At 45.8% G+C, this 57436-nt stretch carries 61 protein-coding genes, 1 riboswitch and 1 other annotated feature; of the genes, 8 read left to right on the top strand and 53 right to left on the bottom strand.

Translation table 11 applies throughout. The features are described 5' to 3' along the window. Positions 1-812: 812 nt before the first annotated feature. The 12 genes from JOC37_RS08220 to JOC37_RS08165 all read right to left on the bottom strand — a co-directional run bounded on the left by JOC37_RS08220 (position 813) and on the right by JOC37_RS08165 (position 14384). A complete protein-coding gene (locus tag JOC37_RS08220) occupies positions 813-1973 on the bottom strand; it encodes an anti-sigma factor domain-containing protein (protein WP_204617886.1) in 1161 nt (386 codons plus the stop codon). Between the two features lies 1 nt (position 1974). Next, positions 1975-2718, bottom strand: coding sequence for an RNA polymerase sigma-I factor (gene sigI, locus JOC37_RS08215; protein ID WP_238480830.1), 744 nt, complete (start codon positions 2716-2718; stop codon positions 1975-1977). Positions 2719-2969: 251 nt separating this feature from the next. Further along, entirely contained in the window at positions 2970-3551 is a 582-nt protein-coding gene (locus tag JOC37_RS08210) for an SGNH/GDSL hydrolase family protein (RefSeq protein WP_204617884.1), read from the bottom strand. A gap of 1 nt (position 3552) precedes the next feature. Continuing rightward, entirely contained in the window at positions 3553-4173 is a 621-nt protein-coding gene (locus tag JOC37_RS08205) for a DedA family protein (RefSeq protein ID WP_204617882.1), read from the bottom strand. Between the two features lie 270 nt (positions 4174-4443). Beyond that, the gene (pyk, locus tag JOC37_RS08200; RefSeq protein WP_204617880.1) at positions 4444-6195 is read right to left on the bottom strand and encodes a pyruvate kinase; all 1752 of its coding nucleotides are present in this window, start codon (positions 6193-6195) and stop codon (positions 4444-4446) included. Positions 6196-6222: 27 nt separating this feature from the next. Continuing rightward, positions 6223-7185, bottom strand: a complete 963-nt coding sequence (gene pfkA / locus JOC37_RS08195) for a 6-phosphofructokinase (protein ID WP_204617878.1) — start codon at positions 7183-7185, stop codon at positions 6223-6225. Between the two features lie 175 nt (positions 7186-7360). Then, positions 7361-8311 carry an acetyl-CoA carboxylase carboxyltransferase subunit alpha gene (locus JOC37_RS08190; protein WP_204617876.1) on the bottom strand — a complete coding sequence of 317 codons (951 nt, stop codon included), beginning with the start codon at positions 8309-8311 and terminating at the stop codon, positions 7361-7363. Between the two features lie 2 nt (positions 8312-8313). Next, on the bottom strand, positions 8314-9162 hold the full coding sequence (gene accD / locus JOC37_RS08185) for an acetyl-CoA carboxylase, carboxyltransferase subunit beta (protein ID WP_204617874.1): 849 nt from the start codon (positions 9160-9162) through the stop codon (positions 8314-8316). Between the two features lie 33 nt (positions 9163-9195). Continuing rightward, the gene (locus JOC37_RS08180; RefSeq protein WP_204617872.1) at positions 9196-9387 is read right to left on the bottom strand and encodes a glutamate decarboxylase; all 192 of its coding nucleotides are present in this window, start codon (positions 9385-9387) and stop codon (positions 9196-9198) included. Between the two features lie 158 nt (positions 9388-9545). Continuing rightward, positions 9546-9776, bottom strand: a complete 231-nt coding sequence (mtrB, locus tag JOC37_RS08175) for a trp RNA-binding attenuation protein MtrB (RefSeq protein ID WP_204617870.1) — start codon at positions 9774-9776, stop codon at positions 9546-9548. 95 nt (positions 9777-9871) lie between these two features. Beyond that, positions 9872-13459 (bottom strand): DNA polymerase III subunit alpha, encoded by a 3588-nt coding sequence (locus tag JOC37_RS08170; protein ID WP_338017367.1) that lies wholly within the window; start codon positions 13457-13459, stop codon positions 9872-9874. 112 nt (positions 13460-13571) lie between these two features. Next, entirely contained in the window at positions 13572-14384 is an 813-nt protein-coding gene (locus tag JOC37_RS08165; RefSeq protein ID WP_204617866.1) for a DUF169 domain-containing protein, read from the bottom strand. 366 nt (positions 14385-14750) lie between these two features. On the opposite strand from JOC37_RS08165, the gene JOC37_RS08160 reads away from it, so the two are divergent. After that, positions 14751-15206 carry a DIP1984 family protein gene (locus JOC37_RS08160; RefSeq protein WP_204617864.1) on the top strand — a complete coding sequence of 152 codons (456 nt, stop codon included), beginning with the start codon at positions 14751-14753 and terminating at the stop codon, positions 15204-15206. 303 nt (positions 15207-15509) lie between these two features. Here the strand turns inward: JOC37_RS08160 and JOC37_RS08155 are convergent, their stop codons facing one another. The 3 genes from JOC37_RS08155 to JOC37_RS08145 all read right to left on the bottom strand — a co-directional run bounded on the left by JOC37_RS08155 (position 15510) and on the right by JOC37_RS08145 (position 19082). Further along, positions 15510-16577 carry a hypothetical protein gene (locus JOC37_RS08155; protein WP_204617863.1) on the bottom strand — a complete coding sequence of 356 codons (1068 nt, stop codon included), beginning with the start codon at positions 16575-16577 and terminating at the stop codon, positions 15510-15512. 128 nt (positions 16578-16705) lie between these two features. Next, on the bottom strand, positions 16706-18313 hold the full coding sequence (locus JOC37_RS08150) for a glycoside hydrolase family 57 protein (protein WP_204617861.1): 1608 nt from the start codon (positions 18311-18313) through the stop codon (positions 16706-16708). 43 nt (positions 18314-18356) lie between these two features. Beyond that, entirely contained in the window at positions 18357-19082 is a 726-nt protein-coding gene (locus tag JOC37_RS08145; RefSeq protein ID WP_238480829.1) for a DUF4912 domain-containing protein, read from the bottom strand. A gap of 208 nt (positions 19083-19290) precedes the next feature. Between JOC37_RS08145 and JOC37_RS13605 the strand changes: the two genes are divergently transcribed. Both JOC37_RS13605 and JOC37_RS08135 read left to right on the top strand, forming a co-directional pair. Next, a complete protein-coding gene (locus JOC37_RS13605; RefSeq protein WP_204617859.1) occupies positions 19291-19962 on the top strand; it encodes a CPBP family glutamic-type intramembrane protease in 672 nt (223 codons plus the stop codon). A gap of 245 nt (positions 19963-20207) precedes the next feature. Beyond that, a complete protein-coding gene (locus JOC37_RS08135) occupies positions 20208-20354 on the top strand; it encodes a hypothetical protein (RefSeq protein WP_204617857.1) in 147 nt (48 codons plus the stop codon). A 42-nt stretch (positions 20355-20396) separates the two neighbouring features. On the opposite strand, the gene JOC37_RS08130 is transcribed toward JOC37_RS08135, so the two are convergent. Both JOC37_RS08130 and JOC37_RS08125 read right to left on the bottom strand, forming a co-directional pair. Continuing rightward, positions 20397-20993, bottom strand: coding sequence for a LysO family transporter (locus JOC37_RS08130; RefSeq protein ID WP_204617855.1), 597 nt, complete (start codon positions 20991-20993; stop codon positions 20397-20399). Next, complete coding sequence (locus tag JOC37_RS08125) at positions 20990-21307, bottom strand: LysO family transporter (RefSeq protein ID WP_338017366.1); 318 nt, start codon at positions 21305-21307, stop codon at positions 20990-20992. The genes JOC37_RS08130 and JOC37_RS08125 overlap by 4 nt, the downstream gene beginning before the upstream one ends. 218 nt (positions 21308-21525) lie before the next feature. Here JOC37_RS08125 and JOC37_RS08120 point away from each other — a divergent pair, with 218 nt between their 5' ends. From JOC37_RS08120 to trmL, 3 genes are read left to right on the top strand one after another with little or no spacing between them, the layout of a single operon-like run. Next, on the top strand, positions 21526-21945 hold the full coding sequence (locus JOC37_RS08120; RefSeq protein WP_204617853.1) for a CoA-binding protein: 420 nt from the start codon (positions 21526-21528) through the stop codon (positions 21943-21945). After that, on the top strand, positions 21945-22586 hold the full coding sequence (gene nth / locus JOC37_RS08115) for an endonuclease III (RefSeq protein WP_204617852.1): 642 nt from the start codon (positions 21945-21947) through the stop codon (positions 22584-22586). The genes JOC37_RS08120 and nth overlap by 1 nt, the downstream gene beginning before the upstream one ends. After that, complete coding sequence (gene trmL, locus JOC37_RS08110) at positions 22587-23045, top strand: tRNA (uridine(34)/cytosine(34)/5-carboxymethylaminomethyluridine(34)-2'-O)-methyltransferase TrmL (RefSeq protein ID WP_204617850.1); 459 nt, start codon at positions 22587-22589, stop codon at positions 23043-23045. It abuts the gene before it with no gap. Between the two features lie 44 nt (positions 23046-23089). Here the strand turns inward: trmL and JOC37_RS08105 are convergent, their stop codons facing one another. The 5 genes from JOC37_RS08105 to gcvT form a co-directional block, all read right to left on the bottom strand. After that, positions 23090-24016 (bottom strand): cation diffusion facilitator family transporter, encoded by a 927-nt coding sequence (locus JOC37_RS08105; RefSeq protein ID WP_204617848.1) that lies wholly within the window; start codon positions 24014-24016, stop codon positions 23090-23092. Positions 24017-24160: 144 nt separating this feature from the next. Next, positions 24161-25606: an aminomethyl-transferring glycine dehydrogenase subunit GcvPB gene (gcvPB, locus tag JOC37_RS08100; protein ID WP_204617846.1), complete on the bottom strand. Its 1446-nt coding sequence runs from the start codon at positions 25604-25606 to the stop codon at positions 24161-24163. After that, positions 25603-26946, bottom strand: a complete 1344-nt coding sequence (gene gcvPA / locus JOC37_RS08095; protein ID WP_204617844.1) for an aminomethyl-transferring glycine dehydrogenase subunit GcvPA — start codon at positions 26944-26946, stop codon at positions 25603-25605. Before gcvPA ends, gcvPB begins: the two co-directional genes overlap by 4 nt. After that, positions 26946-27335, bottom strand: coding sequence for a glycine cleavage system protein GcvH (gene gcvH, locus JOC37_RS08090; RefSeq protein WP_204617842.1), 390 nt, complete (start codon positions 27333-27335; stop codon positions 26946-26948). Before gcvH ends, gcvPA begins: the two co-directional genes overlap by 1 nt. A 19-nt stretch (positions 27336-27354) precedes the next feature. Then, a complete protein-coding gene (gene gcvT / locus JOC37_RS08085; protein WP_204617840.1) occupies positions 27355-28449 on the bottom strand; it encodes a glycine cleavage system aminomethyltransferase GcvT in 1095 nt (364 codons plus the stop codon). A gap of 191 nt (positions 28450-28640) precedes the next feature. Beyond that, a riboswitch (glycine riboswitch) is annotated at positions 28641-28747 on the bottom strand. 155 nt (positions 28748-28902) lie between these two features. On the opposite strand from gcvT, the gene JOC37_RS08080 reads away from it, so the two are divergent. Beyond that, entirely contained in the window at positions 28903-29118 is a 216-nt protein-coding gene (locus tag JOC37_RS08080; protein ID WP_238480828.1) for an alpha/beta-type small acid-soluble spore protein, read from the top strand. Between the two features lie 46 nt (positions 29119-29164). Here JOC37_RS08080 and JOC37_RS08075 read toward each other — a convergent pair whose 3' ends face one another. The 16 genes from JOC37_RS08075 to JOC37_RS08000 all read right to left on the bottom strand — a co-directional run bounded on the left by JOC37_RS08075 (position 29165) and on the right by JOC37_RS08000 (position 44322). Then, a complete protein-coding gene (locus JOC37_RS08075) occupies positions 29165-29428 on the bottom strand; it encodes a hypothetical protein (protein WP_204617836.1) in 264 nt (87 codons plus the stop codon). Between the two features lie 147 nt (positions 29429-29575). Further along, positions 29576-32371 carry an isoleucine--tRNA ligase gene (ileS, locus tag JOC37_RS08070; RefSeq protein ID WP_204617834.1) on the bottom strand — a complete coding sequence of 932 codons (2796 nt, stop codon included), beginning with the start codon at positions 32369-32371 and terminating at the stop codon, positions 29576-29578. Positions 32372-32427: 56 nt separating this feature from the next. Then, positions 32428-32656 (bottom strand) — a binding site (T-box leader). A 73-nt stretch (positions 32657-32729) separates the two neighbouring features. After that, on the bottom strand, positions 32730-32867 hold the full coding sequence (locus tag JOC37_RS08065) for a DUF167 domain-containing protein (protein ID WP_204617832.1): 138 nt from the start codon (positions 32865-32867) through the stop codon (positions 32730-32732). 6 nt (positions 32868-32873) lie between these two features. Next, a complete protein-coding gene (locus JOC37_RS08060) occupies positions 32874-33398 on the bottom strand; it encodes a DivIVA domain-containing protein (RefSeq protein WP_204617830.1) in 525 nt (174 codons plus the stop codon). 100 nt (positions 33399-33498) lie between these two features. Further along, on the bottom strand, positions 33499-34293 hold the full coding sequence (locus JOC37_RS08055) for a photosystem II electron transport protein, Sll1252 family (protein ID WP_204617828.1): 795 nt from the start codon (positions 34291-34293) through the stop codon (positions 33499-33501). Further along, complete coding sequence (locus tag JOC37_RS08050; RefSeq protein WP_204617826.1) at positions 34294-34557, bottom strand: YggT family protein; 264 nt, start codon at positions 34555-34557, stop codon at positions 34294-34296. It abuts the gene before it with no gap. Positions 34558-34572: 15 nt separating this feature from the next. Further along, positions 34573-35394, bottom strand: coding sequence for a pyrroline-5-carboxylate reductase (gene proC / locus JOC37_RS08045; protein ID WP_204617824.1), 822 nt, complete (start codon positions 35392-35394; stop codon positions 34573-34575). Between the two features lie 23 nt (positions 35395-35417). Continuing rightward, a complete protein-coding gene (locus JOC37_RS08040; protein WP_204617822.1) occupies positions 35418-35858 on the bottom strand; it encodes a cell division protein SepF in 441 nt (146 codons plus the stop codon). A gap of 306 nt (positions 35859-36164) precedes the next feature. Next, a complete protein-coding gene (locus tag JOC37_RS08035; protein ID WP_204617820.1) occupies positions 36165-36842 on the bottom strand; it encodes a YggS family pyridoxal phosphate-dependent enzyme in 678 nt (225 codons plus the stop codon). A gap of 89 nt (positions 36843-36931) precedes the next feature. After that, positions 36932-37897: a biotin/lipoyl attachment domain-containing protein gene (locus tag JOC37_RS08030; protein ID WP_204617818.1), complete on the bottom strand. Its 966-nt coding sequence runs from the start codon at positions 37895-37897 to the stop codon at positions 36932-36934. A 235-nt stretch (positions 37898-38132) separates the two neighbouring features. Next, positions 38133-38789, bottom strand: a complete 657-nt coding sequence (phoU, locus tag JOC37_RS08025) for a phosphate signaling complex protein PhoU (RefSeq protein WP_204617816.1) — start codon at positions 38787-38789, stop codon at positions 38133-38135. 27 nt (positions 38790-38816) lie between these two features. Next, positions 38817-39596 carry a phosphate ABC transporter ATP-binding protein PstB gene (pstB, locus tag JOC37_RS08020; RefSeq protein ID WP_238480826.1) on the bottom strand — a complete coding sequence of 260 codons (780 nt, stop codon included), beginning with the start codon at positions 39594-39596 and terminating at the stop codon, positions 38817-38819. A gap of 156 nt (positions 39597-39752) precedes the next feature. Continuing rightward, complete coding sequence (gene pnpS / locus JOC37_RS08015) at positions 39753-41126, bottom strand: two-component system histidine kinase PnpS (RefSeq protein ID WP_204617812.1); 1374 nt, start codon at positions 41124-41126, stop codon at positions 39753-39755. 3 nt (positions 41127-41129) lie between these two features. Beyond that, positions 41130-41822, bottom strand: a complete 693-nt coding sequence (locus tag JOC37_RS08010) for a winged helix-turn-helix domain-containing protein (RefSeq protein WP_274380938.1) — start codon at positions 41820-41822, stop codon at positions 41130-41132. Positions 41823-41839: 17 nt separating this feature from the next. Further along, positions 41840-42682: a peptidoglycan editing factor PgeF gene (pgeF, locus tag JOC37_RS08005; protein WP_204617809.1), complete on the bottom strand. Its 843-nt coding sequence runs from the start codon at positions 42680-42682 to the stop codon at positions 41840-41842. Between the two features lie 89 nt (positions 42683-42771). Continuing rightward, positions 42772-44322 carry an MBL fold metallo-hydrolase RNA specificity domain-containing protein gene (locus tag JOC37_RS08000; RefSeq protein ID WP_204617807.1) on the bottom strand — a complete coding sequence of 517 codons (1551 nt, stop codon included), beginning with the start codon at positions 44320-44322 and terminating at the stop codon, positions 42772-42774. A 190-nt stretch (positions 44323-44512) separates the two neighbouring features. Between JOC37_RS08000 and JOC37_RS07995 the strand changes: the two genes are divergently transcribed. Continuing rightward, a complete protein-coding gene (locus tag JOC37_RS07995) occupies positions 44513-44734 on the top strand; it encodes an FmdB family zinc ribbon protein (RefSeq protein ID WP_204617805.1) in 222 nt (73 codons plus the stop codon). 90 nt (positions 44735-44824) lie between these two features. Here JOC37_RS07995 and nrdG read toward each other — a convergent pair whose 3' ends face one another. From nrdG to JOC37_RS07920, 15 genes are all read right to left on the bottom strand, one after another. Beyond that, positions 44825-45328, bottom strand: coding sequence for an anaerobic ribonucleoside-triphosphate reductase activating protein (nrdG, locus tag JOC37_RS07990; RefSeq protein ID WP_204617803.1), 504 nt, complete (start codon positions 45326-45328; stop codon positions 44825-44827). Positions 45329-45341: 13 nt separating this feature from the next. Beyond that, positions 45342-47357 (bottom strand): anaerobic ribonucleoside-triphosphate reductase, encoded by a 2016-nt coding sequence (gene nrdD / locus JOC37_RS07985; protein WP_204617802.1) that lies wholly within the window; start codon positions 47355-47357, stop codon positions 45342-45344. A gap of 102 nt (positions 47358-47459) precedes the next feature. Continuing rightward, complete coding sequence (nrdR, locus tag JOC37_RS07980; protein WP_204617800.1) at positions 47460-47912, bottom strand: transcriptional regulator NrdR; 453 nt, start codon at positions 47910-47912, stop codon at positions 47460-47462. Between the two features lie 269 nt (positions 47913-48181). Further along, positions 48182-48448 carry a YlmC/YmxH family sporulation protein gene (locus JOC37_RS07975; protein WP_204617798.1) on the bottom strand — a complete coding sequence of 89 codons (267 nt, stop codon included), beginning with the start codon at positions 48446-48448 and terminating at the stop codon, positions 48182-48184. 89 nt (positions 48449-48537) lie between these two features. Beyond that, the gene (locus JOC37_RS07970) at positions 48538-48777 is read right to left on the bottom strand and encodes a hypothetical protein (protein WP_204617796.1); all 240 of its coding nucleotides are present in this window, start codon (positions 48775-48777) and stop codon (positions 48538-48540) included. A gap of 17 nt (positions 48778-48794) precedes the next feature. After that, on the bottom strand, positions 48795-49568 hold the full coding sequence (sigG, locus tag JOC37_RS07965; RefSeq protein WP_204617795.1) for an RNA polymerase sporulation sigma factor SigG: 774 nt from the start codon (positions 49566-49568) through the stop codon (positions 48795-48797). Between the two features lie 95 nt (positions 49569-49663). Beyond that, a complete protein-coding gene (sigE, locus tag JOC37_RS07960) occupies positions 49664-50365 on the bottom strand; it encodes an RNA polymerase sporulation sigma factor SigE (RefSeq protein WP_420797285.1) in 702 nt (233 codons plus the stop codon). A 54-nt stretch (positions 50366-50419) separates the two neighbouring features. Beyond that, the gene (gene spoIIGA, locus JOC37_RS07955) at positions 50420-51334 is read right to left on the bottom strand and encodes a sigma-E processing peptidase SpoIIGA (RefSeq protein ID WP_204617793.1); all 915 of its coding nucleotides are present in this window, start codon (positions 51332-51334) and stop codon (positions 50420-50422) included. Between the two features lie 244 nt (positions 51335-51578). Next, on the bottom strand, positions 51579-52244 hold the full coding sequence (locus JOC37_RS07950; RefSeq protein WP_204617791.1) for a stage II sporulation protein M: 666 nt from the start codon (positions 52242-52244) through the stop codon (positions 51579-51581). Positions 52245-52373: 129 nt separating this feature from the next. Next, entirely contained in the window at positions 52374-53429 is a 1056-nt protein-coding gene (ftsZ, locus tag JOC37_RS07945) for a cell division protein FtsZ (RefSeq protein WP_204617790.1), read from the bottom strand. A 46-nt stretch (positions 53430-53475) separates the two neighbouring features. Then, the gene (gene ftsA, locus JOC37_RS07940) at positions 53476-54666 is read right to left on the bottom strand and encodes a cell division protein FtsA (protein WP_204617788.1); all 1191 of its coding nucleotides are present in this window, start codon (positions 54664-54666) and stop codon (positions 53476-53478) included. A gap of 80 nt (positions 54667-54746) precedes the next feature. Continuing rightward, a complete protein-coding gene (locus JOC37_RS07935) occupies positions 54747-55088 on the bottom strand; it encodes a small basic family protein (protein WP_204617786.1) in 342 nt (113 codons plus the stop codon). Further along, positions 55088-55795 carry a DUF881 domain-containing protein gene (locus JOC37_RS07930; RefSeq protein ID WP_204617784.1) on the bottom strand — a complete coding sequence of 236 codons (708 nt, stop codon included), beginning with the start codon at positions 55793-55795 and terminating at the stop codon, positions 55088-55090. Before JOC37_RS07930 ends, JOC37_RS07935 begins: the two co-directional genes overlap by 1 nt. Next, positions 55792-56499 carry a DUF881 domain-containing protein gene (locus tag JOC37_RS07925; RefSeq protein WP_204617782.1) on the bottom strand — a complete coding sequence of 236 codons (708 nt, stop codon included), beginning with the start codon at positions 56497-56499 and terminating at the stop codon, positions 55792-55794. The genes JOC37_RS07930 and JOC37_RS07925 overlap by 4 nt, the downstream gene beginning before the upstream one ends. Before the next feature lie 18 nt (positions 56500-56517). After that, on the bottom strand, positions 56518-57249 hold the full coding sequence (locus JOC37_RS07920) for a cell division protein FtsQ/DivIB (RefSeq protein ID WP_204617780.1): 732 nt from the start codon (positions 57247-57249) through the stop codon (positions 56518-56520). Between the last annotated feature and the right edge of the window lie 187 nt (positions 57250-57436).

Here is a 57436-nt window from a genome sequence, read left to right as displayed (position 1 = left end):
ATAAGCTCTTCCAGCTCTCCTGTTCAATATAAAATATCCATTGGCTTTATCGCCCTTGACATCCATCTCTCACTGTTTAGTTTTCAAGGATCGCTACCAGTTTTTGGGCCGCCTGGTTCAGCGGCAAGATTTAGTTTAACATCTTTGTCCCTTGATGTCAACTGGTATTTTTAATTTTTTTTGCCGCCGTTCACCGGCGACATTTATCATATTACCACTATTTATGTTTCTTTTCAAGTGTTTTGGAAAGAAATTTGTTTTGTCCGGCATATTTTTTATCCGGGCAGTGGTAAAAAGCATCAAGGCCCTTCTGTTGAGGAAGAGCCTTGACTAAAGCCTGCAATGACCTTCGCTACAGCCATTATAGATCCCTACACAGCCCCGGGCAACCTTTCGGCTGCCAAGAACCATTACGAAACCCATAATGACCTTTGCTCGACTATCATGGATCCCTGAGAAGCCCACCGTGATCTCTCGACCAGGGCAGACCCCAGCATAGTTCGGCACCAGCACCAAACTATTCGGAACCCATGATAATCTCAGCTCGACCAGCAAATATAATTTGTGACCCTAAAACGATCCTTCAGACCGCTGCAGAGCCTGCCATTACACCTGCCGGTCTTCCCTCCGGCCAACATTGAGCCCCCCGGACCCAAAATCGACCTTTGGCCGACCACGCACAGAGCCTAACATAGTAAACCCTGCGGCAGTCTGGGCTCAGCCATTGCAAACCCTTTTTTTATACTGCCCAACTTTACTTAAAATTAGTCCTTAATGCAAAAATTTATAAAAAACTTCCCCGGCCAAAGGTGTCACTTTTTATTATTTTTCTCCGCTTTTGTTTTGCATTTTTTTAAAGCAGGCGGCTGTGGGTTGTCTTTAATCTCTTTTTGTTTACCTTGTAACTGCCGCTCCGTTTTTTTCATCTGCCCCGGCGGCATCCGCTGCTCCTCTCGTTTTTCCTGCTTTTGATCATCATTTTGATCATCGTTCCGGGAATTGTTAAGTTTCTTATCCATCCCTGGCGGTAACGATCCCTTATTTTTTTCTTTTATTTCTTTCACTTTCTCCGGCAGAACCCGTTTCTCCTGTACTTCCGGTGTGTCATTACTGTTTTGGGGGAAATGCGGCAATTGATTGTTTGCTTTTAAAGGCACCCGCTGGGTATTTTTTTCATCCAGGTGTTTTTTTAATTTTTTCAATTGTCCCGGTGGTGCAGGGTCTTGAAGCAGTTTTTCTAACTGGATTTTTTTATTCTGCTCCAGCTGACTGATTCCTTGGCTGCTCAGTTCCTCAACAGATATTTTTATACCCTGTTTTTGGGCCTGCTGGTATATTAGATACTTACCTGCTGACAGGCCGCACTTTTCAGCTTCCCGGCGAATTTTTTCCCCCGCTTGTTTTACCAAAACCCGGGCGTTGATTTTTTTATCTTCCAGCGGCTTGTTAATGGCCTGTTGAACTTTTGTTTCTTCTATCAGTGCCGGACTTTTCTCTTTACCGGCAATTGTAACGGTAGAAAGTATCACATTGTTTTGGCCGCTTTTTATATAGCCCTCTTTAATGGCCTGCTCCACCAGCAGGGGCAGCGCCCGGTATAATTGCATACCGGTTATATTTATTTCTGAAATAATTTTTTTGCCGTCCAAATTAATCCCCCGGGCTTTTATCACGTTCATCCTTTCATCTACGGCCAACTCTATACTGGGGTTGATGTCCATGGTTACGTAGGCCATGGCCTGGGCTGAAAAAATATAATGATACCCGGGTATTAACAGTACCAGTACCAAAACTGCCACTGCTAAGAACATGGTTTTTACCGGTCTTTTTACCGGTGCTATCCTGGCTTCAATCTCTTCGCCCAGCTGCACCGGTTTATCCGGCAGCACTACTTTTACAAAATTGCCGTCCGGTGTCATTAAAATGCCTTTTTTTCCATCCTTCTGCACTAACATACCCTTAACCACAGCCATTTTAGGCTCCTCCCTTTCCCCAGTTAGTCAGCTTAAGATAAGAGTACATGTAAATAAAATTCTCCCGGTGGTAAAATAAAAGGGCCAGGGCAACAATATACCTTCTGCCGCGCTCTAAAGTCTTCCTTTTAACACCGGTGAGCAAACTCAGCTCCGCAATGGGCAGGCGCTTTTTGTCCAGCAGGTAACTCATCAAATCCTGGTTGTTTGCCAGCTGCCATGCTGTCCGGATTAAATTTTCCCTGGAGTCCCGGTGTTTGGGTGATACGTTTACCAGTTCTTCATAACTGAGATCAAATTGCTTCAGCAGTTTTCCAAACTCCAAAATCTCTTCTTTCCTTTCCCTGTCCACCAGTTCTTTTATATGCTTATCCCAAGCCTGGGTATTCTCGGCACCGCTGTACAGATACTCACTGCCTTCCACTGTCTTGTTTTCTAAAGAAATGGCGTTGTGCTTTGATTCCCGGCGAAAAAAATCTTTCAAACGACTTTTTATCACTATTCTGGCAAAAGCTAAAAAAGGGATTTGTTTGTGATGGGAGTAGCGATTAATTGCTTCATTCATAGCTATTAACCCGATGGAAAGTTCATCATCACGCCCCCATTCCAATTTTCGCTGGCAAAATGTACTTACCACACGCAGCACAAACGGCTTACCGGCATTTAGTACCTGTTCCCGCGCATCCGCATCCCCGTTTTGAGCACTATGCAGTTTCTCTTCCAGTACCCGTTCCAGCGCAGTCAAAATATCTTCACTCCTTCTGTCTCCCCTTCCTCCCTTTTCCGGCATTCTACCCTGAAAAAGCTGCCCTGCTGAGCCCGGCACCATTTGTACGCCGCTCACCGGTTTCGTATGGCAGGGCGGCTTTAATTAATGATACGATGGGGGAAGTATTTTTATGGGGACCTGTTAAAAAATTAAAAATAGCCCCCAAGAAATCTTGGAGGCCATTTTTTAGATTATTATACTATAAAATGCACATTTTACAATAGCTGTTATTTTTCTATATTTTGCAAATCAGCTTTAATACTTTCCGCTAAAAGACGATAACCCCGACGATTGGGATGACCGCCATCTACAAAAAGTGCTGGATCTCCCCGGCCGGTACCATTTTTACAAAGGGGAGTGTAAAAATCCAGCAATAGTATTTTCTTATCCCCGGAAAACACCTTTAACCAGTCTCTTATTTTTATAAGCCGGTTGTTAAACTGTTCCACATCTTTTAACTGGAAACAGGCCTGTACTTTATCTTTAATAATCGGGGGTATCAAACCAAGAATAGATTGGGCATTAATTGCGTAAACCATATCTATCATTCGTTTAAAGTTTTCTTTTGTTTTTTCCATGGGCACCCCCTGCCAGGCATCATTGGTCCCCCCCAGTATTATCACCGCCTTTGGCCGGTGGGGAGTAACATCCCTGTTAAACCTGGCCAGCATATCACCGGTGGTATGGTTATTAATTCCGGCATTTATTAAATTCAAATTTAAATCTTCTGCACACAATTGTACCCAGGATGCTTCTTTTTCGTACGGGTAACCCGCGGTAATACTGTCACCCAGGCATACAACAGTCAATTCATTCTCCCCCAATAAAATTTTTATTTAATTTTTTATGCTGGTAATACTTGTAACCAAAATACAGAAGTATCAAACTCCCCGCCGCAAGCCAGGAGTTCGTACCTATTAATTCGCCGGCTTTATGCCAACTGCGCCCAAAAATATAGCCCACAGATAAGTTAAAAGTTCCCCACAGCAGGGCAAAGACAGAACTGTATAATACAAACCAGATTATTTTTAGTCCGCTGATTCCGGCCATGTAGGGTGCAATGTTGCCCACCGCAGGTATAAAACGTCCTATAATTAAATAAGCGGCAGCTGAATGCTTTAAGGATTGCTGTCCCTTTTTAAAACCTTCGGGAGTAATTTTTAGGTACCTGCCGTATTTTTTTATGGTCGGGTAACCCACATGTTTACCAACAAAGTAAGCTGCAACAGCTCCGGACAGGTATCCTGTCACAACGGCCAAAACAGCCTCTACTACTCCCAAATCACCTCTTTGAATTAAAAAGCCGGACATAACAATCATTAAACCACCGGGAAAAGGTATGCCCAGTGCATCAATAAATACCGCCACAAACAAGCCTATGCCGCCAAGCTGACTTAAATATTGAAAAACTGCCCCTGTTAACTGCTCCAATCTTAATTCCCCCTCAACGTTATTATGTCCTGCTTACATAACTTAACAAGACAAAAAAGAGGGGAAACACCGTTCCACAAGCTGTCTTTCCGCCGGCACCTACAAAAAAACCCACTGCCGGGCAGTGGGTTTTTATTTATACTTTTATGGCAAGGATCGGAACCGCATCTTATGCAGTTCTTATCCCCGCCTGCAACACTGAAACTAATTATAGGATGGACATGTTAATTAAAAATCAAAAAAATGTTAAATTTATGTTAAGATTATTTATTACATTACCCGCGCCGTGCCAATGTAAATTAATCCCCTTGGCCCGTCAACTGTAATCATTTCCCCGTCGGGAATAATACCGGTGGCGCCGTCCACTCCCACCACCACCGGAATACCTATATTCAGTCCCACAATGGCAGCATGGGAGGTTAACCCCGCTTCTTCGGTAACTACGGCAGAACATTTCTCCATATAGGGAACAAAATCTTTATCGGTGCCAACGGTCACCATAATGTCTCCATCTTTAATCTTTTCCCGGGCATCCTTTACTGTACGACAAACTTTAACCTGACCTGTAACAGCTCTGCTGCCGATACCGGTGCCGCGGGCTAAAATATTACCCACGGTATGTACTTTAAGTAAATTAGTTGTCCCGTGTATACCCACAGGCACACCCGCTGTAATAACCACCAGGTCCCCGGCTTTAATTATCCCTGAGGCCAGGGCCACCTCTACTGTCTCTGCAATCATTTCATCAGTTCCTGTAATCTTTCTTACTAAAAGCGGTTCCACTCCCCAAACCAGCGCCATTTTACGCAGTACTTTTGGGTTTGGAGTTACCGCCACAATGGGACACCGGGGCCGGTATTTAGATATCATTCTCGCGGTATGACCGGAAGCGGTGGCTGATAAAATGGCCGCTGCTTCCAAATCGGCGGAAACGCTGCACACCGCGCTGCTGATGCCGTCTGTAACCGTTTTGGCTTTACCGTTACTAAATTTTTTAAAGTGTTTGCCATAAGGGAATGATTTTTCAACTCTAACGGCAATACGGTTCATTGTTTCTACTGCTTCCACAGGGTATTTACCGGCGGCACTCTCACCGGACAGCATAATGGCGTCGGTACCATCAAGAATGGCATTGGCCACATCCGATGCCTCAGCCCTGGTGGGCCTGGGATTGTGGGTCATGGACTCCAGCATCTGGGTGGCGGTAATAACCGGTTTGCCGGCCAGGTTGCACTTGGCTATTAATGTTTTTTGAATCATGGGTACGTCTTCGGCGGGTATCTCTACCCCCAAATCACCCCGGGCAACCATAATGCCATTGGATACCTTCAGTATTTCATCAAATTTATCTACAGCCTCACGATTTTCAATTTTGGAGATAATGTCGATATCAGCATTGTTTTCTTCCAGAATCTTTCTTATGGTTAATACGTTGTCCGCATTTCTAATAAAAGAAGCGGCAATAAAGTCCACCTGGTGCTCAATACCAAATAAAATATCTTCTATATCTTTTTCGGTGAGAGCGGGCAGGTTTACCTGCACCCCGGGAAGGTTGACTCCTTTACGGCTCTTCAATTCCCCCCCGTTAACCACCTTACAGCGTACTTCGGTATCGTTTATTTCTATGACCTCTAACTCAATCAAGCCATCGGCCACCAGTATTTTCCCACCCCTGGTAACATCCCTGGGCAGGTCTTTATAAGTTACAGAAACCCTGCTGTTGTCACCCTGAATTTCTTCCGTGGTGAGGATAAATTCATCTCCTGCTCTGAGCAGTATCGGTTCTTCAGCAAAAACACCGAGCCTTATTTCCGGGCCTTTGGTGTCCAGCATTATGGCAATATTTTTCCCCACTTCTGCAGCTGCCTGGCGAACTAAAGATATTCTGCGGGCGTGGTCTTCATGGGTGCCGTGGGAAAAGTTCATCCGGGCTACATTCATACCGGCCCTGATCATTTTTTTTAATATTTCCACATCTTCGCTGGCCGGACCGATGGTGCAAACAATTTTAGTACGTCTCAAAGGTTTCCCCCCCGTTTTTAGTACGTTTTAGATCGATAATATGTTTGCCAGTTCCAGCATTTCTGTATCCAAATCTTTTTTCTTTCCAAACACTTCATCCAAATCATAAGCAATGGTTTCTGAATTGCGTACACCCACTACTTTATTGGTATGTCCGTTCATCAATACTTCCACCGCTTTGGAACCCAGCAGGGAAGCCATAACCCTGTCGGTGGCGGTGGGAATGCCGCCCCTCTGCAGGTGGCCGAGGATGGTTACTTTGGTATCAAAACCGGTTAATTCTTTAATTTTTTGACCTATCTCCAACCCGCTGGCCGCTCCTTCGGCCACTATGATAATACTGTGCAGCTTTCCTCTTTTAACCCCACGCATCAATTTATTACAAATGTTGTTGATATCAAAGGGAACTTCCGGAACCAGTATGGTCTCCGCCCCACCGGCCAGCCCCGCTTTTAAAGCAATAAAACCAGCGTTGCGCCCCATCACTTCCACCACAAATGTTCTTTCATGGGATGTTGCCGTATCTCTAATCTTATTTATGGCATCGACAACATTATTAACCGCGGTATCAAAACCAATGGTATAGTCTGTTCCAGGTATATCATTATCAATGGTACCGGGCACTCCCACCACGGGTAAATTGTATTCCTCATGGAACACTTTGGCACCCTTAAAAGACCCGTCTCCACCTATTACCACCAATCCCTGAATGCCAAACCGTTCTACATTTTCGTATGCTTTGGCCCTACCTTCAGGAGTGGTAAATTCTTTTGACCGGGCGGTGTGCAGTACCGTGCCCCCGCGGTGAATAATATCTGCCACCGAACCCAGATTCATGGGCCACATGTCGCCTTCAATAAAGCCATTGTAACCCCTATTAATACCAATTACTTCCATCCCGTGATAGATGGCCTTTCTTACCACCGCCCTTACTGCGGCATTCATTCCCGGCGCATCTCCTCCACTGGTCATAACAGCTATTCTCTGCATTAATTTACCTCCCACTTACAAAAAGACACCTGCTTTTTATTTTTTTATTAAATATTTACTAAGCCGGTGTCCTTTAATGATTTCTTCAAACAGAAGAATTATAATATAGTTTGGGCCGTCAAGCCCAAACTAATTCTTCATTTTCATTCTAAATTTTTAATTGTCCTGTATTATTCTAGCCGATCTGTCCCACTGCTCTAAACTTCTCATATCTTTTTTCCAGCAGTGTATCTACGGGGTACTGCAGCAGTTCGTTTAGGTGTTTGCTGATTTCCCGGGAGATGAATTCTGCTGCCAGTTTATAATCTCTATGGGCTCCGCCCAGCGGTTCTTTTATTATACCATCAATCACCCCGAGTTCCATTAAATCTTGGGCTGTCAGCCGCAGTGCCTCTGCCGCTTCCCGGGCTTTACTTCCATCTTTCCACAGTATGCTGGCACAGGCTTCCGGGGAACTTACCGAAAAGATGGAGTGTTCCTGCATCAGTATCCGGTCGGCTACACTGAAAGCCAGCGCACCACCGCTGCCGCCTTCCCCAATAACAACTGTAATTAAAGGAACTTTCAGCGCTGACATTACCATTAAGTCCCTGGCGATGGCTTCGCCCTGGCCCCTTTCCTCCGCTCCCATGCCGCAGTATGCCCCCGGTGTATCTACAAAACAAAGCACAGGCCGGTTGAATTTCTCCGCCTGCTTCATTAATCTTAGTGCTTTGCGATAGCCTTCCGGGTGAGCCATGCCGAAATTGCGGGCTACGTTCTGCTTGGTGTCCTTTCCTTTAACATGGCCGATAACTGTAACCGGCCTGCCCTCAAAGCGGCCGATGCCGCCAACCACCGCCGGGTCATCTCCGTAAAGACGATCACCGTGCAGTTCCATGAAATCAGTGATTAATAATTTAATGTAATCCAGCGTATTGGGCCTTTCCCCGTGCCGGGCGATTAACACCTTTTGCCATGGTATCAGGTTGTTATATGTTGATTTCTTCAGTTCTTCCGCCCTTTGCTCTAATTTCTTGATTTCCGCATCCAGGTCTATCTCTTTTTCTTCGGCAAATTTCTTCAGCTCTTCAATTTTAGCTTCCAGTTCTGTTATTGGTCTTTCGAAGTCCAGTAAGCTGGCCATATCTATTCCTCCTCAGTATGCAGCGCAAGAATGTTTGCCAGCGTTTTTTTCATTTTGTCACGGGTTACAATCATATCCACAAACCCGTGCTGACGCATAAACTCGGCTCTTTGAAATCCTTCCGGCAATTTTTGTTTAATGGTCTGCTCAATAACCCTGGGACCGGTAAAAGCAATCAGTGCACCCGGTTCAGCAATGATAATATCCCCCAGGGAAGCAAAACTGGCTGTTACCCCCCCGGTGGTGGGGTCGGTGAGCACTGAAATGTATAAAATTCCGGCCTGGTCCAGCTTGGCCAGCGCTGCAGATGTTTTGGCCATCTGCATCAGTGACAATATACCCTCCTGCATTCTCGCTCCCCCGGAGGTGGCAAAAATAATTAACGGGTATTTCTTTTCCAGTGCTGCTTCAATTGCCCTGGTGATCTTTTCTCCCACCACCGAGCCCATACTGGCCATAATGAACCGGGAATCCATCACCGCCAGCACCACACGGTGACCGTCGATAGTACCTTCACCGGTGAGCACCGCTTCCCTCAGGCCGGTTATTTCTTGAGCTTTTAACAGCTTTTCCTCATAGCCGGCAAAGTTTAAAGGATTGCCGGATACTAATTGACTATCATATTCTATAAAGCTGCCCGGGTCCAGCACCATGTCAATTCGTTCCCTGGCACCTACTCTAAAGTGAAAATTACATTTATGACAAATTTTATAATTTTTTTCTAATTCCTTGGTGTATATTATTTCGTTACAGTTAGTACATTTTACCCATAACCCTTCGGGTATATCTTTTTTCTCAGTATCTGCTTTTACCGTAACGTACTTTTGTTTACGGAAAAAATCTAAAACCAAAACTCTTACACCTCTCCCTTATATGCAAGGACGTTAAAAGGAATTCATCACTTCCATGGCTTCATCAACTTCTGAAGCAGGAACTAATATTTCATAAGCACTGTTTTCAGCATCCTTACTGCCTCCAATGGGTTTTGTCTTCACCAGTAAACCTTCTGCAGTTAATTTTTCTTGTAACCTTTCAGCCTCAAGTTTATTTTGCGCAATATATACTACAGTCCACACATTGACGCCCCCCCAATTTTGCTAAAACGTCAATTCATTTTTCTACAAAGGGCCGTACAATCCTTTTTTTGTTCACAATTTTTTGTCTGCATCTAATTAACATAAGTATATCCAGAGTCTTTACTCTGGATACTAATGCCCTGTGTATGCAAAAATGATTACTCACCGCTGGTAATGATACCGTGCTTGGTCATTATTTCAGCCCGCCCACGTATTTTTATCGCCGATGTGTGTTCGGTAAACTGGGCAATCATTACTTCCCCTTTATCTAACTTTTCTGTATGGTGAAATTTAGTATCCTTACCCCGCGTCAGACCGATTATTGTAACCCCGTTATCCAGGGCCTTAACAACCACATATTCTCCGGCAATGGCCAGTGCATCATTCATGCATATCACCCTTTTTTCCTATATTTAACATATATTATCATATTATTGACCTACTGACAAGAAACAGTTTGTATTCATAATACACATGTTCATTTTTAAAAATCCAGCAGGGAGCGGAAGCCGCCATCGTACCCATGTACTTCTTCCACAGCGGCAGACTGTTCCCGGTAAGTTTGTTTATTTACCCGCCTGCTTGAAAGGGCGGTGGTAAATTCTTTGTACTTTACCGCCTTCCATTTAACCACCACGTTATCTTTACCCAGCAGCTGCTGCAGCCGGTACACCACCGGTCCCGGTGCTTTCACCGAGTAACCGGCAGACAATTTATTTACTTTTTTGCTGCCGCTGTAATAAATATTAACCCTCTGCTCCCCCGGGTAATTTTTTATAATCTCCAATATCTGCCGCTGCAGCTGCTGATCCGGTTCTTTCAAGCGCAGGTACAGCACGCGATTCAACTTATCCAGCGGAACTATTTCTTTGGCCAGCACTTTTATTTCCCCTTCGCTGTTCTGCACCTGGCCAACGACAATTACCGGCTGATCATTTTGCAGTGCACCGCTGCACCTGCGGTACACGCTGGGAAAAACAACCAGTTCACAGCCCCCGGTTATGTCTTCCAAGGCAGCGAAGGCCATCATTTCACCTTTGGAAGTGGTAATGGTGCGGGCGGTGGAAATCATCCCCCCCACCGCCACCGTCTGCTGTTCTTCCAGCTCGCCCAATTCCGACAACCGGTGACTGGCCACATCTCGAAACACATTTTGATATTCTTCCAGCGGGTGACCGCTGATGTACAAACCCAACGCTTCTTTTTCCATGGCCAGCAAATCTGCCGGTGAATATTCCGGCACATCGGGTATTTCAATTTCCTGTATCTGGGGATTTTCTTCTCCCCAAATATCTAATAGGCTGATTTGGCCGCTTTCACGATCCCGCTGGGCCTGTTGAGCCAATTCCAGCCCCTTTTCCACTACCGCCAGCAGCTGTGCCCGGCCATATCCCAGGGAGTCGAAGGAACCCGCTTTTACCAAACTTTCCAGCACCCGTTTATTCACCGAGCGGGGATCAATACGCCGGCAAAAATCACTGTAATTTTTAAAATAACCTTCTGCCTGCCTGCTGGCAATTATCTGCCGCACCGCACCCACGCCAACGTTTTTAACTGCAGTTAAGCCGAAGCGTATTTTTCCTCCCACCACCGCAAAGCTTTCCTGGCTTTCGTTGACATCGGGAGGCAGCACTTCAATACCCATGCGCCGGCACTCATCTATATAGGCGGAAACCTTGTCTGTATTGTCCCGCACCGATGACAGCAGGGCCGCCATATAGTAGGCCGGGTAATTTGCTTTTAAGTAAGCGGTTTGGTAGGCCACCAGTGCATAGGCAGCAGAGTGACTTTTATTAAATCCGTACCCGGCAAAGTATTCCATTAAATCAAAGATTTTTTCCGACAGCTGGCGAGAATATCCCTTGGCCAGCGCCCCGGGAATGGGGCTGGACAGCGGCCGGCCCTTTTCATCACAGGTGGCACCGTGAATAAACCATTCCCGGTGCATCTTCATAATAGCCGGTATTTTTTTGCCCATGGCCTTTCTTAATGAATCAGCCTGTCCCAGGCTGTAGCCGGCCATAATTTGAGCAATTTTCATTACCTGCTCCTGGTACAGTATTACCCCGTAGGTTTCTTTTAATACCGGTTCCAAGTCCGGGTGCAGGTAGTCCACCTGCCGCAAACCATGCTTATTCTTTATAAAATCTTCCACCATACCGCTGCCCAGCGGACCGGGACGATACAGCGCCACCAGCGCTATCAAATCTTCAAAGACGGTGGGTTTTAATTCCTTTAATATTGCCCGCATACCGCTGGATTCCAGCTGAAAAACACCGGCACTGTTTCCCCGGGCCAGCATTTGATATGTTTTTTCATCATCCAGCGGGATATTTTCGATGTCCAGCTGAACGCCGTTCTGCAGCAGCATGTCCACCGTCTGCTGGATAACAGTGAGGTTGCGCAGACCCAGCAGATCCATTTTTAACAGTCCCAGCTCTTCCACCGTACCCATGGGAAACTGGGTGGTAATGGAACCATCAGAGGTACGGTGCAGCGGTAAATAATTAGTCAGCTGCTCCCGGGAAATCACTATCCCCGCTGCATGGGTGGAAGCGTGCCGGGGCATTCCTTCCAAAACACCGGCAGTGTCAATGAGTTTTTTGGCTTCCGCGTCAGACTGGTACAGCTGCTTCAGTTCCGGGGAGTGTTTTAACGCCTTTTCAATGGTCATATTTAACTCCGCCGGCACCATTTTAGCCACTTTGTCTACATAAGCATAGGGCAGGTTTAATGCCCGGCCCACATCCCGAATGGCCGCCCGGGCCGCCATGGTACCAAAGGTAATAATCTGGGCCACTTTATCGGCACCGTACTTTTGTACCACATAATCAATTACTTCCCCCCGCCGCTCCTGGCAGATGTCGATATCAATATCCGGCATGGAAACCCGTTCGGGATTTAAAAAACGTTCAAACAGCAGGCCGTATCTCAGGGGATCGATATTGGTAATACCAAGTGAATAGGCCACAATGCTGCCGGCAGCACTGCCTCTACCCGGCCCCACCGGAATATTATTTTTTTTCGCATAATGGACAAAATCTCTTACAATTAAGAAATAGGCAGAAAAACCCATCTTTTGAATAATGTTTAATTCATGCTTCAACCTGTGCTCTACCTCCGGGGACAGCTGGCCATATCTTTTCTGCGCCCCTTGATAGCACAGAAATTCTAAATAACTTTCAGCGGTATATCCCCGGGGAACGTCGTAATAGGGCAGGTGCATCTGACCGAAATCAATTTTAACATTACAGCGTTCAGCTATCTTTAACGTGTTTGTTAAAGCTTCCTGCTCTTCAGCAAACAGGCGGGCCATTTCTTCCGCACTTTTTAAATATAATTGATCGGACTGAAACTTCATCCTGTCCGCCTGATCCACCGTTTTACCGGTTTGTATACACATCAGCACATCTTGAATTTCCGCATGGGACTGCTCTGTATAGTGCACATCGTTGGTTGCCACCAGCGGCAGCCCCATTTCTCTGCTGATGCTGATCAACTCCCGGTTGGCCACTTTTTGTTCGGGGAAACCATGATCCTGCAGCTCCAGGAAAAAGCTGCCGGCACCGAAAATATCGCGGTATTCCGCTGCCGCCTGCCTGGCTTTTTCCGGCCTTTGGGCTACAGCGTGAGCGGCAACTTCCCCGGCCACACAACCGCTTAACGCTATTATTCCCTTGGCATGCTCAAAAAGCGCTTCTTTGTCAACCCGCGGCTTATAGTAAAATCCATCGGTATAACCCTTGGACACCAGTTTGATTAAATTTTGATAGCCCTCTTGGTTTTCCGCCAGCAGTACCAGGTGGTAAAGCCGGTCGTCCACCTTGGGAGTACGGTGTTTCATAGTCCTGGGGGCCACATATACCTCGCAGCCCAAAATGGGTTTAATACCTTCCTCACGGCACTTTTTATAAAATTCCACCACTCCAAACATCGCCCCGTGATCAGTGATGGCCAGTGCCGGCATGCCTTTATCTGCAGCTGCCCTGACCACATGATTAATACGCGCCGCCCCGTCCAGTAAACTGTATTCACTGTGCAAGTGCAGATGAACAAACCGGTTGTTTTTCACTAATCCCCACACCCTTACAGGAAAAACTAATATAATAATTATACACAAAAAAAATGTAAAATTATAATAGAAATCAAAAGGGCGCCATCTATTGATTGCGCCCTTTTGATTTCTATTTTTCATAATCCTTAAAACGAATCATGGGACATTTTTTGCATACATCAACGCCGGGATATTCCTGGCCACCGGGGCCCAGCATTGAAGCGGCACCATACCGCAAGCTCCTGCTTACCAGCTGCCGAGCTACCTTTTCAATTTGAGTGCCCGGAATGAAAACATTTACTTCACCCTTTTCGGTTTTACCGGAAGTAAAACTGCCGGCACACATGGTATTCATACCGGCTGTCTGCTGGTCATAACAGCGTACGCTTCCCCCGCAAACAGCGGAATTAATGGTATGGGTGGAATTAACCTCACTTACCTTACATCCCCCAATATAATCATTTAAAATATGATATGCTTGGAAAGGATTGACAACGAAGAAGACTACATCCGGGTCCACAGGGGTTTTATACAGAGGAGCGGTCATAAATCCTTTAAGTTCACCGTGGGGCAGTCTGGGCTTGCTCATTAAACATTCTTTGGCCAAATCCCAGTCGTTGGTGTATTTTACATGTCCTTCAACTTCTTCATCACTGGGCTGCCGGAAACCAAAAACAGTGCGCGCATTGCCGCACAGCAGTTTATCTTCACCGGCTTTTATTATGTAATCGTCCATACGAGAGGTCAGTGCAATTTGGCAAAAGGTCATTTTCGGCCCGGGAACTTTTTCCGGCACGAAATTATCGTACTCTTCCTGGTCAAAGAAAAATTTAACCGCTACAGGGTTGTATTCCAGCTTATACAGCGCGGCAAAGGCTTTATGCATGTCTTCATAACTCAATTTATCTTTCTTAGCCAATTCTTCAACATTCACCAGCAGCATTTTGGTTCCTCCTTATGATTTTGATATTTTAATTGTTACAGTTTGCACTATATTGCACAAACCCCTTTGCATAAATAATAACAAATTTCAATTAATTATTTAGTCGTATATCTTACTTGTTTTTTGTCATTTTGCCGACATCCCGCTGCAGAACATCGCCTGATCAGTAAAAAAAATACTGATGATACTATTACTTATCTTGATTCGGAAATAAATTTAGTTAAATCAAACAAAAAATACATAAACATAAAAATATATATTAAAAAAGGATTATAAAATCTTTTCAAGAAAGAAAACAGATAAAACAGCACGGAATAATAGATTCTGTATTACAATTATTTCCTGAATTTGAATGGGGTGAACTTAATGAAATTAGCTGAAGCTCTATTAGAAAGAGCTGATCTCCAGAAGCGATTGGCTCAAATGCGTAAACGGTTGAGTCGTTCAGCAGTTGTCCAAGAAGGGGAAGAACCACCAGAGGATCCTAAAGAATTGCTGCAAGAAATGAATAGGATTGTTACATCTCTTGAATCTCTTGTAAAACGCATTAATCATACAAATGCAGCGGTATCTCTAGAACCATACGGAACTATCGCAGATGCTCTTACACGCCGGGAAATGATTATGCATAAAAGAAGTTTGCTGGAATCTTTAGTAGAAGAAGCTTCAATGATTGAAGACCGCTATAGCCATTCTGAAATTAAGAGCATAGCTACTGTAAGCGTTCGTGAGCTTCAAAAGGAAATTGATGCATTATCAAAAGAATATAGAGAGGTAGATACACGGGTTCAGCAGGCAAACTGGTTAACAGAACTTAAATAAATTAACGCGGTAGCTGTTTGAAATAGCGAGTACATCATTATTTTTCAATTGGTGTCGCGTGGGGCGCGCATCAGGTTCGAATCCTAATTTGTACAATTTATGCCCAGAACACATAACAACTTTATAAATTATTGTAACAAATTACAACCACGTACTGGATTTCAAACAGTGAGGGTGGGAATGGGGATTTTAAATAAAAATCCATATTATTATAGTATGTAAACAGGCCCGGGCCTTGGGGGTACTTCCTAAAATAAAAACACACTTGTTTTGCACAACAGCAAAACAAGTGTGTTTATCCCGCTACTTCAAATAATCGTTATAGTCATCATACAATACCGTAACCGGTTTCTCAGTGGTACCAAAAATATTGATGGCCATCACCGTAAAATCATTTATTCCCGGTTCCAAATCCAATTGTACACTAAAGGTACCGTTATTATTGTTCACCTGCACCTCATCGCTGCCCACCAGCACAACCACCGAACTGTTGGTATCGGTAACCCCGCTGATGGTAACTTTATCATCGGTTACCATTTCCGGCGCCGCCACCTCCAACCGGGGCGGTATACCCCGGATGACCTTACTTGCCCTGGTGGAAACACCGTAATCATTAACCGATACCACATTAATTATATTGTCGCCTTTATGCATCAGTTCCACCGAACCGGAAAAACTGCCCTTGGAATCGGCCTTAACTTTGGTATTATTTAAGTACACAGTACAGCCGGGATCGGTGTGCCCGCTGACTTCAACACTGGCTGACGTACTTTCTTGGGGGGCAAACACTTTCAGCGAAGGCTGCCGGACTTTAAAATTAATCCTCCGGTTGACAAGGGTACTGTTACCGTTTTTATCTATTGATACCACCTGCACTTCATTGTCACCGGGTTTTAAAGTTACCTCGGTATTAAAGCTGCCGTCACTTCTAACCCTCAGCGCTTCCCCGTTAACATACACGGTGCACCCACCGGCAGTGACACCGGATATTTTAAGTTTGTTGTGTGCAGTGGTCATTTGTTCCGGTAAATTAATGATTAACTTGGGCCCTTTGTTCTCCCCGGAAGCGGGTTCTTTTTTTATACCGGTTTCAGCCGCTGTTTTTTCCCCGCCCTTTTTTTCAGCGCTATCTTCACCGCCGGATTTGCCCTTTTCTTCACTATTTGTTTCTTTTGCTTTATTTTTTTGGTCAGCCAGCTGTTTGTCTTTCTGGTCAGTATCCTGTACCTGTTTTGAATCTACCTCTTTATCGCCGGCACCTAAAAAGGGAATTTTACCTGCAATATTGTCAGGAACACTGCAGCCCACCATTATTACCGCTGCCAACGTAATTATTAAAATTAACAGCAAATGCTTTTGACCATGTTTCATGTTTATCACCCTCATGTTACGATGTAATTCGACTTCTGGTAGGTTATTTCCTGCTAAAAATTAACTAACTATACATACCGGAGGCAAAAATATTAAGGGCCCGGCAAACCGGGCCCTATAACTATCCGCTATACGGCAGCTCCCGGGGCTTCCCTGGAGCGGAAGGTTCGGTAATTGATCTCCGGAAAAATATTGTTTGTACTTTCCAAGCAGGTTAACCAATCTTCGTCAAATTTATTTTCCTTTACCATATCATAAAGGCGCAAAAAATTGTGTAAATGCGCTTTTGTGCGGCGCACCGCATACTCCACCGTTGTCCCTGTATACATAATAAATGCCCAATCGCTGGCCTGGGCCAGCATTAATTCCCTGGCGGCTTGGTTTAACGCCCTTTTCAGCAGGCCGCAGGCACGGGGATAGCTGTTGGCCAGTTCTATCATCCGCCGGGCAGCTTCATGCAGATGCCGGTAAATCCAGTGATTTTCCTTACACAGCCACACATGGTGATAACCGTTGTTACCCCAGCTGGATTCACATGGCACCGCCACCTGGTTGCACGGGTACCGGTGGAGGTAATCCCCCGGGCTTATCAATTCCACTATTCTGGCACTTTGGTTAATTTTTCTAATTAACACATCCAGCCACCTTGGTCCTTCATACCACCAGTGACCAAACAGCTCGGCGTCATAGGGCGCCACTATTATCGGCCGCCTATCCATAACAGAACAAAGATATTCAATTTGTCTTTCCCGGTTGAACATGAAATTGCCAGCATGCTGATGTACTTTATATTCGGCCCATTCCGGTACATAGGGTGCTTTGTCCGCCAAATCCACATCGCCGGTTATGCGGTAATATTTAAAACCGGTATTATGCCGGATGCCGTCGGGATGAATGTATTCCCAGATATATTCTTCATCCATATCGTAGCCAATATCCCGGTAATACTCCCGGTAGTCCACGTCACCGGGGTAGCCTTCACTGGCACTCCAGACCTGCTTTGACGACTCCATATCCCGGGCAAAGGCGGCCACTCCCGTGGGACAAAAAATGGGAGCATATACCCCGTACCGGGGCCGGCGGGAAGCATACAGCACACCGTGGGTGTCAGTAAAGAAGAATTTAATGCCGAATTCTTTCAGCACTTCATCCACGCCTTTTTTATATGCACATTCCGGTATCCAAATACCGTTAGGGTTTTGACCAAAGTTTTTCCGGTGTATATTTACTGCCGTTTCAATTTGGGCATAAATTGATTCTTTTTGGTTCATCAAGGGCATATAACCATGGGTTGCCCCACAGGTAATCAGTTCCAACCGGCCTAAGTCTTGAAACTTTTTAAAAGCACTATTTAAATTGCAGTGGTAGCGATGACAAAAGGTATCATAGCTTTCAAACAGCCGCTGCTGGTACATCCGGGCGGTGGCATAATAGGGTGTATTTTTTGTGCGCTGGATTTCTTTCTCCGCCAGTTCGATCATTTTCTGCAGGTGTTTTACGTAACGCTGCTGTAAAAGATGGTCATTTAACATGCACACCAGCGGCGGTGACACGGAAAGGGTTAATCTAAAGGGAATGCCGTCTTCCGTTAAACGTTCAAAAGCTCGTATCAATGGGATATATGTTTCGGTTATTGCTTCATACAGCCAGCGCTCTTCCAAAAAGAATTCGTCCTCCGGGTGCCGTACAAAAGGTAAATGGGCATGTAATACAAGTGCCAAATAACCCTTAGCCATTAAGAAACTCCTTTCTATCCTGAAAAATGTTATCTGAATTTTTTTAATTATAGGGTTTATTAAACTCCGGTGAACTGGGAATGTTTTCTTCATACATCAGTGCCGTACTAATACCATATTGAACTTTGCCCATCATCCGGTAAATACCATCTATCCACATCCATTCTTCATCGAAACGGTCAGACAGCCATGCCCTGGGTGTGCTGGCAGCGTTCGACCTTAATATGGTAATAAATTGACCGTTGGGCAGCATCCGTCCTAAATCCACACAATAGGTCCTGTCCGGTGATCCAATTTCTATATACCAATCCATACAATGGTTATTAATATATATATCAACATACAAATTGGCGTTGGTACCGTCGAAGTTGTCCACCCCGGTAATGTCATACACTCTGATTACCGGCGGGTAATGATGCCAAAATTGTTCACCAAAATTATTTTTTAGTTCCTCTTGTCTAGCGGTGGAAATTTCCCAGTAGGCATATAACCAGTAAGGATCCCTGGCCATCAATACCAAACAATCTTTATTGTACAGGTGAGGTAATTCAGGGGCCGGAGGTGGGGATTCTTTTTCCCAGATAGGAAAGGCAGCAATTTCTTCGGCCAATTCGGTATCAAAGTTATTTTTCCCTTCTACAACAGGTACCGGCGGCGGATCAATTTTTTTCTGCGCCCGGTAGTGATTGGCAGACCAAGCATACCAGCCCAGCCATATAACCGCTGCCATGATTAAAATACCTATCACCCACGGTATCAGGGCTTCCATGATTCTCCCTCCTTTGATAAATTTATTTAAATATGTTAAAACCCGAATTTAAGGATACATAATCGCAGGGTAATTAACTCAAATTGTATTATTGCCAGCGTAAATACTGTTTATTTACTGAATTTTTTCCCTATAAAAAGACATTAATATTAAGAGTGCTGTTTTATTTTGGTTTTCAAATTTTAATACCGCCGGGGAGATGAAAATTGTGGCTAAACATTTTCAAAGCATCCGATGGGGTGTTAGTGAAGTCATTTGGATACTGGCTTTAAGAATTATAGTGGTATTTGTTTTGGGTCGTTTTCTTCTGCCGCTGTTCCCGGGCATAAACCAACAGGTGTTAAACATAGCAGACAGAGTAATTTTAATTCTGCTGACGTTGATCTTTGTTTTACGAATAGGGGATTTAGAAGATTTAGGACTGCAAAAACAGCACTGGGGAAAAAATATAATCCTCGGCATCGCTGCCGGTGGGGCTTTATTTATCCTGGCCGCCGGTGCCCGTCATTTTTTTACAGCAGTGCTGGCAGCCGATGTCAGCACCCACCCACTGGTTAAAATGGCTGCCCAGGCCGGCAATCCCAGGCAGTTGGCAGGACCGGTTTTTGCTGCCGGGGTAATGGCACCAATTGCTGAAGAAATATATTACCGGGGTTTTGCCTTTCCTGCCTTTGTAAAACGCTGGGGACCGGTAATAGGAGTAATTGTTTCCGGCTTGTTTTTTGCCGCCGTACATTTAAGTACGGTATGGTTTTGGGAAATAGCCCTGGTAGGGGCTGGTTTGGCACTGCTTTACTACCAAACCGGTTCTCTGATTCCCGGAATTATCGCCCACAGTATTATAAATACCACCCGGTTAATACTGGTGTATTTGAGTTAAGTACAAAAGTGGCAAACAATTTGACACTGACAATGGGTACAACTGTTGAGGTAATAGACACCATCGTAAAATGTTAAAAAAAGTATCAACCAAATGAGTTAATGTCCAGAAATATAGTGCATGTTGGCCCACAAGCCAATACTGTTCTTAACCACCGTCTCTTCAGCTTTACTTAATAAGGGCTTGTGATAAAATGAACCTACAAAATAACTAAAATATCATTTAAAGACAGGGAGGCGGTGCCTGTGTTAGACCGGGAATATGAACAGCACCTGCAAAGTTACCAGTATCATGAACACACTGTGGCGGAAAACGAAAAGGAAAGTTTTTTGTGGTTAATTACAGCAGCGACAATTATTGTACCTGCACTGATATATATCAATAAAATTTAAAATGAGCCCCCGGCCGGAGCCGGGGGCTCATTTTCCCACCGGTTACAATTTTATAAGCAGCGGTACCAGCAGCGGCACCATTGCCGACAGTATCGAACCGTTAATAAAGGCCACCACCGCGGTGTCTGTATCGGTGGACCTGGAAATGAGCGGTAAAGTGGTATCCATGGTGGTGGCTCCCCCGGGAGCCACCGCGCTTAATTTGCCTATGTATTTAGCAATGAAGGGTATTAACAGGAAGGCCATCAGTTCCCGGACTACGTTGGTTATAAGGGCCAGCGCCCCCAGTTCTACGCTGTATATTTGGGCCAGCATTACACCGGACAGGCTGTACCAACCAAAACCCGCCCCAACGGCGGATGATTCATTAACGGGCATGCCCATGGCCAAGCCAACCACCACCGACCCAATTATACTGCCCAGGGCAACCATAAGGGGCACTAGGATAACACGCCAACCCATTTTCCACAGCCGCCTCCATACTTCCTTCTGCTGTCCCAGGTCAATACCCACCCCTAAAAGCAGCACGCACAGGGCCGCTGTGGTAAGGGTATCCAGGTAGCCCACTAAATCCCGGGGAATGACCCAGTAGCCCAGGGCCGCTCCCACCGTCACAGCTCCTAATATTAACCAGGTCAATTTCTTTCCCCCGCTTTCTTCTGCCGGTTTAGCTGTTTATTTTCGGTCAGCCCCCGGCGTATATATCCTTCCACCATCCTCACCAGCAGTATACTAAAAAATATGCCACCGGCAGCCAGTGCCGATGCTTGTACTCCCATCCGTCCAAAATCAGCCAGCAATTCTTTATTGGCCCCCAGCTGGGCTCCCATCACCACCAGCAGAAATATCAGGCCAAACAGCACTACCCGTTGGGTGATTTTATTTTCTTTGGGTAATAGTTTAAAATGGCCAATAATAAATCCCACTACCATAGACGCTATAATTAATGTCACTTACAACACCACCTACCCTGAAAAAGTCATCCTGCTAATTCGGCGGCAGCGGCTCATCCATAAACGCTCACCTGTACAAAAGGCCCCTGCTTTTTTTTCATACTCCTAACAATTTATCATATCCACTTTATATACAGCAACAATTTATTATTTATTCACTAAAAAGGCCGTTTTTTTGGTATATTATTAGATGTAATAATTTACAGGAGGGTTTTACTATGTTCCAAAATCCCACTGACGAGCAAATCAAAGAACTGCTAAAGGATGCACGCACCATAGCTGTGGTGGGGCTGTCGGATAAGCCGGAACGCGACAGTCACATGGTGGCAAAGTATCTGCAGGAACAGGGTTACAAAATTATACCCGTTAACCCCAAGTACAATTCCATACTGGGAGAAAAAGCGTATAACAAGGTGAGCGAAATCCCGGAACCGGTGGATATTGTAAATGTTTTCCGCCGCAGCATTGATACCCCTCCGGTGGTTGAAGATGCGGTCACTAAAAATCCCCGGGCCATATGGCTGCAGTTGGGCATTAAAAATGATGATGCCGCCAGAATTGCTCAAAATAACAGCATCACCATGATTATGGACAGATGCATAAAAATAGAACATGCCAGGCTGCTGGGAAACCAGTAATGTCTAAAGAAAACAGCCGGGTTCTTGAGATAATTGAAAGGCTTAAAAGGGCTTACCCCCATGCCCGGTGCGGTCTGAATCACCGCAGCCCTTTTGAACTGCTGATAGCTACAATTTTAAGCGCCCAGTGTACTGACAAAAGGGTAAACATAATTACCGAAAAATTGTTTTCAAAATACCGTACCCCTGCTGATTTTGCCCGGTTGACCCCGGAGCAGCTGGCAGAAGAAATTAAAGGCTGCGGCCTGCACCACAACAAAAGCAGGGCCATTGTGGAAACCTGCCGCATATTGATGAATAACCACCGGGGAGAGGTGCCCCAGCAAAGAAAGGCGCTGGAGGCACTGCCGGGGGTGGGGCGTAAAACTGCCGGGGTGGTGTTAGGGGTCGGTTTTGGACAGGCAGCCCTGCCGGTGGACACCCACGTGCACCGGGTAGCCCACCGCCTGGGGCTGGCCAGCGGGAAAAATCCCGAAACCACTGAACGGGAACTAATGAGCTGTATACCCAAAGATCTGTGGCAGCCAGCTCACCACTTGTTTATCGCCCACGGCAGGGAAACATGCAGCGCCCGCCGTCCAAAATGCAATCACTGCCCGGTAATGGCATTGTGCCCACAGGGGCCGGGAGGGGAGAGATAGATGCACATTGTTTTGGTAGAACCAGAAATACCGGCCAACACCGGCAACATATCCCGCACCTGTGCGGTAACCGGTTCCAGCCTGCACCTGGTAAAACCGCTGGGTTTTTCTACCGATGATAAGCACCTGAAAAGGGCCGGTTTGGACTATTGGCACAAATTAGACCTGCATTATCACGACAGCTTTTCAGAACTACAGCAAAAGTATCCCCATGGTGGTTTCTGGTATTTGACCACCAAGGCTGCAAAATGGTACACCGAGGTGGAATACCAACCCGGTGACTTTCTAGTTTTCGGCAAAGAAACCGCCGGTTTACCCAGTGAATTGCTGGAAGCCAATGGGGAAAGATGCATTCGCATCCCCATGCTTTCAGATATACGTTCGCTAAACCTGTCCAACGCAGTGGCAATAGTATTATATGAAGCACTGCGCCAGCAGGGATTTAAAAATATGAAATAAAAAGCTGTGCATGGTTATAAATGCACAGCTTCTCTAATATTCCTCTATTTCTCTTTTGGGCCGCTGCTTTTGCAATCGCAGCCGGCCCGGCAGTTTTCGCAATGCTCAGGCGGTTCACAGGGCTCGCTGTGAATGAGCACGTTGCTGCGGGGCAGTGCTTCTTTGAGGTCATTTTCTACATCATCACACAGCCGGTGAGCTTCAAGGATAGTGTTGCAGCGGGGTACTACAATGTGTAAGTCCACATGCCGCTGGGGCCCTGCCTTTCTGGTGCGCAGTTTATGATAGTTAACAAATCGATTTTGATACCGGGTTAAAACTTTATGAATTGTTTCTTCCTCTTCCTGGGGCAGCTTGGCATCTAAAATACTGCTCATTGAGTCATGCAGTAAGTCGTAGGCCGCTTTTAATATTAACAAAGTTACGCCAATACCAATGAGGGGGTCTATAATGGTTTTCCCCGTTAATTTAATTAACGCAATGCCTGCCAGTACTCCCAGAGAAGTGTATACATCGGTTCGCAGGTGCCAGGCATCAGCCTCCAGCGCCGGGGAGCCGGTCTCTTTGGCCACCTTCATCAGTTTATTTGATACAAACCAGTTAACCGCCCCGGAAATACCCATCACTGCCATACCCAAACCCAGGGCCTCGATTTCTCCCTGGCCATGGAACAGTTTAGGAACGGCATGCCAAAGTATTCCCACTGCCGCCCCCACAATTAAAAGGGCTTCTATTATCGCCGCCAGGTTTTCAAATTTTCCGTGCCCGTACCTGTGCAGTTCATCCGCCGGTTTTCCCGATTGGCGTACCGAAAGGAAGGCAATTATCGCTGCCAGCAAATCCAGGCCGGAATGAATAGCCTCTGACAGCACACTGACCGAACCCATTAACAACCCCACCGCAAGTTTCCCGGCAGTAAGCAGAGTATTAGATATAATTGATAATCGTGCAACCTTTATCTTGGGGTCCACCGCTACACCCCCCCAATAATTTTATTATTATAACCTATACATTATAACATAATGTTATTTGCCAAAAACAAGTATAAAATAACCTCCCTTTAAAAAAGGACGCGTGTAATCGCACTTGGCGAAACACGCATCCCAAATTTACAATTACCCGTTATATCTAAGCACCGGTTTCCTAGCTGCTGTCACTTCATCCAACCGCCCCACCGGTGTGCTGTGAGGAGCAGTTTTAACTTGTTCCGGGTCTTCCGCAGCTTCCTGCAGTATCTTGATTACACTGCGGGCAAAGTCATCCAGCGTTTCCTTGCTTTCTGTTTCGGTGGGTTCCATCATCATCACTTCTTCCACAATCAACGGAAAGTATATGGTGGGGGGATGATAGCCGTAATCCAGCATCCGCTTGGCCAGATCCAGCGTGCGTACCCCTTTTCCCTTAAGTCCCCTGGGGCGGCATACAAATTCATGCATGCACCGGCGATCAAAGGGTATATTCAGGTGCCCGGCCAACCGGTGCATTAGGTAGTTGGCATTAAGCACCGCGTGTTCACTGATGGATTTTAAGCCGCTGCCCCCCTGGGATATAAGATAGGTATATGCCTTTACCACCACTCCAAAACTGGCATAAAAACCGCGCACCCTGCCAATGGAGAGAGGGCGGTTGTAATCCAACCGGTAGGTATCATTTTCTTTTACCACTACCGGCTTTGGCAAAAACGGTTCCAACTCTGCTTTAACCCCCACCGGGCCGCTTCCCGGGCCGCCGCCGCCGTGGGGAGTGGCAAAGGTTTTATGCAGGTTTAGGTGCACCACATCAAAACCCATACGCCCGGGAGACGTAATACCCATAATGGCATTCATATTGGCCCCGTCATAATACAGCAGCCCACCGGCATTGTGCACAATTTCCGCAATTTGCACAATGTTTTCTTCAAACAATCCCAGCGTGCTGGGGTTGGTCAGCATCAGTGCCGCGGTATCTTCATCCACCACTTCCCGCAGTGCTTCAATATCCACGTTGCCCCTTAAATCTGATTTTACCTGCACCACTTTAAATCCGGCCAGCGTGGCTGTAGCCGGGTTGGTTCCGTGGGCAGAATCGGGCACAATTACTTTAGTGCGCTTTTCTCCCCGGTGCTTTAAATAAGCCTTTATTATTAACAAACCGGTGAGCTCGCCGTGGGCCCCCGCCGCCGGCTGCAGGGTTACAGCATCCATACCGGTTATTTCCGCCAGGTAGTTTTGGGTGTGGTACATAAGTTCCAGCGCTCCCTGCACTGTTTCCTCCGGTTGGTAGGGGTGCAGGCGGGTGAACCCGGGTAGATTGGCGGCATCTTCACATATTTTGGGGTTGTATTTCATGGTGCATGAACCCAACGGGTAAAAGCCCACATCTACACCATAGTTCATTCTGGAAAGCCTTGTATAGTGGCGCACCACATCCAACTCACTTACTTCGGGCAGCTGCGGTTCATCTTGGCGCAGCATGCCGGCCGGTATTAATTGCTCTACCTCTTTGCAGGGCACATCATTTTCCGGCGGTAGTATTCCCCGGCGCCCCGGTCGGGAAAGTTCAAAAATTAACGGTTCGCTCATTTTACATCCCCTCCCAACAGCGCCACCAGGCGATGGATGTCTTCTTTGGTACGGGTTTCAGTGACACAAAGCAGCATGTGATTTTTCAGCTGCGGGTAATAACGTTCCAAATCCAGTCCCCCGATAATGCCGTTATCCAGCAGCCTGCGGTTAATTTCTTCCGGCGGCTGTGGGGTTTTAATTACGAATTCTTTAAAGAAAGGCACCGCCCAAGCAGGCTGATAACCCGGCAGCTTAATGATCTGCTCGTAGGCGTAGTAAGCTTTTTGCAAACACTGCTCCGCCACCGAACGCAGACCTTTACGTCCCAGCAAACTTAAATGTACTGTGGCCGCCAGGGCACACAGTGCCTGGTTGGAGCAAATATTAGAGGTGGCTTTTTCCCGGCGAATGTGCTGTTCCCGGGCCTGCAGTGTTAATACATAACCCCGGCGGCCCTGGTTGTCCTTGGTTTCCCCCACTATACGGCCGGGCATGCGCCTCATTAACTTTGCAGCACAAGCCATATAACCCAGGTGGGGACCGCCGTAAGACATGGGAATACCCAGCCCCTGTCCCTCCCCGGTGACAATGTCAGCACCACAGGAACCCGGGGAGGCTATCAAGCCAAGGGAAACCGGGTCGGCACAGGTTACCAGCAGGGCCTTAACTTGATGGGCTGCTTTGGCCGCGGCTGTTAAATCCTCCAGCGAACCAAAAAAGTTAGGTTGTTGGATAATTACCGCCGCCACATCTTTATCCAAAAATTGCTTTAACTTTTCTAAATCGGTACAGCCTTGGGTAAAGTCTACCTCTATCACCTGTAATTCCGGGCCGCTGGCATAGGTGCGAAGTACCTCCCGGTACTGGGGATGAACAGTTTTAGATACCAGCACTTTGCTGCGCCTGGTGGCCGCACAGGCCATTAAAGCAGCCTCTGCTGTGGCGGAGGCACCGTCATACATCGAGGCATTGGCCACATCCATGCCGGTTAATTGGCAGATCATCGTTTGAAATTCAAAAATTGATTGTAAAACTCCCTGGCTGATTTCCGGTTGATAAGGGGTGTAAGCGGTATAAAATTCGGAGCGGGATATTATGTGCTGCACAGCACTGGGTATGTAGTGGTCGTATACCCCGGCACCAAGGAAAGCTGCAAGTTGATCAACCGTTTTATTTTTCCCGGCCAGGGAATTTAACTTCCGGGCCACCTCCAGCTCAGAGAGGGGCCCGGGTACATTTAATTCCCTTTTTAGTCTTATTTCCTCCGGTATTTCTGCAAACAATTCCTCTAAATCATTAATGCCCAGTTCTTTTAACATCTGCTGCCGTTCTTCACCTGTATGGGGAATAAATTTCATTAGGCATTCTCCTCTAAATATGCTTCATATTCTGCTTTGGAAAGCAGGTTTTCCACCTGGGAGGGATCGGATAATTCCATCACCACCATCCAACCCTTCCCGTAAGGATCTTCGTTGATCGTTTCCGGGGCGTCAAGCAGTTCTTCGTTAATTTCCACCACCCTGCCGCTAAGGGGCGTATATATGTCGGAAGCAGCTTTTACAGATTCCACCACGCCCAGGGTATCTTCTGCCTCAAAGGTGTCGCCCACACTGGGCAGTTCTACAAAAACAATATCCCCCAGGGAATCCTGGGCATAATCAGTAATCCCTATAGTTGCCCTGTCACCATCCAATTTAATCCATTCATGTTCCCTGCTGTACTTTAGTTCTGCCGGTATATTAGCCATAATTATGACCTCCTTAAATTTATTTATTTCTTTTATAAAAAGGTTTCGGAACAACCTGGGCCTTTAATTCCCTGCCGCGAATTATAATGTCCAACTCAGTATCATTGCCGGCATATTCAGGTTTAACATAAGCCAGTGCCAGGTTGGCATTTAATGTGGGGGCATAACTGCCGGTGGTGACCCATCCCACCTGCTGACCATCAACTGCAACTGCATAACCTTCCCTGGGAACACCCCGTTCGATCATTTTTAGGCCTACCAGTTTGTGGCTGACACCTTTTTCTTTGATGCTTAACAGAGCCTGCTTACCGATAAATTCTCCCTTGTCAAACTTAACTGTCCAGCCCAGACCCGCCATCAGCGGGTTAATATCTTCGGTTAGTTCGTGTCCATAAAGGGCTAAACAAGCTTCAAAGCGCAGGGTATCCCTGGCACCCAGTCCCACCGGCACCACCCCATGCCGCCGGCCGGTGTCTAAAATTGCCCGCCACAGTTTTTCTGCTTCTTCGGGGTGGCAGTACAGCTCAAAACCATCTTCCCCGGTATAGCCGGTACGGGAAACCAAACAGGGCACCTCAGCCACCGCCCCCATGGCAAAATGATAGTATTTAATCTCTTTTAAATCCAAGGAAGTAAGACTTTGCAGCACCTGTTGGGATAACGGTCCCTGCAGTGCCAGCAGGGCATAATCATGGGATTTATCTACCACATCCACTTCCCCGGTTAAATGTTCTTTTATCCAGGCCAGGTCTTTGTCCTTATTTGAGGCGTTAACCACCAACAGGTAACGATTTAGCCCCAGGTTATATATCAACAGGTCATCAACAGTACCGCCATCTTCATTAATCATCGGCGTATACATAGCCCGCCCGATGCCAATTTTAGATACATCGTTTGTAACCAGTTTTTGCAGTGCAGCTAAGGCTTCCGGCCCCTCCAACAATAATTCTCCCATGTGGGATACATCAAACAAGCCCGCCCTCTCACGCACCGCTTTGTGTTCTTTAATAATTCCCCCATACTGCACCGGCATTTCCCAACCGCCGAAGGGCACCATTTTAGCTTTCAGTTCCAGGTGCACCTCGTAAAGGGGAGTACGTTTCAGGTTATCCATTATATTACACCTCCGCCACAGTTCCACTGTTTTATTATGACACTGGAAAGACTTAGTCATGTGGTGCTTTTCCGCTGCAAACAAAAAAGACAGAGAAAGCCATACCAGCTGTTTTCTCTGTCCGTTTACCTGAGAGATTACCCCTGCCGGGGTTTCCCCTTGGGTGTCCACCGCGGGACTCTCCAGAGTTCCGTCCGGCAGCAGTTCATTTTGCCTGAGAGTTTCGGTTACCGCCCAGCCAGTGATAACCTTGCTCCTTCGGCGCCTGGTTTTTCCAGAACTCTCCTGCTGCCTTCCTCCGGTCAATTATTTGATTATTTTAAATTTTATAAATTCGTCGTCCTTTTTTATTATCCTGCTAAAATTGTCAATTATATTTACTAATATTTTATTTATAAACAGCCATAATATGAAGGGTTTCTTCTTCCCAAACTACAACAAGGAGATGATATGATGGCTAAAAAATCCCCCCGAAAAAAGAAACCCACTAAAGAAGAGTTACTGCGGATGGAAGTAGCAGAAGAACTGGGCCTGGGTGATAAAATACGCCAGCATGGATGGGGAGCCCTCAATGCCAAAGAAGCAGGACGCATCGGCGGTATTATCACCCAAAGAATTAGAAAGGGCATTATTACCAATTATAAAGCTAAAAAGCCTTCGCCGCCTTGAACTTCTCGTGTCTCTCGTGCTTCTTTTCGAACACTGACTTAAAATGTCATTTCTTAGGAAATTTTATAATTTTACCTTCTTTTTTCGGTCTTGGGAGCGGAGCACAGGAATTACACCTTCCACAACCCCCGCCTTTTAAATCAAGCAGATTGCTTTCAATCAGTTCTGTTAGTATCCGGTTGCTAAGCTCTACCGGCCCGGTGTTGTAAACAAAGGCCCGGTTTACATGCTGCAGTATTGAAAACAACAGTTCTTCCATTTGTTCTTTGCTCAGGTCAGATATTTTTTCCGGATGGATGGTGCACCTCACGTTACTTCACCTCCGAATGTTTAAAAGTAAAGCTTTACGCTTTTATATTTACACTTTTAAGACTGAATCAATTTTACCACAAATTTCATGCTGAAAACAACTTGGTATTTGATACCGGTATATGAACAAAATATAAAATCCCAGGGGTTAATCCTGGGATTCCATTTGTCGTACAACCGAAGCACAGCGGGGACAAAGGGAAGGATGCTTATCGCTGCTGCCTACCCCTTCATGGTACATCCAGCAGCGCTCGCATTTTTCTCCCACAGCCCTTTCCACTTTAACTGCCAAACCCGGTAATGTTTCGCTGGCAGCTGCACCGGCAGGAATTCCTTTGTTCAAGTAAGCCTGGGAGGTAATAAACAATGCGGCCAGGTCTTTTTCCATGGGCTTTAAGAAGTTATATAATTCTTCCGCTGCATAAACCTGTACCGCTGCTTCCAGGGAATTGCCGATGAATTTTTCCTTTCGGGCAGTTTCCAGGTGTTTCAGTACCTCTGCCCTCACCTGCATCAAGCGATCCCACTTTTGTTCCAAATCAATGTCCAGGTACTCTTCATTTACTTCCGGCATATCCAGCAGCTGCACGCTTATGGGGCTGCCTTCCGGCTTGGGCATGTGCCTGTAAATTTCTTCACTGGTAAAGGCCAGCACCGGGGTGATTAACCTAACCAGTGCATCCAATACCTGGTACAGTACTGTTTGAGCCGCCCGGCGCTCTTTAGATTCCGGCAGCGACGTGTACAGCCGGTCTTTAATAATATCCAGGTAACGGGCACTCATATCTATTACACAGAAGTTATGCACCGCATGGTAAACCACATGAAACTCGTAATTGTCGTAAGCCTTTACCACCCGGTCTATCAGCCTGTGCAGGCGCAGCAGTGCCCAGCGGTCTAATTCCTGCAGCTCCCGGTACGGCAAACTGTGTTTATCCGGTTCAAAATCTCTCAAGTTACCCAACAGAAAACGAGCGGTATTGCGAATTTTGCGATAGGCTTCGGTTAACTGCTTTAAGATATTGTTAGATACTGCCAAGTCACCGCGGTAGTCAGCTGATGATACCCACAGGCGCAGAATATCGGCACCCATTTGTTTAATTACTTTTAACGGGTCTACAACATTCCCCAGTGATTTAGACATTTTTCGTCCATTTTCGTCTACCACAAAACCATGGGTCAGCACCGCTTTGTAAGGCGGTTCCCCGGTTACCGCCATGGCTGTGGACAGTGAAGAGTTAAACCATCCCCGGTGCTGGTCGCTGCCCTCCAGGTAGAGATCTGCCGGCCAGCGCAAATCCGGCCACAATTCCGGCTGATCCAATACACCCAGGTGACTGGAACCGGAATCAAACCAAACATCCATGGTGTCTGTTTCTTTATTAAATTCAGCTGCACCGCAGTGGGGACAGCTGGTTCCCTCGGGCATTAAGTCTTTAACTTCCCTGCTGAACCAAGCATCGGAACCGTGTTCGGCAAATATTTTTTCCAGGTGGGCAATGGTGGCTTCGTTTATTAATTCTCTGCCGCATTCCTTACAGTAGAAGATGGGAATGGGCACACCCCATACACGCTGGCGGGAAATGCACCAGTCACCCCGTCCTTCGATCATGTTGTAGATACGATCTTCACCCCAGGAAGGAATCCACTGTACTTTATTTCTAATGGCTTCCAATGCTTTTTGACGGAACCCTTCCACTGAAGCAAACCACTGCTCTGTGGCCCGGAAGAAAACAGGCTGTTTGCAGCGCCAGCAGTGGGGGTAGGAGTGCTGGATTTTATCTACATACACCAGCATACCCAAATTTTTTAGTTCTTCTATAATAAGTTTATTGGCTTCCCAAATTTTTGTTCCCTGGAATTTCCCCGCTTCTGCGGTGAAAACTCCGCTGTTATTCACCGGGGAAATCACCGGCAGGTTATATTTTTTACCCACCATAAAGTCTTCTTCACCATGACCGGTGGCCGTGTGAACACAACCGGTACCTGTATCGGTGGTTACGTGATCACCTAAAATAACCAGCGAATCACGGTCCATAAAGGGATGCCTGCATACCACCCCTTCCAGCTGTTCACCTTTAAATTCTTTTAGGATTTTAGTATCTTTAAGCTCGGTAATTTGCAGGTATTTTTCCAGCAGCTCCCTGGCCAGCAGGTGTTTATCATCTCCCACCTGTACCAGTACGTAATCCAGCTCCGGGTGCAGAGCAATGGCCACGTTGGCCGGCAGCGTCCACGGGGTGGTGGTCCAAATTACCACGTATGTTTTTTCCTCCGGCAGCAGTTCCTTACCGTCTTTTACCGGGAATTTCACATAGATGGATGGTGATGTTTTATCACTGTATTCCACTTCCGCTTCTGCCAGCGCTGTTTCGCAGTCGGCACACCAGTATACCGGTTTTAATCCTTTATAGATATAACCGGCTTTGGCCATTTCTCCAAAAACCCGAATTTGTTTAGCTTCATATTTGGGCAGCAGTGTGTAATAGGGGTGGTCCCAATCGCCGCGTACCCCTAACCGCTTAAATTCTTCTTTTTGAATTTCTACAAATTTAAGAGCATATTCTTTACATTGTTTTCTAAATTCCACCGGATCAATTTCGTGGCGGTTGATTTTAAGTTTTTTAATTACCTGCTGTTCAATGGGCAGGCCGTGGGTATCCCAACCCGGTACATAGGGAGCATCATATCCGGCCATTGAGCGGTATTTAACCACCATATCTTTTAATACTTTGTTTAATGTATGACCCAGGTGAATGTGGCCATTGGCATAGGGAGGCCCGTCATGCAGAATAAATTTTTCTTTACCTTTGTTCTTCTGCTGTACCCGGCGGTAGATGTCAATTTCTTCCCACCATTTTAACATTTCCGGTTCCCGCTGGGGCAAATTTCCCCGCATGGGAAAGTCGGTTTTAGGCAGGTTTAATGTCTTGCCGTAATCCATAATGCAATTTCACCTCTTTTAAAATTTTTAATATCTAAAACAAAAAATCCGCCCCCCCAAGGGACGGATTATCTTCCGCGGTACCACCCTTGTGAACAGGCGCCAGGCACCTGATCACTCTGCACCGTTAACGTCGGTGTGTCCGGCACAACCTACTAACACCACTGCGCATTCGATCGTGCACCTCCCGGAGGATCTTCGAAAGCGGCCATGTACCCGGCTTCCACCTCACCCGGGCTCTCTGAAACATTAACCACAATCTACTGTTCCGTTCACAGGCTTTAAGAAGATTTATTATTATAAAACTACCTATTGTATTATACAAGAACATGTATTAGCGGTCAACTTTTGACATTATTTAATTATATTTTAAGAGAACAGTTAATCTTATTTTCACCGCATCATCCAGCAGCCCGGAAATCTGGTTTTTAGAAGCCCTGGGCTGTACCCGCACTCTGGATGTCACTGTACCGTTTTCTTCTTTTATGTACAGCACGGCTTATCAACCCGCCTGTTCTTCTTCCTGTGGATCCTCTGGAAGTTTCTGGTGTCTTTGGTCTTCCGCCGCGAGCAGTTCCAACTGGGTTTCCAAAAAAGTGCGGAACTGAGCCCGGAATACCTGGGCCTGTTTTTGTATTTCCCGGTATTCTTCCATTATTTCCTGTACCTTGGCCTGGGCCGCGGCGATTTTTTTCTTCCCCTCTTCTTCAGCATCCTGAATAATTTTTTCTGACCGCTGGTAGGCATCCTGCATTAATACTTTAATTTCTTTATCGGTATTTTCTTTTAGTTCCTGGGCATTTTTTTGCGCCATTACCATGGTTTCTTTTATTGCTTCTTCCAACTGGCGATACTGTTGGTGGCGGCTTTCACATTCAGCCAGGTTTTTCTTAAGCCGCTCATTTTCCTTTAGTAAATCTTCTACTGTATCAGCAGCTTCTTCTAAAAACTTGTCCACCTGCCGCTCATCATATCCCCGGAAACTTTTTTTAAATTCCTTTTGACGAATATCAAGAGGAGTTAACAATAAGGTACACCTCCACTATCCTGAAAAATGGTATCCTGCTGAGCCGCCGGCTTTTCATCCCCTGATGTGCCTGTACGCGGCATAAAGAGCTGCACTGCCTTTACAAGTATTTATGCAGCACCAGTGCAATGCGCCCTTTCTTGGTGCTGCCCTTTACCGCTGCCACTTTTACCCTCCCCCGGCCGCGGAGGGACAGCATGTCTCCCTCTTTAACCGGGGCAGAAGGATTGCTGCATGGGCACCAGTTGATATTTAATCTTTCTGCCTTTATTTCTCTCACCAGCTTACTGCGGGAGGTACCATAGCCGGCAGCAGCTACGGCATCCAATCGCATTGAGGCTACGGTGGCATTAATTACTTTTATCTTCGGTGCGGGCAGCTGCAGCTGTTCCCTGGTAATTTCTCTAACGTTAACCTTCACCCTGCCCACTTTGGTCAGGTTTGCTCTAATGTAGGGAGCTACACCGGCATCCACCACCAGCTGCGCCCCCTTTTCACCCACTATGATATCACCCAGCCTGTCCCTTTTCAGGCCCAAACCGGTCAGTGAACCCAAATAGTCCCGGTGGGTTACCCCGGCCATTTTACAGTTACCTTCCACAACTAAAAACGCCAATTGGGAATCCAGCTGTTCCGGCAGCATGTAATCGGGATAGATTATCACCCTGGTTCGTTCGGCATCGGGGTAACCGCCATCGGCAGTTATTTCAATATCGGAAATGGGGTTCAGTAAAGAAAATACTAGACCCGTATGGTACGGGTCATAAAAATCAGTTACCAGCGGCCGGTGATTTTTTAACACCTTCTCTGCCAGGTCAATGGCCCTGGCCAGTAAGGCCCTTTCTTCGGTACCGGCATAACTGTTTAATAATTTTTCACGATCAATTAATACCATTTAGAAAATCGCCCTCAGCAAACTCATTACTAACCATTTAATGATGCTCAGTGCAAACAGCGCTGCAATTGGTGAAAAATCAACCATTCCCACCGGGGGAATAAACCGCCGGAAAATTGATAAATAAGGCTCTGTCATATCATAAACAAACCTTATCAGCGGACTATACGGGTTATGTTTTACAAAGGAAAGTATAATTCTGGCAAATATAATCACCTTGTAAACCTCAAAGGCTACGTCAACAGCTTGATAAATAATAAACATTAATTCACCTCGTTATTATTTTAGCCTTTCTGATATTCGTTTAGATTGTTCTGTGGCAGCCATCACCGCATTCATCAGTGTTACCCTTAAACCCCCGTCCTCCAGCTCATACATTCCCGCTGCAGTGGTGCCACCGGGGGTTGTAACCATATCTTTTAGACGCCCGGGATGCCTGCCGGTCTCCATCACCATCCTGGCAGCACCCAGCATGGTTTGAACGGTTAATTCCGTGGCTATTTTTCGAGGTAAGCCCACCCTTACCCCGGCGTCTATCAACGCTTCCATAATAACATACATATAGGCAGGACCGCTGCCGGACAAACCGGTTACAGCGTCCAAAAGTTCTTCCTTTACAGTCACTACTTTACCTACTGATTTAAAAATTTCCTGGCAAATTTCGGCATGTTCCGCAGCGGCATAGGAACCGCAGGCCAATGCGCTGGCACCTGCAGATACCAAACAGGCGGTATTGGTCATCACCCGTACCACCGGTATTTCACCCAGGTGATTTTCTATGTGACCGGTGGTTATTCCTGCCGCAAAGGTTATAACCCAGTGATTCTTGTTGATATGTGCTTTGATTTCCGACAAAACCTCATCAATTACCTGCGGTTTCACCGCCATAATTAAGATACTGGCAGACTTGACCAGCTCTATATTATTTTCTACAGTATTAACACCATTTTTTTCTTTTAACAGCATTAAGCGTTCAGTATCCGGATCACTGACAAAAATATTTTCGGCAGTAATCAATTCACTTTTAATCAACCCGCTTATCAGCGCCTCAGCCATTACACCTCCGCCAATAAAACCAACCGACTGTCCCTTTAGAGGCATACAAATCTCCTCCTATAATCAAGCTATGACTGGAAAATTGAAAAAATGCCCTTTTCACGTACTTTTTCCTTTAGTTCACTGGCTATGTCAATATTATTGGGTACAAACAGGAAAATATTTTTTCCTACTTTTTGCATATTACCATTTAAAGCATAAGTGGTGCCGCTCATAAAGTCAATTACCCGGCGGGCTAAATCTGTTTCTGCATTTTCTAAGTTTACTATAACCGGGCGGTGGTTTTTCAGGTTGTCGGCAATGTCCTGTACTTCGTCATAGGAAGAAGGTTCCGCCAGCACCACCTGTACCTGCCGCTGGGTGTGCAGGCTGACAACTGTGCCCTTGCGTCTTGCTGCTTTAGTATCTTCTTGAAAATTTTCCTCTAATTGTTCTTCATCATCGTAAATATCTTCTTCATCATCAAAGCCCATTATGCCCATCATTTTGTCTAAAAATTTTTTACCCATACAGCCCCTCCTTTCCGGGCCAACAGCCGGAAATACTCCCCTACCCTAAAAAATGCTGCGGTTCTAAGCCGGTAGCTTTTGTAACGTTCGCTAAAATTCCTTCGCCGGCCAAACTTAGCGTTCGGTCTGCCGGTTACGGCAGGGTACCCGGCATATTCGTCGTCCGTGACTCAGATGCCGGTGCCGCACTTCCTGTGCGTCACCCTGCCTCCACCGGCACCCCTCACTTAGTTCGGCTGCGGCTCATCTATAAACGCTCACTTGTACAAAAGGCTGCCTGCTTTTTGTCCTCTGAAGGTGCCGAAACTAGGCACGGAAAATGGCCGAGCCCACCCTGACAATGTCGGCCCCTTCTTCCACTGCCACTTCAAAATCATTGGTCATGCCCATGGACGTCAGCTGGATGTGGGGCCATTTTTCGGCCAGTTTCTGCCGCATGGTGTACAATTCTTTAAAAATCGGCCGTACCTCTTCGGGGTTGTCCACATAAGGCGCCATGGTCATTAACCCTCTGATATTGATTGCTGACAGCTGCGATGCTTCTGTTATAAAATCCTCTACTTCATTTGGAGATAACCCGTACTTTGTTTCTTCGCCGGAGATATTCACCTGAACCAGAACATCCACTGTAAGTCCTTTAGCTGCGGCAAGGCGGTGGATGGTTTCAGCCAATTTCCACCGGTCCAGAGAGTGGATTAATACTGTTTTATTTATTACATATTTAACTTTATTCGTTTGTAAATGGCCAATTAAATGCCAGTTTGCCCCGGGCAGCTGTTCTTGTTTTGCCATCAGTTCCTGAACCCTGTTTTCGCCCAGGTCGGATATGCCGGCTTCCAGCACTTTGGTAATTTGTTCAACCGGTACTTTCTTGGTTACCGCCACCAGTTTAACTGATCCCGGCTGCCTGCCGCCGCGCAGTTCAGCCGCCCTGATCCGTTTTTGTACTGACTCCAAGTTTGCCACTACATCAACTTCAGTCATATATATCAGCCTCTCCTTTTTATCGGCTATCCTGAAAAATAGTATCTGAAAAGTGCTCTCCCCTGCAAACGGCTGCCGAAAGCTACAACCTAAAAGATTAAATCTCCTTCCCTTACCAGCTGCGGGTTTAATATATATCGTACACCGGTAGACAGTTCTTTACTTTTTACCGCAACCTGGTTTTTAAGGGTTCCCTGTATTTCCACCGGCACCCACACAATTTTACGCTGGTATATTTTATACAAGCCAGGTTTATTGTCTTTATACACCAGAGCCCTTTGCGGTATCAACAGGCCGCTTAACTCTTTTTTTAATATTTCAAAATTGGCATTTCTGACGTGAATAATTTCATTGGGATAGTCTTTTGCAGTAACCAGTATCCACTGGTGCTGTTTTTGGATTTTGGATTTTAATACCCGGGCCGTGAACCAGCTGTCTTGATATTTCAACTTAATTTTTTCTCCCTTTTTCAACCGCTTGTACGGCATTTTAGGACCACTAAGTTCCAAGTATATGATAATTGGTTCCAGGTTGTCCACCAGTTTAATTATCGGCTGGCTCTTTTCCACTGCCCTTTGTTTTTCCGTGTGGATGGTTAAATTTGTTCTTATTGTATCAATCTGGGATAATTCTAATTCATCAGCTGCTGCAGGGGTCAGCACGCCTTCTAAACCGTCAATATGCATACATACTGTCCCGGCTTTAGGGGCATAAACAACTGTATCTGCAGTACCACCGGGGGAACTTAAATTTATGCTGCTGATTTTTGCCACCACCGTTCCTGCCGGAATGCGATCACCTTCTTTTACCAGCAGGGTTATTTTACCGCCTACCGGTGCCCTAACCAGCAGTTCTTCCTTTATTAATAACCCTGAAGATAATACTGTTTCTGTTACCGTGCTGTTTCTAGCACTGTCTGCATCTATTAAAAGGCTCAGTACCAGCGGGCGGGTTAACCCGGTGGCTGTCCAAACCACTATTGATAATAATAATAGTATAATACATGCACTTAATAAAAGTCTTTTTTTACGACGTTTTATTTTATTTCTGCGCACACTTTTCTCCCACTCCCAATCTACCATGAAAAATGTTATCCTGCTGAGCGGTGGCTTGTTGTCCTCTGAAGGTGCCATTTATGGCATGAGTACCTACCATGAAAAATGTCATCCTGCTGAGCCGGTGGCTTTTGTAACGTTCGCTCACCGGTTTATAAGAATTAATTCGACGATGGTGTCTTAAATCCTGCGTAAAAAAGGACGCGATAATCGCGTCCTGTGAAAAATTTACTTTTTAATTAAGTTCTTCCTTTTCCCCTGTAACTAAATAAATAACATTTTCACCGATGTTGGTGGCATGGTCACCAATCCGTTCTAAGAACCTGCTTATAAACATTAAATAAACTGCCTGGTCGATGGTTTCAGGGTCTTTTTTCATGTACACAGTCAATTCTCTAAAAATCTTGTGGTACAGGTCATCCACTTCGTCATCGTTATCACACATTTCACGAGCTTTCTCAACATCTCCATGGACATAAGCGTCCAGGCCGTCTCTAACCATGTCCTGCACCAGTTTGGCCATGTGCGTGAGATCCACCAGCGGTTTGATTAATTTTTGCTCTGCCAGGCACATGGTTGTCCGGGCAATATCCACCGAGTGATCGCCAATACGCTCCAGGCTGACCAGAATCTTAATTCCCGTTATCACCACCCGCAGGTCTTTAGCTATGGGCTGCTGAGTGGCAATCAGGGTAATACATTTATTCTCTATTTTTTCTTTCAGATCATCTATTACGTCGTCGCCTTCAATCACTTTAGCCGCCAGTACAACATCTTGACTGTTTAAAGCTTCCATGGAATTGTAAATGGATTCTTCAACCAAACTGGCCACACGCAGGATGTCCTGCTGTATTTCCATCAACGCTTTGTCAAAATTGCTTCTCACTGTCATTTGTTTTTATACCCCCAAAAGTTATACCTAACCAAATCTACCGGTAATATAGTCTTCTGTCCGTTTATCCTCGGGCATGGTAAATATTGCACCGGTATCCCCGCATTCCACTAAATCCCCATTGAGGAAAAATGCGGTGGTATCGGAAACCCTGGCTGCCTGCTGCATGTTGTGGGTTACTATAATGATGGTGTATTTATTTTTTAATTCGCGAATTAATTCTTCAATTTTTAACGTGGAAACCGGATCAAGGGCTGAAGTGGGCTCATCCATTAGCAAAACCTCCGGTTCCACCGCCAGCAGCCTGGCAATACACAGGCGCTGCTGCTGGCCACCGGATAAACCCAAAGCAGATTTATACAACCGGTCTTGAACTTCATCCCACAAAGCCGCACCCCGCAGGCTTTTTTCAACTATTTGGTCCAGCTGCTGCTTATTCTTGATCCCGTGAATACGGGGCCCGTAAGCAACGTTGTCATAAACCGACATCGGGAATGGATTGGGTTTTTGAAAAACCATACCCACTCTTTTACGCAGGCTGACTACATCAACATCCGGCCGGTAGATATCTACACCGTCTAACGTCACTTTACCTTCTACACGCACACCCTCTATCAAATCATTCATCCGGTTTAATGTGCGTAAAAAAGTGGATTTACCACAACCGGATGGGCCAATTAAAGCAGTAACGCGGTTTTCCAGCACATCCAGGCTTACATTTTTTAACGCTTGAAAGTCTTTATAATACAAATTCAAGTTTTGCACGGATATTTTGCTGTTAGTCAAAATAACAGTCCTCCTTAACATTAGGAAACAGTTAAGAAGCATATGGTCAAAAGTACCCCTGGCTCATACAATGCTATAAATACCCTTGACCATACACTTAAATACTAATAATACACCCGTCATGGCAATTCTAACAGCTCCTTTTTATACCTGCGTTTATTTAAGGTTAACTTTATGTTAACACGCACAGCATCCCTGCCCCAGCGGCAGTTTAAAAGTAAATACTGTACCCCCGGGTGAACTTTCAACCTCGATTTCTCCATCATGAAGCTCTATTACATGCTTGACAATGGCTAACCCCAGCCCGGTGCCTCCCACCTCTCTGGAACGGGCCTTATCAACCCGGTAAAAGCGCTCAAATACCCTGGGCAGGCTTTCTTGGGGGATACCGGTGCCGGTGTCCCGGACCGATACCTTTACTGCCTGCTGTTCCGCTTCGGCAGTTATAGTTACTTTTCCTTTTTCCGGCGTGTACTTAATGGCATTATCTACCAAATTAACCAGCACTTGTATTAATAAGTCTTTTTCTCCCATCACAGGAGGTACATTTTCCGGTACCTTGGTAGTAATTTCAATATCTTTGGCTTCCGCCTGGGCGGTAAACATTTCCGTTACCTGACCGATAATTTTTGCCATATTAACGGGCTGTTTTTCCAATATGGTTTTGTTGTTTTCCAACTTGGACAGTTTAAGCAAATCATCCACCAGTTTGCTTAAACGGTCCGTTTCTTTTTTTACAATACCCAGGAAACGCCTGGCTGTTTCTTTATCATCCATAGCCCCATCCAAAAGGGTTTCTAAAAAGCCATTAATTGAAGTTAGAGGAGTGCGCAGTTCATGGGACACATTGGCCACAAAATCAGCACGCATTTTTTCCAGCTGGCGCCGCTCGGTAATATCCCGCAGCAGTGCCACTACCCCTGAAGAATTGCTGTCGCCGGCTTTGAGGGGGGTGACATGCACTTTAAGCACCGCGGGATTAGGCATTAATACTTTAATTTCTCGGCACTGCGGTTCTTTACTCTTCAGCACCTGACGTAAAAGCTGATCCAGCTCGTAATTGCGAATCACTTCTATTAGCTTTTTGCCTATACTGCTGCCCCTGTCAATTTTAAATTTTTTTTCCAGGGCGGGGTTGAGCATTATCACCCGGCTTTCAGAATCCAGGGCAATAACACCGTCAGCCATGCTGTCTAAAACAGCTTTGGCCCGGTTGCGTTCTTCACCGATCATGACCATATTCCGGCGCAGCTGCCGGGCCATGAAATTAATGCTGGTGGCCAGCTCATCAATTTCATCGTCTGCCTGAACCATAATCTCCCTTTCCAAAATACCCCCAGCCATTTCGTAAGCAGTATGGGTAATTTCTTCCAACGGTTTTATCAGGCGAATTAACATTAAATAAAACATTATCACGGTACTGACAGCGGCTATGGCCATGGCAGTATAAGCGGATATAAAATCCTCTGCCAAAAGCACCGTTACAGCTATAAACACAATTAAAAGACCCACATAACTGGCTATGATGCGGCTTTTGATTCCCAGGTTCACCGCTTACTTTACCTCCTTAAATCGATACCCCACCCCACGCACCGTTTCAATTAATTGAGGTGAATTCTCAAGCCGCTCCAGCTTTTGGCGGATATGGCGAATATGCACGTCCACTGTACGAGAGTCACCGGTATAGTCATAACCCCAAATTTTTTCCAGCAGGAAATCCCTGGTAAAAACCTTGCCGGGATGCTTAGCCAGAAAGCGCATCAGTTCAAATTCCTTTGGTGTCAGTTCTAATTTTGACCCGTTGACAGTAACGGCAAAGCGGTCTTCATCGATAATTAAACCACCAACGGATAGCCGCTTGGAGTAGGAAACCTCTTCTACCTGGCGGCGCAGCCGGGCTTTAATACGCGCCACCAGCTCCCTTGGCGAAAAGGGTTTGGTCATGTAATCATCGGCACCCATTTCCAAGCCCAGTATTTTATCCACTTCTTCTCCCCTGGCACTGAGCATGATAATTGGTATATTTTTGGTTTCGGGGTCACTGTTTATATTCCGACAGACAGTTATTCCATCTGTACCGGGCAGCATTACATCCAGCACCACCAAATCCGGTAATTCACGGCGCACCAGTTTCAAAGCTTCATCCCCGTTGCCGGTACTAATTACCTGGTATCCTTCCCGTTCCAGGTTAAATTTTACTAATTCGATAATGTTTTCTTCATCATCTACAACCAGTATTTTGGGCATCATCTTTCCTCCCCTTATTAATTATTCCGTTCATCCTTTAACATTATCAACGAAGCCATGCGCCCGGTGCAGCCTCCGGATGCCCGGTGGGAAAAAAACATATCACTATGGCAGGAAGTACACATTTTAGCCACAGTGATATTTTTTTCTTTAACCCCTGCTTCCAAAAGTGCCCGTTTATTCGTTTCCCACAGATCTAAGAGCCATTTCTCCCGGCCGCAGGGTTTAACCAATTCATTCCAACAGCTAAAGGCGGCGGTAAGTTTATTTATCACTCTGCTGTCTACCACATAACAGCAGGGGCCGATGGATGGTCCGATGCCAACCAGCAGATCCCCGGGATCGGTACCAAATTCACTGCTCATGCGCTGCAGTGTGTTTACTCCAATTTTTTGCACCGTCCCCTTCCACCCGGCGTGGGCAAGACCCACCGCCTTGTTTACCGGGTCAAGAAAAAAGAGCGGTACACAGTCGGCGTAATAACTGGATAAAGGGATACCGGGTACATTGGTAATCAGCGCATCCACATTGGCAATGGCCTGATCAACGGAATCGCTGCCCATCCCCTGGTGTTTTGATGCTACCACGCAGACTTCCCCGCCATGCACCTGCTGTGCGGCCACCAAGCGGTGGAAGCTGAGGCCCAGGGCGCGGCAAACCCGGCGGCGGTTTTCCAGCACCGCCGCCGCATCGTCACCCACGTGCAGGCCCAAGTTTAGAGATGCATAACTGCCGGTACTGACACCGCCCATCCTGGTGGTAAATCCGTGCACAACTAAACCGGTGGCGGTAAAAGCCGGGATAGAATAAAACCACAGGTGATCATACTTATTGATTGCAAAACCGTTGGTAAGGAGCATTGTAATTATCACTTCCCGTAATTGTTCTTCGGCGCCGCATACCACAGGTTTCTTTTCTTAATTATTATGCCCAAACCACAGATATATTTCTAGATAACTGAATCCAACCAGCGTTCCAAGTCTCTCAACTGCTGCAGCAGTACTGCACATTCCTGGGAATCCACATCGGTCTGCAAATAACGCTCCAGCTTCCGGGATACCTTGTTGTAGGTTTCACGCAGCATATCCGGGTAAGCAATTTCTCCCACCGTCAGTTCAACTTCCTGCATCAGTTCCGGCACGGTGGTGGGAATGTTCAGCTCCCGCCTTATAATTTCGGCCAATTCTTCCGCCCCTTCTGCCTCACCATGAACCAAAAATACCCGGCGGGGGGGCTTTTTAAACTGCCTCAACCAGTCCAGCAGGCCGGCCTGATCGGCATGGGCAGAGTAGCCGTCGATATTTCTTATTTCGGCCCGTACAGCCACCTCTTCACCATGGATACGCACCAGTTTTTCCCCGGATACTAAGCGCCGTCCCAGTGTGCCCATGGCCTGGTAGCCCACAATAAGTATTGTTGCTTCCGGGCGCCACAAGTTATGTCTTAAATGGTGCTTGATGCGGCCGGCGTCGCACATGCCGCTGGCAGAAATGATTATGTGGCTGCCGGTTTTGGTATTTAGAGCTTTCGATTCCTCCGCCGTAACGGAAAAATGCAGGTTATCCAGCCTCAGCGGATGCTTACCCTGGCTGATCAACTGACTTGTTTCTTCATCATATACATTGGGATGGCGGTTAAAGATTTCTGTTGCCTTCACCGCCATGGGACTGTCAATATATACCGGTAAAATAGGAATTGCTCCTTCTCTCTGCAGCTCCGCTATTTCATAAATAATATCCTGGGTTCTGCCCACAGCAAAGGCGGGAATAATCAGGTTGCCGCCCTTTTTATAAGTATCGTTAATGGCCTTTTTCAGCATTTCCGCTTTGTTGTCTTTGTGCTTGTGCAGTCTATTGCCGTAAGTTGATTCCATAAACACATAGTCAGCATTGAAAATTAATGATGGATCATTAATAAACGGTTGATCATAGTTTCCTATGTCCCCGGAAAATACCAGCTTGGTTTCCTGCTGGCCCTCTTTAACCCAAATTTCAATCATCGAGGAACCAAGTATATGACCGGCATCTAAAAATCGCACCGTTACCTGCGGGGTTATGGAAATGATATCGCCGTATTCAACCCGCTCGAAGTACTGCATGGCCTTTAAACCGTCTTCGGCTGTGTAAATGGGTTCTATTAATTTGCGCCCTGCCCGGCGGTTTTTACGGTTTTTACGTTCACACTCCATTTCTTGAATGTGCCCTGCATCGGGAAGCATTACTTCGCACAGGTCTGCAGTGGCAGAGGTGGTAATTACCCGGCCGCGAAAACCGTGTTTTATCAGTTTCGGTAACAGCCCGCTGTGATCAATATGGGCGTGGGTCAGCAGTACAAAGTCGATACTGCCCGGCGGTATGGGAAAATCGCGATAATTGCGCTCTTTAAGTTCTTTTGAACCTTGAAACAGCCCGCAGTCAATTAAAATCTTGCTGCTCCCCACTTCCAGCAGGTAGCAGGATCCCGTTACTACTTGCGCCGCACCTAAAAATTTAATTCGCAAATTAATCACTCCATTCGACTAGAAAAGCAATTTCGGTATAAATACCATACCCGCCACCAAATTCCCTGCTAATAAATTAAAAAAGCATTTAGTTCAACATATTTTACAAAATTATTTATGTTATAATTATGTTGTGTAAAATAACTTCATGAGAAGTATGTAATATAGATCAAAAGGGGAGGAATGGATTATGCCGATATATGAATTCCGCTGCAGTTCCTGCCGGCATAAATTTGAAAAGTTATGCCAGTTGGGAGAAACCGGGGAAAATTTGAAATGCCCCCGGTGCGGGGCACCAAAGCCTAATAAAATAATGTCTTCCTTTAGAGCAGACAGTGCAGATTCCCTGCGGGGCAGCAGGGGCGACAGCTGCACCACCTGCACTTCCAGAAACTGTTCTGCCTGCAGGTAAAAACCCGGGATATATTCCCGGGTTTTACTCATTCATAAACGCTCACCTGCTTTTTCATCCCCTGCCGACAGCCCCATGCGGCATGGAGGTTTATTCCGTTTCCAGCCGCAGTTCAACCACTTCACCCCGGGCCAGTGTTTTGGGCACATCAATCAGCCGCTGGTTGGCCGAACCTCTAAAGGCCAGGGATAAATCTTTCTGCTCTTGAATAAAAGGCCCGTCCACCAGCACGTCTATCATTTTCAACACCGGCAGGTGCTTTATTTCTTCAAAGGTGTATCCGGTGTAAGTCCAGATATCCAAGGATGAATTATGCTGTTTTAACAGTTTAATGATTTCCATCAGACCCTCGGCCTGGGCCAGCGGTTCTCCCCCGCTGAATGTTATCCCCTTTGTCAGCGGGGTAATAGAATTGATAATTTCCTGCACCAGTTCAGGCACCGTCATTTCCCGGCCACCGGTAAAGGGGATGGTATCCGGGTTGTGGCAGCCCGGGCAGTGCCTGGGACAGCCCTGGAAAAACACCACGGTACGCACACCCAAACCATCCACCACACTGCCCTTGGTTAAACCGGCTATACGAACTTTTTTCATATCACCCTCCAATTTACAGGCCGTGTTTAATCCGGTCGTTTAGTTCAGCCAGTTTACTGTCATTAAAACGGTCGGTGGTGCTGAGATAACCGGTGATGCGCCTTACCCTGCGTATGAATGCAGAACCGCAGCAGGGACATGTCTCATCCTCTATTACTCCCAGCAGACCGCAGCCGGTACAAAAATCCACCGGGAAGTTAATGGCTGAATAACCCATATCGGATTCACCCATAAATCTTACAATGGATTCCATAGCCTCAAGGTTATGGATCGGGGCACTGGGCAGCTCTACATAACTGATATGACCGGCGTTGCAGTATTTATGATAAGGCCCTTCAAGGGCTATCTTTTCATAGGCGTTAATAGAATAATCCACCGGCACATGGAATGAATTGGTGTAATATTCTTTATTGGTTACACCGGGAATAACTCCATATTCCCTGCGGTCCATTTTAACAAACCGGCCGGATAACCCCTCTGCCGGCGTAGCCAGGAGAGTATAGTTCAGGTTGAACTCCTCGCAGGCTTCATCCACCTTTTTACGCATAAAGGAAACAATTTCTTCTCCCAGCGCCTGGGCATCTTCACTCTGGCCATGATGTTTACCGGTAAGGGCAGTCAGTGTCTCTGCCAAGCCAATAAAGCCAATGGATAAAGTACCATGCTTAATGGCTTCTTCAATGGAATCATCGGGTCCTAACTTTTCTGAACCCATGTACAAGCTCTGCCCCATCACAAAGGGCATATCCTTCACTTTTAAATTTGCCTGTACCTGGTAGCGGTGATACAGCTGGCGTTTGGCCAATTCCATCATATCATTTAACAAGCGGTAAAATTTCTTTATGTCCCGGTCAGCCTTAATGGCCAGCCTGGGCAGGTTAATGGTGGTAAATGACAGGTTGCCCCGCCCGTCGGTAACGGCGGGCCCCCTGCGGTTGGCCATTACCCTGGTACGGCAGCCCATATAGCTAACCTGGTTCCCGTATTCATTGTTAAAAGAACTATCCATAAAGCTGAAAGTGGGGTTCAATCTCTTAGCGGCCACCCGCAGTGCCAGCTTAAACAAATCATAGTTGGGATCACCGGGATTAAAGTTAATTCCCTTTTTAACCCGGAAAATAATATTGGGGAAGATGGGATTCTCACCCCGGCCCAAACCGGCCTCATAGGCCAGCAGCAGGTTTTTGGTTACACGACGGCCCGCTTCTGAAGTTTCGGTACCCAGATTAATGGAAGAAAAAGGCACCTGGGCACCGGCCCGGCTGTGCATGGAGTTCAAATTATATATTAATGCTTCCATAGCCTGGTATGTTTCAAAATCATCGGCATTCTTTACAAATTCTGCCATATCCCGGTCAAAAAATGCAAAGGATTGACCGCCATGCATATCGTTCTGCGAGCTCTGCAGAATAATGGCCGCAAGGGCTGTGGCCGAAGTAGGGCGTTTGGGCGGGCGAATATACCCGTGCCCGGTGTTAAACCCTTCTTTTAGCAGCCTGCCCAGGGGAATTTGAATACATGTCAGTGTTTTACCGTAAAAATCCAGGTCGTGGATATGCATATCACCGTTAATATGGGCATTGGCCATCTCCTCAGGAATTAACCTGCTCAAATAATATTTTTTACTGGCGGCACTGGCTATTTGCAGCATTTTAGCCGAAGGTGAATTGCTGATATTGGCATTTTCTTTACTGGTTTCTTCCAGAATTTCCTCCACCGCATCCATTAATTCACCCTTGGCCTCGCGCATGCGGGTACGCTTATCCCGGTATAGAATGTAGGCCTTTGCTGTGCGGGCATGGCCGTTTTCAATCAGCACTTTCTCCACAACATCCTGTACATCTTCTACACTGAAAATACTGCCATTATACTTTGCTTTTAACATTTTAAGCACTTCCAATGTCAATTCCATCGCCAAAGCACGGTCTTCACCGCCCACCGCCCGGGCCGCTTTGAAAATGGCTTCGGTTATTTTTGATTCATCAAAGGGAACTTCACGCCCATCCCTTTTTTTAATGGTTTTGAACATAAAAAATGGCCTCCTAACTTTATATCATTAAAAAATAAACTTTTCGTTACCTTATAACGTCATCTTTTATAACCTTTACCCAAATTCCTTTGCCGGCCAAACTCAGCGCTTTAAAAATTTCTCCAGTTCCTGCATGAAATTTTGTACATCCTGGAACTCCCGGTAAACCGATGCAAAACGCACGTAGGCCACCTCATCTTCCTCGCGCAGCCAGTCCATGGCCAGCTCCCCGATTATGGCACTGTTAACTTCCGGCTCCATCCGGTTACGAAGTTCTTTCTCAATCTCAGCCACAAACCTTTCCAGTCTTTCAACAGAAACCGGCCTTTTCTCACAGGCCTTAATCAAACCGCTCAATAATTTGTTGCGGTCAAATACCTCCCTGCGCCCGTCTTTCTTTACCACCACCAGCGGTACTTCATCCACGCGCTCATAGGTAGTAAAACGCTTACCGCATTCACCGCACTCCCGACGCCGGCGAATAGCTTGTCCTGCATCAGCGGGCCTGGAGTCCAGCACCCGGCTGTCAAGGTTACCACAAAATGGACAACGCATAAGCTCACCTCATCAAAATAACTCACCCTCTACACGCTCTATGCACCCAATATATAGAAGGTGAGTTAATTTTAATATACAATATCTAGTTAGTCAATATTTTATTACTAACTTTTCCACATTACCCCACGCTAACAACCGGGTAAAAAGTTAAAGCCGGCCTAAATTAAGGCCAACTTTAAATATAGTATAATTACAATCACTGCCCAGGATTATTATACAAGATTTATCGTTAAACTAAAAGGTTCGCCTAAATTAATTATAATTAATTATCTAATTAAGTCCCTTCGGTTCCCTGCCACAGCATTAACTTCCACCAGAATAACATCCATCCCGATTTTTACTATTTTGTCCCACGGCACCACAAACTCTTCCTCCCGGCCCAAAAAACCCAACACTCTTCCGGGAGCCGGTAAAATCAAGGCACTGATTTTACCCTGCTCCATATCTATATCTATATCTTTTATAACCCCTAACCTGCGACCATCAACAACGTTAACGATTTCCCTGGTTCGCAGCTCTGATACTTTCACCATGATTTGCACCTCCCCATAGTATGTATATGTTTAAAAGACGGTTTTTTGCATTTAAAAAAGGCTCGATAACAAAATCAAGCCTTAAACTGTTAAATTTCCCACTCTAAATTTCTCTCTGTCCGGCCGGCGTTCAACTGCCAATTCTTTACACCTGCAGGTGCTGTAACCTCCTTGGTTTCGTCCTCAAAACCGGTAACGGTGTGCAATTTGTATAAATTTTGAGCGTTATAAGCCTTCACCACCCCGTTATTTTGGGGGAAAGGTATACTTATCACAGTAATTGCCGTCATCACCAAAAACATCACTGTCAGGGCAATCACTTTACGCATTTTAATCATTCCCCCGTTTAAACATGCTTTTTCATGTGGCTTAAAGCAGCCTTTTCCAACCGTGACACCTGAGCTTGGGAAATACCAATTTCTTCTGCCACTTCCATTTGAGTTTTCCCCTCAAAAAAACGCAGTGTCAGTATGTGCTTTTCCCGGTCACTGAGCCTGCTTAAGGCATCCCTTATGGCTATGCCCTCCAGCCAGCTGAGATCTAAATTTTTTTCGTCACTAACTTGATCCATTACAAAAATGGGGTCTCCGCCGTCATTATAAATTGGTTCAAACAGCGAAATGGGTTCTTGAATGGCATCTAAGGCAAAAACGATCTCTTCTCTTGGTATGTTTAACGCACCGGCAATCTCGTTAATGGATGGTTCCCGGGAATGCCTGTTTACCAGCGAATCCCTTACCTGAAGAGCTTTATAAGCCACATCTCTTAAAGATCTGCTCACCCGGATGGGATTATTATCTCTCAAGTAGCGCCTTATCTCGCCAATAATCATTGGTACAGCATAGGTGGAGAACTTTACATTTTGACTTAAATCAAAGTTGTCAATGGCCTTCATTAATCCGATACATCCTACTTGAAACAGGTCATCTACACATTCCCCGCGATTGGTAAAACGCTGGATAACACTTAAAACCAGTCTCAAGTTACCGTTAATAAGCCGGTTTCGGGCTTCAGGATCACCATTGTGCATGGCCTCGAACAAAGCACGCATCTGACTGCTTGATAAAACAGGAAGTTTGGAAGTGTTAACGCCGCAGATTTCTACTTTGTTGACCAGCATTTTTTAGGTCTCCACCTCTTTATCAGCTTTATTCACTTGCTTAATTCAATTATTACCTTGGTACTTTTTAAATATACATAAACAAAAATTGTATCTTACTCCATCCGGTGAATCTCCTTCTTTAACCTGCTGATGATTCGCTTCTCCAGCCTGGAAATATACGACTGGGAAATACCTAATAAATCAGCCACTTCCTTTTGAGTTTTTTCTTCACAATTATTTAAACCAAAACGCAGCTCCATTATTCGTCTTTCCCGCCCGTTCAATTTTTGCAGTGCTAAATGCAGCAGTTTTTTATCCACTTCTTCCTCAATATATTTATATATAACGTCATTTTCCGTTCCCAAAACGTCCGACAGCAATAATTCATTACCGTCCCAATCAATATTTAACGGTTCATCAAAGGATACTTCAGATTTTGTCTTGTTATTTCGCCTTAAATGCATCAGTATTTCATTTTCTATGCAGCGGGAAGCATAGGTGGCCAGCTTAATTTTTTTATTGGGATCAAACGTATTAACGGCCTTTATTAAACCAATGGTACCGATGGATACTAAATCTTCAATGCCCACACCGGTATTTTCAAATTTTCTTGCTATGTAAACAACCAAACGCAAATTTCGCTCTATCAGCACACTTTTAACAGACCCGTCCCCCAGCTCCAACTGCTGTATTAAATTTGTTTCTTCATCGGCAGTAAGTGGAGGCGGCAGCGCCTCACTGCTGCCAACATAGTGCACCTCAGGCTCATGGCCTAACCATTGCAGGAACCGTGAGATCGTTAATTTCATTACCAACTTCAGATAGTTAAGGTTCCTCAAAATGCCAACTCCTTCCTGAGACACTTTTAGTTATGCCGCATCCATCAATTCCGGGTGCAGCAGCGCCCGGTATCCGCTATCTGCAGCAATTGTCCCATTGTGAATAGCAACCAGTGCCTCTTTTTTAACAATTAGTTGTTTATCATGGCCAATGGCCAGTTTATCCGGTTTAACACCCAACAGTATTCCATTTTTTTCACCCAGTGACCGGTAAGGTATAATATAAAACCGGGAAGCCCAGGGACTGTTCTTAAGTATTTGCTGTAATTTCAAATAATCAATGCTGCCGGCATCTTCATAAAGCCTTTTTATACATCCCGGCAAAAGATTTTTTATAACACCGTACTCCACCACCATCACCGGCAGCCCGGTAACAGGATCGGTTAATGAATTGCCTGTATCCAACAGCGCGTCTACCCGCACCTGCTGATTTAATATTTCAATAACCACCGGCGTTTTAAAATTCCTCTGGTATACCCTGCGGCGAAAAGCTGCCGTTCCCCAGCGGCCCAAAACCCAAGTTATCAACAGCGCTGAAGCAGCACCCACCCAAAAATGTTTCTGAACCAGTTTCATTAAATTAAAAAAATAGGCATTATTATTTTGAGAATGTATAAAATATATTGTTCCCATAACTGCCCCACCCATGGCAAAGGAAGCCACGTAGAAATACCCCAGGCAAATAAAAAAACGACGCCATGGAATGGGAGCAAAGACCGACAACACCATCAAAACGGATATAATAAATTTACAACCCCACATCAAAAGCCACTGCCACTGGGGTATAAACACAGCCACCGCATAAATTGACCCCAACGCTGCACCAAATAACATCCTCCAGCCACTGGGGTTTAAGCGGGCAAATTTTGCGGTGGCCCATAAAATGGCATAATTCATTACTATATTCCCGGCCAATACCACATCAAGGTAAACAACAGTGGTCATTTTAAGCCCTCCAAATATGAGCGGCCAGCGGTAGAAAGCATCATTCCGCACTACCAGTATATGGCCCAATAAAACTAATTATTACATTGCTGCCACCATTTCCCGGTCATATAAAATAGGACAATATAAAAAACCCTGGCTATATTATACATTCCAGGGTTTGTTATATTTGTCATTTTCTGGTTATTAAGTCGGGGAATTTTTTTACCTATTTTTTCGGATTAAGAAGAAATTTTAAAAAAAATTAAACCCCAATAATTTTTTCTGCCAGCGGTGCCGATATATAGGTTTCGATTACCGCCGCCGCTGCCAGTGCCGCCACCAGCACCGGCAGCAGCTTAAACAAAAGTTTTTGTGCCACGGGGAGATATTGAAAAAAGCAGCCGGTGTTATCCCTTCTTCCCTGATTTATGGTGTTATACAAGTAATAACCGCTAAACAGCGTACCGGCAGACATGGCGAAAAGTTCTAAAACACCGTGTATCATGGTAATAAACAGCAGAATTATATAACTTACATTCATGTTTGCCGCCAGCACTCCAATAACCAGCCCCACCACTAACCCGTTTATCAGGTATAAAAATACACCTATTACTGCCGCCAGCACCACTGCTGCCGCTTTTATTCCTTTAACAGGCAGCATCTGCAGTGAAAAAACGGTTAACGGGGCAATGGTTACCAGCAGGTTGTTAACGAATATCTTTAAAGCCATGCCGGACTGTTCCGCATCTTTTACCTTGCCGGCCAGACCTTCCATCACTTCTCTTGTAAACTGGTTTAAGAAAGGATAGATCTCAAAAACTCTGCTGCTGAATGCATTAAGGATTACTACAATAAATACAAACGTTATTTCTGCCAGCAGTGCAAAGGTTAAATAATTACCAAGCTTAAAATCTTCTACCAATTTCATCAGTGTCTTTCACCCCTACAGCGAAGTCCGGCCAACCGGCTTAAACGCAAACTAACATTATTTTACGCGTTAAACAGGGGCTTGATTTATCAAGCCCCCGAAAAAAATTATAATAATTATTTTTATTTACTAACTTTTTCGACGCAGGAACGCCGGAATATCAAGCTCATCGTGATTGGCAAAGGGTTTGATATCCATGTCGGACTTAAAACGATCCCTTTTATCTCCGCCCCGGTAATCAAAACCGGTGGCTATCACCGTTACTCTAACATCTTCATTCATTGCTTCATCTATTACCGCGCCAAAAATGATGTTAGCCTCGGGGTCCGCTGCCTGGGCAATAATTTCCGCCGCTTCGTTCACCTCAAATAACCCCAAGGATGAACCCCCGGTAATGTTCAACAGTACGCCCCTGGCCCCTTCAATGGATGTCTCCAACAGAGGACTGGATATGGCTGCCTTGGCTGCTTCAGAGGCCCTGTTTTCACCGCTTGAAGTACCAATGCCCATTAACGCTGAACCGGTGTCCTTCATGATGGTTTTAACGTCAGCAAAGTCCAAATTAATTAAACCGGGTACGGCAATCAAATCGGAGATACCTTGAACACCTTGACGCAGCACGTCATCCGCGATGCGAAACGCCTCCACGATAGAAGTGTGCTTATCAATTACCTGCAGCAGCCTGTCGTTGGGTATGGTAATCAATGTATCCACTTTACTCTTTAATTCTTGAATACCGGCGTCCGCCTGGGTTAAACGTTTACGTCCTTCAAAGGTGAAGGGTTTAGTAACAACCCCCACGGTAAGGGCTCCTATTTCCTTGGCCACTTGGGCCACCACCGGTGCTGCACCGGTACCGGTACCACCGCCCATACCGGCAGTTACAAATACCATGTCGGCACCCTTTAAGGCTTCTTGAATTTCTTCCCTGCTTTCTTCAGCAGCCTTTTTACCAATTTCCGGGTTGGCCCCTGCTCCCAATCCTTTGGTCAGCTTGGCACCGATTTGAATTTTATGTGTACTTTGAGACAAGTGCAGGGCCTGGGCATCTGTATTTACCGCAATAAATTCCACACCCTTTAAGCTCGCTTCAATCATGCGGTTAACAGCATTATTGCCTCCGCCCCCTACACCAATTACCTTAATATTGGCATATTGATCGAGGTCCAGTTCGAAATCCAACATGCAGTAATCCTCCTCTATCTTTTCTGCGGTACAACAAACTATAATTCTAACCCCTGAATCTATGTATAACGCTTCTGAACCCACTCTTTAATTTTGTCAGAAGTTTATTTTTGTGCTCACAATCCTTCACCATGGTATCAACGGCATATTCCATAACTGCCGCGGCACTTCCTCCATTGGGAGGTATACCGGCATCTTCGTTCTTAAAATCAGCTACCCTTACCGGCAGGTCAATGGCTTCGGCCAGCAGTTCCGGCAAACCGCTCAGCTGTGCACCTCCACCGGTAATTACCAACCCCAATGGCCGGGTGCCTTGACCGTACTCTTTAATTGACATTTTTATCAGGTCTACCAGTTCAAGCACCCGGGCCTCAATTATTTCGCTGATTAACCGGCCGGGTACCTTACGTGCCTGCCCCTCTAATTCCACTTCCTCGGCACCGGCGGGCAATTTCTTTAACCCGTACTTCACCTTTAATTTTGACGCCGCTGAAAGGGACAATCTTAACCCGATGGCCAGGTCACCGGTCACATGTTCACTACCCACAGGCAAAGATATAGTTAACCAAGGCCCGCCCCTGCGGTACCAGCAGAGACCGGTGGTATTTCCTCCTATATCCACCAGCATGGTTCCTACTTCTTTTTCCACCGGCTGCAGCAGCCGGTGTGCCAGTACCAAAGGAGTAAAAAAAATTCCTTTCACCTTTACCCCGGCGTGCTCCAGGGCTTGATACAAATTCTGCAGTGCCGCTGCTCGTCCCTGTATCAAATGAGCTTCAATTTTTAAATGCTGCCCCACTCTGCCGATGGGGTCATCTATACCCCAATTTCCATCTACGGCATACTCCCGGGGTATCAAATGCACCAACTTCAGCCCATCATTACGGGCCTTTGCCCGGCAGGTTTCAAAAAGCAGCTGCAGATTCCTGGCGCTGATTTCTTTTTTTGATTTTGGAATATCAATACCGGAAATAACATTGGTACTTACTATATCACAGCCGGAAAATCCCACATACACATGCTGCACTTCAATCCCGGCTTCTTTTTCGGCCTGGTTCAGCGCTGTCCTAATAGATTTTGCACAGGCGTCAATATCAAAAACCACATCCTTTTTAAATCCAATGGAGGGGGATTCACCATAACCAATTATATTTAACCCCTGGGTATTTTTACTGCCGATTAAGGCAGTAATACTGCTTGTGCCCATATCCAGGACGGCTAAAGTACTGCTGCTCACAGCCAAGTATCCCCCTGTTTCTTACTTTATTTGTAAATTCAACATCAAAGCAAAATTCCCTTTTAGCAATTTACAAAAAACTATTTTTTTAACAAATGCCTTCTGATGATGGCCAGATTTTGAAATAAGCGCACTCCAAAGGCCACCACCGCAGCGGTGGACAGCGGTACACCAAGGCGTTCACCTATATAAGCCAAACCGGCGGCAAATAAAGCATTAGCAAAAAATCCCGATAAAAAAACCGTATTGTCAAAATGATCTTCCATCCCCGCCCTAATGCCGCCAAAAACCGAATCCAAAGCCGCCAGTACTGCTAACCCCAGGTAAGGTGCGTAGCTTTCAGGCAGAACTATTGGTACTTTTAAACCGATAAACAGCCCCAAAAACAAACCCACCGCAGCTAAAATTGTACCAAACCACATTATTCATCTTCCCCTTCTTTTAAAGGCTTAGCATAATAAAAATCCAACGGATTGGTATAAGCCGGCACAGTAATTTCTTCCTTTGGCGTAACTGTAACCGATATAGACCATTCTTTAAGGGTATCTACTATACCGCCTTTAATATTCAAACTGCTGGCCAGTTTTTCCGGATCACCGATAGCCTTGATGGTATACGGAGTGGTCAGCCTGGTTAAATTGACATCAATAAATTTACCGGCATTACGTATCTCACTGGTGGCCACCAGGCGCTGGCCGTTAATAGATATAGCTTTTGCTCCCGCCGCCCTGAGCTCATTAACCAGCCTGAGAATATCTTCATAGGTAATGGAAAATACGCTGGGGTCATATCCCGAACGCTCTTTTTCCGGCATGTTATCCATTACCACCTCTACCCCCGGCCCGGTAACCTCTTCCAAGCCGGCGGCAAAGCGCAGTTTTTGCAGTTCATTCTGCAGCACTTCATAGGTTTGGCTGCTTCCCTGTTCCAATTGTTTTAAACTGTTTTCCAAATCCGCCGCTTCCGCCTGCAGTATCTGATAATCCTGTTCCAGCTGTTTTAATTCCTGGGTTAACTCCTGGGGCCTGTCATGGGGAACACTGCTGGTGCTGCTGCGGAACTGCAAAGCCAGCATTATACCCAGAACACACCCGGCCAGTAACAGGGAAATGTACATTGTCTTTTTCATGCCTTGTCTCCCCCATTGCCGTATTCATAACTAATAGCACCGCTGTAGGCAGAGATGATGACCTCATTCATTTTACTGGCTGATACTTGAATTCCCCAATCTTTCAGCTGCTCAGCAACCCCACCCTTCATAAATAAGGCATTATAAAGTGTATCCGGGTTGCCAATGGCAGTTATAACAAAGGGAGCCGCCAGCCGCTTATTTCCGTTAGTTAAAATTGTCGGTCCGATGCAGCGTATTTCACTGGTAGCTATCAAACGCTGGTCATTAATGGCCAGTGCCTCGGCACCGGCAGCCTTTAACTCATTTAATACCTTTAAAACATCTTCATCATGCAAAACATACAGGTTGGGGTTTTGTCCCGGCTGCAATGCCACATTACTATCGTTAAGGGTAACTTCTATGCCCGGCCCCACCACAGGAACGGTGCCCGCCATAATCCCCACTTTATCCAGCTGTACTTTCAATCTTCCCAATTCCGGCCTTGCCGTTGCTTCATCTAATTTTTGTCTCATTTCTTCAACCCTGGCCTGCAGTTTTTCCAGCGCCATTTTCTTCTGTTCAATTTGTTGGGTAAGTTTTTCTGTTCTTTCACTGGAAAGATTTTTCTGCAGGCTGCTGTTCATTTGAAACTGCACGGCCAGCATTATCCCCAACAGCACGGCAACTAAACCGATAGCCCAGTGGTATCCTTTTATCTTCATGAAGTCACCCTCCTCTGATTACGAAGCATACTTTACTACCGGCGATTTAAATGACGTCAGATCAATATACTCTATTTTTTTGCCGTCATGCATTTGATTAAGTACCTGTAAGAAAACATCTCCCTTTCGATATATATTTTCAGGTAACCCTAAACGCCCTTGTACACCATCGATTGTGTATATTGTTACCTTGTTATTGTCAACATGTACCTCCGATAACTGGTTGGTTAATTCCGGCGGAAGTTTATCAATTACTTCCAAGGCGGTAATGACCGTTTTCTCCGTCACTTTTTCACCGGGCTCAATTTCTTTCACCCGGCACCCGGTAATAACGGGTAAAAATAATTTGTTAAATTCTCCCTGCCGCAGATAAATTCCTTCCTTATCCAGTTCTATAAAACCGCCCGGGGCAGCTAATAACGCCATTGGCTCTCTCTCGGTGATGGAAATAACCACCGTAGAGGGAAAACGACGCTTGATTTTTACCTCTTTCACTGCGGGAAGCAAAGATATCTTTTCTTCCCCGCTGTGTAAATCCACTTTAAAAATGTTACTGCCCAGTACAACCCCGGACAGTTTAACCAATTTTTCCCTGGAAATTTGATTCCTGCCCACAATTTCTATTTTACGTATATTAAATATCGGTGATTGCAGTAATACATAAACGGTTAAACAAACCAATAGGATAAAAAAAACACCTTGCAAAAAGTTGGGTTTTGATCTTTTTTCCAGCGGTCTAACTCCGGTCAAATTTATCACCTACAATGCTGTCAATTAAATTAACTCCCGTGTTGTAAATAATTATACCTGAATACACGCCGGCTTGTCCAAAACGAATTAATAAAATCGAGTAGGAGGGAGTGATTAACTCCCGTCCTCTCACACCACCGTACGTACCGTTCGGTATACGGCGGTTCATGTTGTGGAACGAAGTTCA

Source organism: Desulforadius tongensis, assembly GCF_016907915.1.
Lineage (GTDB): Bacteria > Bacillota > Desulfotomaculia > Desulfotomaculales > Desulfohalotomaculaceae > Desulforadius > Desulforadius tongensis.
Note: the sequence above shows the minus strand (reverse complement) of the source record. Positions and strands in the feature narration are given on the sequence as shown.

Bases quoted from the DNA above. Each gene is read 5' to 3' on its own strand.
- JOC37_RS08220 (WP_204617886.1), bottom strand. From the start codon at position 1,973: ATGGCTGTGGTTAAGGGTATGTTAGTGCAGAAGGATGGAAAAAAAGGC.
- pfkA (WP_204617878.1), bottom strand. From the start codon at position 7,185: ATGCAGAGAATAGCTGTTATGACCAGTGGAGGAGATGCGCCGGGAATG.
- JOC37_RS08190 (WP_204617876.1), bottom strand. From the start codon at position 8,311: ATGGCCAGCTTACTGGACTTCGAAAGACCAATAACAGAACTGGAAGCT.
- mtrB (WP_204617870.1), bottom strand. From the start codon at position 9,776: ATGAATGATGCACTGGCCATTGCCGGAGAATATGTGGTTGTTAAGGCC.
- JOC37_RS08165 (WP_204617866.1), bottom strand. From the start codon at position 14,384: ATGCTGCTGGTGAATGTTGAAGAATTGGCTAAGAAAGATAAATTGAGT.
- JOC37_RS08160 (WP_204617864.1), top strand. From the start codon at position 14,751: ATGAAATTAGCTGAAGCTCTATTAGAAAGAGCTGATCTCCAGAAGCGA.
- JOC37_RS08155 (WP_204617863.1), bottom strand. From the start codon at position 16,577: ATGAAACATGGTCAAAAGCATTTGCTGTTAATTTTAATAATTACGTTG.
- JOC37_RS08150 (WP_204617861.1), bottom strand. From the start codon at position 18,313: ATGGCTAAGGGTTATTTGGCACTTGTATTACATGCCCATTTACCTTTT.
- JOC37_RS08145 (WP_238480829.1), bottom strand. From the start codon at position 19,082: ATGGAAGCCCTGATACCGTGGGTGATAGGTATTTTAATCATGGCAGCG.
- JOC37_RS08120 (WP_204617853.1), top strand. From the start codon at position 21,526: ATGTTCCAAAATCCCACTGACGAGCAAATCAAAGAACTGCTAAAGGAT.
- nth (WP_204617852.1), top strand. From the start codon at position 21,945: ATGTCTAAAGAAAACAGCCGGGTTCTTGAGATAATTGAAAGGCTTAAA.
- trmL (WP_204617850.1), top strand. From the start codon at position 22,587: ATGCACATTGTTTTGGTAGAACCAGAAATACCGGCCAACACCGGCAAC.
- gcvPB (WP_204617846.1), bottom strand. From the start codon at position 25,606: ATGAGCGAACCGTTAATTTTTGAACTTTCCCGACCGGGGCGCCGGGGA.
- gcvPA (WP_204617844.1), bottom strand. From the start codon at position 26,946: ATGAAATTTATTCCCCATACAGGTGAAGAACGGCAGCAGATGTTAAAA.
- gcvH (WP_204617842.1), bottom strand. From the start codon at position 27,335: ATGGCTAATATACCGGCAGAACTAAAGTACAGCAGGGAACATGAATGG.
- gcvT (WP_204617840.1), bottom strand. From the start codon at position 28,449: ATGGATAACCTGAAACGTACTCCCCTTTACGAGGTGCACCTGGAACTG.
- JOC37_RS08080 (WP_238480828.1), top strand. From the start codon at position 28,903: ATGGCTAAAAAATCCCCCCGAAAAAAGAAACCCACTAAAGAAGAGTTA.
- ileS (WP_204617834.1), bottom strand. From the start codon at position 32,371: ATGGATTACGGCAAGACATTAAACCTGCCTAAAACCGACTTTCCCATG.
- JOC37_RS08055 (WP_204617828.1), bottom strand. From the start codon at position 34,293: ATGGTATTAATTGATCGTGAAAAATTATTAAACAGTTATGCCGGTACC.
- JOC37_RS08050 (WP_204617826.1), bottom strand. From the start codon at position 34,557: ATGTTTATTATTTATCAAGCTGTTGACGTAGCCTTTGAGGTTTACAAG.
- proC (WP_204617824.1), bottom strand. From the start codon at position 35,394: ATGCCTCTAAAGGGACAGTCGGTTGGTTTTATTGGCGGAGGTGTAATG.
- JOC37_RS08040 (WP_204617822.1), bottom strand. From the start codon at position 35,858: ATGGGTAAAAAATTTTTAGACAAAATGATGGGCATAATGGGCTTTGAT.
- JOC37_RS08035 (WP_204617820.1), bottom strand. From the start codon at position 36,842: ATGACTGAAGTTGATGTAGTGGCAAACTTGGAGTCAGTACAAAAACGG.
- phoU (WP_204617816.1), bottom strand. From the start codon at position 38,789: ATGACAGTGAGAAGCAATTTTGACAAAGCGTTGATGGAAATACAGCAG.
- pstB (WP_238480826.1), bottom strand. From the start codon at position 39,596: ATGTTAAGGAGGACTGTTATTTTGACTAACAGCAAAATATCCGTGCAA.
- JOC37_RS08010 (WP_274380938.1), bottom strand. From the start codon at position 41,822: ATGCCCAAAATACTGGTTGTAGATGATGAAGAAAACATTATCGAATTA.
- pgeF (WP_204617809.1), bottom strand. From the start codon at position 42,682: ATGCTCCTTACCAACGGTTTTGCAATCAATAAGTATGATCACCTGTGG.
- JOC37_RS07995 (WP_204617805.1), top strand. From the start codon at position 44,513: ATGCCGATATATGAATTCCGCTGCAGTTCCTGCCGGCATAAATTTGAA.
- nrdG (WP_204617803.1), bottom strand. From the start codon at position 45,328: ATGAAAAAAGTTCGTATAGCCGGTTTAACCAAGGGCAGTGTGGTGGAT.
- nrdD (WP_204617802.1), bottom strand. From the start codon at position 47,357: ATGTTCAAAACCATTAAAAAAAGGGATGGGCGTGAAGTTCCCTTTGAT.
- nrdR (WP_204617800.1), bottom strand. From the start codon at position 47,912: ATGCGTTGTCCATTTTGTGGTAACCTTGACAGCCGGGTGCTGGACTCC.
- JOC37_RS07975 (WP_204617798.1), bottom strand. From the start codon at position 48,448: ATGGTGAAAGTATCAGAGCTGCGAACCAGGGAAATCGTTAACGTTGTT.
- JOC37_RS07970 (WP_204617796.1), bottom strand. From the start codon at position 48,777: ATGCGTAAAGTGATTGCCCTGACAGTGATGTTTTTGGTGATGACGGCA.
- sigG (WP_204617795.1), bottom strand. From the start codon at position 49,568: ATGCTGGTCAACAAAGTAGAAATCTGCGGCGTTAACACTTCCAAACTT.
- spoIIGA (WP_204617793.1), bottom strand. From the start codon at position 51,334: ATGACCACTGTTGTTTACCTTGATGTGGTATTGGCCGGGAATATAGTA.
- JOC37_RS07950 (WP_204617791.1), bottom strand. From the start codon at position 52,244: ATGAAATTGGTAGAAGATTTTAAGCTTGGTAATTATTTAACCTTTGCA.
- ftsZ (WP_204617790.1), bottom strand. From the start codon at position 53,429: ATGTTGGATTTCGAACTGGACCTCGATCAATATGCCAATATTAAGGTA.
- JOC37_RS07935 (WP_204617786.1), bottom strand. From the start codon at position 55,088: ATGTGGTTTGGTACAATTTTAGCTGCGGTGGGTTTGTTTTTGGGGCTG.
- JOC37_RS07930 (WP_204617784.1), bottom strand. From the start codon at position 55,795: ATGAAAAAGACAATGTACATTTCCCTGTTACTGGCCGGGTGTGTTCTG.
- JOC37_RS07925 (WP_204617782.1), bottom strand. From the start codon at position 56,499: ATGAAGATAAAAGGATACCACTGGGCTATCGGTTTAGTTGCCGTGCTG.